The organism is Stenotrophomonas sp. STEN022, assembly GCF_056760155.1.
In genome coordinates this window covers 1-57671 of the sequence record NZ_JBRREG010000007.1, presented here as the reverse complement: position 1 = coordinate 57671, position 57671 = coordinate 1, and the positions used below count along the sequence as shown (strand labels likewise).

The following is a 57671-nucleotide window of genomic DNA, read 5'->3' as shown; positions in this document are numbered from 1 at the left end:
AATGCCGTTGGCAACTTCAGTACCGCCACCGGCTCGCAGTCGTATGCAGAAGGTGCGGGCACCACGGCAGTTGGCTACAACGCGGCAGCTTATGAGGACGGCAACGTTGCAGTGGGTCGCAACGCTTCTGCACTGGGCGAGGGCAGCCTGGCGATAGGTGACGGTGCCGAAACCGGCTTCGGCTTCTTCGGCATCGGTGCGACCAATGCCGTCGCCATCGGCAGCGGCAGCTGGGCCTTTGGTGACGATGCAACCGCAGTTGGCGCCAATGCCTGGGCCTTCGGCCAGCAGAGCACGGCCATTGGTACGGGAGCGGAAGCCGGTGCCACCAACTCGGTGGCGCTGGGTGCAGGTTCGATCGCCGCCCGCGACAACACGGTATCGGTGGGTGATGCAGGTGCCGAACGGCAGATCACCAATGTTGCCGCAGGTACCGAGGGCACCGATGCGGTCAACAAGGACCAGCTCGATGAAGTAGCCGCGGTAGCTGCGGAAGGCCAGACCACGGCCAAGTACTTCAAGGCAACCGGTAGCGCTGACAGTGATGCTGGTGCCTATGCTGAAGGTGACAACGCAACTGCCTCTGGCGAAGCCACCAACGCCATCGGCATTGGCGCATCTGCCTTCGGCAGTGGCGCCAATGCAGTGGCTGATGGTGCAACGGCAGTCGGCATGAACGCCTTGGCCAGCGGCCAGAACGCAGCCGCGTTTGGCCAGAATGCCCAGGCGATGGGTCCCGGTGCGGTGGCCGTGGGTGGCAATGCGGTGGATGCGAACGGTGATCCACTGATCAACGTAGGCGGTGCGCCGGTGCAGACCGGTGCCACCAGTGCCGGTGTGGGTGGTACCGCGTTGGGTGCTAGTGCCAATGCGGAAGGCTTCGCGGCGACGGCAACCGGTGTCGGCGCGTACGCCAAGGGTGATCAGTCCACCGCCAGCGGCGCGGTTGCCAATGCGCTTGGCAACTACAGCACCGCCACTGGCTCGCAAAGCTATGCCGAAGGTACTGGCACCACCGCAGTCGGCTACAACGCAGCTGCGTATGAAGACGGCAATGTTGCAGTCGGTCGCAATGCGTCAGCGCTGGGTGAAGGCAGCCTGGCGATTGGTGATGGTGCCGAGACCGGCTTTGGCTTCTTCGGCATTGGCGCGACCAATGCGGTAGCCATTGGCAGCGGCAGCTGGGCGTTTGGCGATGACGCAACGGCAGTGGGTGCCAATGCCTGGGCAGTTGGCCAACGCACCACCGCGATTGGCATGGGCAGTGAAGCCAGTGGCGAGAATGCGGTGGCCCTGGGTGCCGGTTCGGTGGCCAGTCGTGACAACGCGGTGTCGGTTGGCGATGCAGGCGCAGAGCGCCAGATCACCAACGTCGCCGCCGGCACCGAAGCAACCGATGCGGTCAACAAGTCGCAGCTGGATGCTGTCGCCGGCGTTGCAGGGGAGACCAACAAGTACTTCCGGGCGACCGGCGATGGCGTGGCGACTGCCAGTGGTAGCAATGCGGTGGCATCGGGCTCGGCCGCACTTGCCAGTGCCGAACGCAGCACCGCGCTTGGTGCTTCCAGCACCGCAAGCGCCAATGGGGCAACCGCGGTGGGTGCGGATGCCGCAGCGAAGGCCAGCAACAGCACCGCACTCGGCCGGCAGACCTCGATCACCGCAGTCAACGGTGTCGCCATCGGCTACGGCGCGTTTGCCAGCAACGGCGTCAACAGCGTTGCTATCGGTGCAGGCGCAGGCGTCTCCGGCGCCAATTCGGTTGCCTTGGGCGCGGGTTCGCGCGCGGTCGAAGCCAACGTGGTGTCGGTGGGCGGTGGCAACGGCAGCAACGGTCCGGTGACGCGTCGCATTGTCAACGTCGGCGCAGGGCGTATTGCCGAAGGCAGTACCGACGCAGTGACAGGTGGTCAGCTGCATGTCACCAACCAGCGTGTCGGTGCGGTGGAGACCCGCGTTACCGACATCGACGGTCGTATCGGCAGTATCGAGGGCGTGACCGCCAATGCGGTGACCTACGACGATGCCAGCCGTGACAAGCTGACCCTGGCGGGCGTGCAGGGAACAACCTTGGACAACGTGGCAGCCGGAGCCATTGCGGCTGGCAGCATGCAGGCCATCAACGGCGGGCAGCTGTTCCAGTCGCTGGGCAATATGGCCAGCTTCCTTGGCGGTGGCGCCGGCGTTGGCATGCAGGGCATGTTTGTAGCCCCGACCTATGTCATCCAGGGGGCCAGTTACAACAATGTGGGTGCAGCGTTGTCGGCGCTCGATGGTCAGGTCACCTCCCTCAACAACCGTATCGCCAGCAATGGGAACGGGAACGGGAACGGCCATGGCAATGGAAACGGAAACGGAAACGGGCATGGAAATGGCAACGGCAACGGCAATGGTCCCCGCGGAGCGGCTGAGAGCAGTGGTGTAGCGTTGGGCGAGCAGGCCAAGGCCAACAACGTCGCAGGTAGTGCCATCGGCAACAACAGCTATGCACATGGCCCGAACGACACCGCGATAGGCAGCAACTCCCGCGTCAACGCCGACGGCAGCACCGCGGTAGGTGCCAATACCAGCATCGCAGCGGTGGCCACCAATGCGGTGGCGGTGGGTGAAAGTGCCACCGTCAGCGTTGCCTCGGGTACGGCGATTGGGCAGGGTTCCAGCGTCACCGCAACCGGTGCCGTTGCCTTGGGGCAGGGGTCGATCGCCGATCGCGCCAACAGCGTGTCGGTCGGCAGCAGTGGCCATGAGCGGCAGATCACCAGCGTTGCCGCTGGTACGCAGGCCACCGATGCAGTCAACAAGGCGCAGTTGGATAGCGGCATCACCGCTGCCAACACCTATACCGATACCAAGTTCAGCAGCATGGCTGACAGTTTCGACATCTTCCGTGGCGATATCGACAAGCGTCTGCGTCATGTCGATCGTCGCCTCGATCGCCAGGGCGCGATGAGCGCAGCCATGTTGAACATGGCCACCAGTGCTGCGGGCGTACGCACGCAGAACCGGGTCGGCGTAGGCGTCGGCTACCAGGGCGGCGAATCGGCGCTGTCCGTGGGCTACCAGCGCGCCATCAGTGATCGCGCGACCGTCACCTTTGGTGGTGCATTCACCAGTGACGACAGCTCGGTGGGCGTCGGTGCCGGCTTCGGTTGGTAAGCGGTTTGGTTTTGCCCCCGCCTGCTGCGGCGGGGGCTTCCAGGTTCATTGGTAGTGGCCGTGCCGCCCCCGCAGTACGGCTGTTGCGAGCCAGGACGGCAAAGCGATGCAGCGTTGAGTTCCATCCCTGTTCTATCAAGACGAGAGATCCGACATGAAGAAGAAGACCCAGCTTGGTTTGGCGATTGCCGGTGCCGTACTGATGGCTTCGATCGGCGTGCCTGCCGCATCTGCTGCCGGAATTGGACCTGCGAAGGTAATAGGCTTGAGTTCGTCCACGGTGGACAGCAGCGGCGGCTATCGGTTCGTGGTGAAGTACCGGGCCGGCAGCAGCGAGCTGCGTGATGCGGCCACGCTCAACCGTGGTCTGGGTGCAGCGGCCGCGCGTGCCGGCCTGGATCGGGCGGTGGCAAAGACGTCCCGCGCTGCGGCACAGCCTGCAGTCCAGGCCGCGTTGCTGCGGCGCATGGGCGCACCGGGCTGGAGCGTGGTCAAGACCTCGCGGGCGCTCAACGCGCAGGAGGCGGCCGATTTCGTCCGTGAGCTCAAGGCCAATCCGGCAGTGGAGCGCGCGGACATCGATCGCATGTACCAACGCATGGCCGACGTCGCCCCGTCGATGGTCCCAACCGATCCGAATTACGCGCAGTACCAGTGGAACTTTTTCAATGCGACTTCGGGCGTACGCGCACCGCAGGCCTGGGACATCTCGCAGGGCGAAGGCGTGGTGGTGGCGGTGATCGATACCGGCATTGTCCAGGGCAACCCGGACCTGCAGAACAATGTGATTCCCGGCTACGACATGATCAGCGACAAGCGTGTGTCGCGTCGCGACACCGATGCGCGCGTGGCCGGTGGCTGGGATATGGGCGATTGGGTCGAAGCCAATTACTGCACGGGCTGGGCTACTGGTGGCTCGCACGCGGCCGATGTCAGTTCCTGGCATGGCAGTCACGTGTCAGGCACCATCGCCCAGGAAACCAACAACGGCGTCAGGGTGGCTGGCTTGGCTTACAAAGCCAAGGTAGTGCCGATCCGCGTGCTCGGCTCCTGCGGTGGTTTTGGTAGCGATATTTCCGACGGAATCATCTGGGCCGCTGGTGGTGAGGTACCGGGTTTGCCGCTCAACGCCAATCCTGCCGAAGTCATCAATATGAGTCTGGGCAGCGGTTCGCCTTCTACCTGTCCGACCGAGTACCAGGAAGCCATTGATCTGGCCAACAGCAAGGGTGCAATCGTCGTGGTAGCCGCTGGCAATGACAACGCCAATGCCGGCAGCTACACGATGTCTTCCTGCAATAACGTGATCAGCGTTGGTGCCACCGGCATCACTGGTGCGCGTGCCTATTACTCCAACTACGGTGCACGAGTGGATCTGTCGGCGCCTGGCGGCGGCGGTGCCGGCGACGGCAACCCGAACGGCTATATCTGGCAGGTGATGAACGGCGGCGAGAAGGGACCGGAGCCGAGCAACTGGATCCTCGGCGGCATGGGCGGTACCTCGATGGCATCGCCGCATGTGGCTGCTGCGGTGGCAATGGTACAGAGCGTGGTCGACACGCCGCTGACCCTGAACCAGATGCGTGACCTGCTGAAGACGACCGCCACGCCGTTCCCGGTGGCGATCCCGGCCAGCACCCCGATCGGTGCCGGCATCCTGAACATCAATGCCGCGTTGGTAAAGGCCACCACGCCGCCATGCGATCCCAACGTGGAGCAATGTGGTCCGGACGCGACACCCTTGGTCAACAAGGTCGCCGTGACCGGCATTGCCGGCAGCAGCGGCAGCGAAACGGTCTACAGCTTCCAGGCCGAGTCCGGCAAGGTGCTGACCTTCATGACCTACGGTGGCAGCGGCGACGTATCGGTGTATGTCCGCTACGAGGCGGTGGCGAGCAGCAGCGAATTCGACGCCAAATCGACCCGCGGCGGTAACAGCGAAACGGTGCGCATCAACAAGCCGCAGGCTGGCACCTACTACGTCACCCTGGTTGGGGCGAGCTCGTATAGCGGTGTGAGTCTGGTTGCCCGTCAGTAATTCTGACTATCGTGCGACCTTGGAGCCCCGGCATCGCCGGGGTTCTTTTTGCCCGTAATGCGGGTTCATGTGCACGACCCGGGGGTGCGAACTGCTAAAGTTCGGCCAACACAGGAGGATTGCGTGAACGCGGTAGCCCACGACGCTCAACTTGCGCCATCACCTGCCGATCACATCGTCACCGAGCTGCTGGCGCAGGGCCGATTGAAAGAGGCTGACCTGCAGCGCGCCCGCCAGTTGCAGCGTGAATCCGGTGGCGACCTGCTGGTGTTGCTGGCACGGTTGGGGCTGGTGTCCGAGCGCGACCATGCTGAAGCCTGTGCCAAGGTACTGGAGCTGCGGCTGCTTGCCGCCCGCGATCTGCCCGAACAGCCGCCTGAGCTGGTGGAAGGCGTGGAGCCGGTGCCGCTGCGCTTCCTCAAGCAGTTCCTGGTGCTGCCGCTGGGTGAGCAACGTGGCCGCATCCTGCTGTGGATGGCCGATCCCCAGGATGGCTACGCGATCGATGCGATCCGCCTCGCTACCGGTTGCGAGGTTGCCCCGGTGGTTGGCGTGCGCAGCGAAGTGGATGAGCTGATCGAGCGCTGGTATGGGCAGGGCCGTACCGCGATGGGCACCATCCTGGAAACCACCGATGGTGAACTTGCGCCGCTGGACGATATCGAGCACCTGCGCGACCTGGCCTCCGAAGCGCCGGTCATCCGTCTGGTCAATCTGCTGATCCAGCGGGCAGTGGAGCTGCGCGCGTCGGACATCCACGTCGAGCCGTTCGAGAACCGGCTGAAGGTGCGCTATCGCGTCGATGGTGTGTTGGTCGATGGCGAAAGCCCGCCGGTCAACCTCACCGCGGCGGTAATCAGCCGTATCAAGATCATGGCCAAGCTCAACATCGCCGAGCGCCGGCTGCCGCAGGATGGCCGCATCATGTTGCGGGTACAGGGCAAGGAGCTGGACCTGCGCGTCAGCACCATGCCCACCGCACACGGCGAAAGCGTGGTCATGCGCCTGCTCGACCGCGAAGCGGTGGTGTTTGATTTCCAGCGGCTGGGCTTCAGCGAGGATTTCCTGCCGCAGTTCCGCAAGGTGCTGGAGCAGCCGCACGGCATCCTGCTGGTTACCGGTCCTACCGGCTCGGGCAAGACCACCACGCTGTACACCGCGTTGAACCAGCTCAATACCGACAAGGTCAAGATCATCACCGTCGAGGACCCGGTGGAATACCAGCTGGAGGGCATCAACCAGATCCAGGCCAAGCCGCAGATCGGGCTGGATTTCGCCAATGCCCTGCGCAGCATCGTGCGCCAGGACCCGGATATCATCATGATCGGCGAAATGCGCGATCTGGAAACCGCGCGCATCGCGATCCAGTCGGCGCTGACCGGCCACTTGGTGCTGTCCACCCTGCATACCAACAACGCCGCCGGTGGCATCACTCGTTTGTTGGACATGGGGGTGGAAGACTACCTGCTCACTTCCACCATCAACGGCATCCTCGCCCAGCGTCTGGTACGCAGGTTGGAGCCGACCCACGCGCTGCGCTACCGCGCGTCGGAAGAGGAGATCGAGCGCTTCGGCCTGCGCCGCTTCCAGCCGCAGGGCGACATCCATCTCTACCGCGCGCAGCCATCGGCGCTGGCGCCGACCGGTTACCTCGGCCGCACCACCATCGTCGAGTTCCTGTTGATGGATGATGCGCTGCGCAATGCGGTGATGCGCAAAGCCGGCATGGGCGAGATCGAACAGATCGCACGCAAGGCTGGCATGCGCACCATGTACGAAGATGGCATCGGCAAGGCGCTGCGCGGTGAGACCACGCTGGAAGAAGTATTGCGGGTGACGGAGGACGCATGAGCCATAGCGTTTACCCGGAGCGGCTCTGCTGATGCCGCGTTACCGATACAAGGCACTGGATGCCCGCGGCGACCTGCTCGAAGGACAGATGGATGCAGCCAGCGAAGGCGAGGTGATCGCACGCCTGCAGGAGCAGGGCCACCTGCCGGTGGAAGCCAAGCCGGCGACCGGCTCGGCGTTCGAGGGCGGCGGTTGGAAGCAATGGCGGCAGCGTCCGTTTGCCGACGCCACCCTGGTCCAGTTCACCCAGCAGCTGGTAACGCTGTTGAGCGCCGGGCAGCCCCTGGACCGGGCTTTGTCGATCCTGATGGAGACGCCGGAAGACCAGCGCTCGCAACGGGTGATTGCCGATATCCGCGACAGCGTGCGCGGCGGCGCGCCACTGTCGCAGGCGCTGGAGCGGCAGCACGGCCTGTTCTCGCGGCTGTACGTGAACATGGTGCGTGCTGGCGAAGCCGGCGGCAGCCTGCACGAAACCCTGCAGCGCCTGGCCGATTATCTGGAGCGCAGTCAGGAACTGAAAGGGCGGGTCATCAACGCCCTGATCTATCCGGCGATCCTGCTGGTGGTGGTAGGTCTGGCCCTGCTGTTCCTGCTCGGCTACGTGGTGCCGCAGTTCTCGCTGATGTACCAAAGCCTCGATGTGACCCTGCCGTGGTTTACCCGCGTGGTGCTGGAAGTCGGCCTGCTGGTACGCGAGGGCTGGCTGGTTTTCATTGTGGTGCCGGCGCTGTTGTTGCTGTGGGTGGAACGCAAGCGGCGCGACCCGGTATTCCGTCTGGCATTTGATATCTGGTTGTTGAAGCGGCAAATGATTGGCGGACTGGTTGCCAAGCTGGAGAGCGCGCGACTTGCGCGCACGCTTGGCACCTTGCTGCGCAATGGCGTGCCGCTGCTGGCTGGGCTGGGCATTGCCCGCAACGTGCTCGGCAACCGTGCACTGGTCGCTGACGTGAGTGAAGCCGCCGAGGCGGTGAAGAACGGTGCCGGCTTGGCCTCGTCGCTGGGCCGCAATGGCCGCTTCCCGCGGCTGGCCCTGCAGATGATCCAGGTCGGCGAAGAGTCGGGCACGCTGGAAAGCATGCTGCTCAAGACCGCCGACACCTTTGAACAGGAAAGTGCCCGCGCCATCGACCGCATGTTGGCGGCGCTGGTGCCGGTGATCACCTTGTTGTTGGCGTCGGTGGTGGGCGTGGTCATCATCGCGGTGCTGGTGCCGCTGTACGACCTGACCAATGCCATCGGTTAACCCCTGAATTTTGCAGAAGGATGAAGCAATGAGGCGAACCCTGAAACAACCGCTGTCACGCGCACGCCAGGCCGGCATGAGCCTGTTGGAAATCATCATCGTCATCGTGCTGATCGGTGCGGTGCTGACCTTGGTCGGCAGCCGTGTGCTGGGCGGTGCCGACCGTGGCAAGGCCAACCTTGGCAAGACCCAGATCCAGACGCTGGCCAGCAAGGTGGAGAACTACAAGCTAGATACCGGCCGCTTGCCGAGCAAGCTGGACGACCTGTCCACGCAGCCTGCAGGTGTGGCGGGTTGGTTGGGCCCGTATTCGAAGCCGGCCGAGTTCAATGACCCGTGGGGCAATCCGGTGCAGTACCGGGTACCGGGTGAAGGTCGTCCGTTCGATCTGATCAGCCTTGGCGCCGACGGCCAGCCCGGCGGCGAAAGCTACAACGCCGACATCCGCTACGAATAAGCCTTGATGGTCGTGACGCGCTTTCCACTACCGTTTGCTGCCACGCGTGCCGTATCCGCGTGGCCCGCAGGCATGCGCGGCATGTCCTTGCTGGAGATGGTGCTGGTGCTGGCGTTGGTCGCCGCGCTGGCGATGATGGCTGCGATGGCGATGAGTGGTGGCATGGACGGCATGCAGCTGCGCTCGACCGGCAAGACGCTGGCGGCCGAACTGCGTTATGCGCGTACCCGTGCGATCAGTACCGGGGTCGCACAGCAGCTGCAGATCAATCCGGGCAGCCGTCGTTGGCAGGGCGCGGACGGTCACCATGGTGAGCTGCCACAGGCGCTGGTGGTGACATTCACCGGCGCTGGGCAATTGCAGGCGCGCAAGGACGAAGGCGTCGTGCGTTTCTTCGAGGATGGCGCCTCCAGCGGCGGCCGCATTGAACTGCGCGCAGGCAAGGCGGTGTGGCGGATCGACGTTGCGTGGATCACCGGCGAGGTCAAGGCCGGCCCGCTGCGCGAGGGCGCTGGATGAAGCGCCAACGCGGTTATTCGTTGATTGAAGTGATCGTCGCCTTCGCCTTGTTGGCCTTGGCGATGACCTTGCTGCTGGGCAGCCTGTCCGGTGCTGCGCGGCAGGTCAGCATGGCCGACGGTTACGGCCGCGCCGCCCTGCATGCGCAATCGCTGCTGGCGGTCGCGGGGGTTGAAGCGCCATTGCAGGCCGGGCGTCAGCAGGGGGAGTGGGAGCAGGGCCGTTATCACTGGAGCCTGCAGGTTTCCCCTTATGTTGAGCCACGCCAGCAACAGCCGCGGCTGTGGTTGCTGGACCTGCAGGTGCGCTGGGGCGACAGCGCGCAGGAACAACTACATTGGCGCACCCTGCGGCTGCGCGCCAATGCGCCGCTGGAAGTGCTGCCATGAGGCCCTCATTGCGTCATCCGCTGCGGGCACGTGGCTTCACCCTGATCGAGGTATTGCTGGCCACCGTGCTGTTGGCGGCAGGCATGGCACTGGCGTTCGCCGCGGTGCGCTCGACGCTCGCGATCAGTAGCCGCGGCGAGGCGATTGCCAGCGGCAGCGAGCGCATGCGCGCGGTGGAAGGTTTTCTGCGCAGGCGTCTGGTCTCGGCGATGCCCCTGGCGCTGGAACGCGACGCCCTCAGTGGCAACTCCGCAGTGTTTACCGGCAGCCCGACGCAGCTGCGCTTTGTGGCCAATGTGCCGGATTACCTGGGCCGTGGCGGCCCCTACCTGCACACGCTGGAGGTCAGCGGCAGCGGTGCGACGCGGGAGCTGCGTCTGGGCTTGACCCTGTTGCAATCCGGCCAGCTGCTGGAGGAGAACCCGCCGCGCGGCAGCGAGTTGCTGGCAGATGGGCTGAAGCAGGTAAAGCTGCGCTATCGCGGCATCGAACCGGGCACGACTGCAATGGGGCGCTGGCAGGACAACTGGGAGGTCCCGGGCCGCATGCCGATGCTGGTGTCGATTGAAATCACGCCCGCGCAGGGTGCAGCCTGGCCGCCGCTGGTGGTGGCCTTGCCGCAGTCCTCGATTGCCGGGAGCTGGCGGTGAAGGCGCGCGGTGCAGCCCTGGTGTTGGTGCTGTGGGTGGTGGCTTTGTTGGCCACGACCATTGCCGCATTTGCCTTGACCGCGCGTGTCGAACACCTGCAGGGCCGGGTCACCGGTGACCTGGCCGGGGGCGAACAGATTGCCCACGCCGGCATCGACTATGCATTGTCGCGGATGCGCGCCACCCCGACCCAGCCCAGCTGGCGCGCCGATGGCCGCCCTTATCGCTGGCAGTTTGACGGCCGCACGGTGGAGCTGCGCATCGTCGATGAGACTGGCAAGGTTGATTTGAACCAGGCCGACCTGAACCTGCTGCAGGCCTTGCTGCGTGGCCTCGAACTGCCACCGGACAAGGCCGCGCGGTTGGCCGGCGCCATCGTCGATTGGCGTGATCCGGATTCACTGCTGCAGGTAGCTGGCGGCGCTGAGACCGCCGACTACCAGGCGGCCGGGTTGCCGTATGGCGCCAAGAACGCACCGTTCGACAGCGTCAGCGAACTGCAGCGTGTGCTCGGCATGGAACCAGCACTTTACGTACAGCTTGTGCCGCTGATGACGGTATACGGTAGCGCCCGGCCCAATCCGCGTTTTGCCCCCGGTCCGGTGTTGACCGCGATGGGAATGGATGCGGGTTTGATCCTGGCCCAGCGCGAACGTGAAGACGGCAATCCCGGAATGGGCGAAACTTCAGCCGGAGGGGGTGACACCGGCACTTACAGTGTCACCAGCAAGGTGCAATTGGTGGCCGAGCGACAGGCAGTTGTCCGCGCGGTGGTGCGTCTGAATCCCGGTGGTGTGGCTGGTGCACCGTATACGGTGCTGCAATGGGAACAGGGAGCGATGTCCAGATGACGGGGTTGCGTGAACGACTGGGGCAGGTGAGTGCACGCATCGTGCCGGGCGCCGGTGGCTTCTGGGCATGGTGGTCGCAGGCGTTGCTGTCCTGGCTGCCTTCGCGTTGGCGGGCATTGCTAGGGGTCTCCGATGCACGCTTACTGCTGGAGCCCGCCGACGCACAGCTGATGGTGTCGCTGTTGCAGGGCGGCCAACGGCAGTCGCTGCAGGTGCTGCCCAGCGGCTCGGTGCCCAACGAGGTGGATGCTGCCTTGCCGCCACGTGTGGCCGGCTTGCCGCGCTACGGGCTGTTGCCGGTCAGCGCAGTACTGCGCAAGCCCCTGCGCATGCCGGCCGCGGCCGAGACGCGCCTGCGCGAAGTGCTGGGTTTCGAAATTGACCGGCAAACTCCCTTCAGCGCCGCGCAGGTGTACTACGACGTGCGCCTGTTGCAGCGTCGCGACGACGGTCAATTGGATACCGAACTGGTGGTCGCACCGCGGCAGCTGGTGGATGCGTTGCTGGGTCCGGTTGAGGTGTGGCAGCAGCAGCTTGATGGCGTGGATGCGGTCGGTGCTGAAGGCCAGCCCTTGGGCGTGAATCTGCTGCCGCTGCCGATGCGCAGGCAGCGTATCGATCCGATGCGCAGGCTCAACCGACTGTTGTTGATCGCAGGCCTGGTGATGCTGGTGCTGGCCGCTTGGCAGTTGCTGGAGAACCGCCGCGCCGCCGCCGCGCAGTTGTCGACGCAGGTGGAGGCCTCGGCGGTGCGCGCACGGGCGGTGGCTGCGCAGCAGCAGCAGTTGCAGGATCTGGTCGATGGCCAGCAGTTCTTCACTGCACAGCGAGCTCAACAGCCTTCTGCCACCGAAATCATCAACGAACTCAGTCAGCGGCTGGGTGATGACACATCGCTGGAGAAACTCTCCATCGAAGGCGGGCGCATGCAGTTGATCGGCATGAGCGGCAGTGCCTCCTCGCTGGTCTCCAAGCTTGAAGGTTCCAAGCTGTGGAGGACGCCTTCACTGACCGGTGTGTTGCAGGCCGGCCAAGGCGCAGGGCGTGAGCGTTTTACCTTGACCGCCGAGCTGCGCAGGCCCAACCAGGAGGCTGCCGATGGCATCGCACCTCGCTCGCCGTGACCGCTGGTTGGCGCTGGGCTTGCTACTGGCCATATTGGGCTTGATCTACCTGCTGCTGGTGCAGCCCTTGTGGACCCGGCCGATGCTGGCGGTGGAAGCAGAAATCACCACCTTGCAGGAGCGCCAGCAGCGCATCGGCATGCAGTTGCGGCAGGCGCCGCAGGTCACGCAGCGGCTGCAGCAGGCGCAACAGACGCTGGCCGATCAACCCGGTTTCATGGCCGAAAATTCGGTGGAGCTGGCGACCTCCAAACTGGTGCAACGACTGGAGGAGGCTGCGCGCCTGGCCAGCCCGGACCAGCGCAGTTGTGCGATCAGCGACCGCTCGCCGTTGCCGGCCGACAGCACTGGCCGCTTTCCGCGGGTGGCGGTACAGGCGCGGCTGCGTTGCGGCATGAACGAATGGATGAGCGTGTTGCAGACATTGGAAACCGGAACACCGCAATTGCGCGTGGACCGGCTCGACATCCTGTCCGCCGGCTTGGGCGAAGGCGGTGGCGGACTGGACGTGAGTTTCGAGCTCAGCGGTCATCTGCGCCCCGGCGTAGTCGCGCCCGCCACGGAGGCAGCCAATGCGCAATGACGTAGCGGGCCTGCGCACCTGGTTGTTGGGCGCATTCGCGGGCTGGGCACTATTGGTCTGGGCCGCGTGCCTGTTTGGCCTGGGCAGCAGGATCGGCAGCAGCACTGCCGCACTGGACGTGCCGGCCTTGCCAGCGGTTCCGCAGCCTGCGCCGCTTGCGGTTGCCGACAATTCCGAGGCGTTGAGCCGGCCGCTGTTTGCCAGCGATCGGCGGCCGCACCCTTTTTTCATCGGCGAAGCCGGCGAACCCGCAGCAGCCAGTGTGCGCTTGACCGGTGTCTTGATGACGCCGGGCCTGGACATGGCCACACTGACCACCGAGCAGGGCAAGTCGCTACGTCTGCGCCTGGGCGGTGAGGTGCAGGATGGTTGGCAGCTGCTGTCGCTGCAGCCGCGCAGCGCCGTGGTCAGCGGGCCTGCAGGTACGCTCAATCTTGAGCTGCAGGTGTTCAGCGGCGGGCCCAAACCGCCAACAGACGGTGTTGCAGCGCCCATGCCTGGCAATGCGCAGCCGATACCTCCGCCGGTCAGCGTAGCCACACCGCCGCCTGCAGCCGACCCGGTTGCGCCATCGGCAGACCAGATCAAGGCGATTCGTGATCGCATCCAGGCCCGCCGTCGGCAGGCACAACAGAATCAGAACGGCGGCTCCGGCCGCCAGAACCCGTAGAGTGAGCGCATGACATCACGCATAGTTGCAGCCAGCCTGCTGATCGGTGCCCTGAGTGGCTGCGTCACCACGCCGACGCCGGATATCCGCCGCAATGCTGCGCCGGACACGCGCACGCCAGTCCCCGGCGAGGCAGCCCGTACCAGTCCGCTGAGCGCCGAAGAGGCACCCAAGGCCGACGACAACCAGGGGCGTGCGGTGATCCGGCGTGGCAATGGCACCGTGATCAATCGCGCTGCCGCCTCGGCACCGGCACCTGCGTTGACTGCGGCTGGCAACGGCACGGCGGTGTTCAACTTCGAAGGCGAATCGGTGCAGGCAGTCACCAAAGCCATCCTCGGCGACATGCTCGGCCAGAACTACGTCATCGCCCCAACGGTGCAGGGCACGGTAACCCTGGCTACACCCAAGCCGGTATCGCCGGCACAGGCACTGAATCTTTTGGAGATGGTGCTGGGCTGGAACAACGCCCGCTTGATCTACAGCGGTGGCCGTTACAACGTGGTGCCGGCCGACCAGTCGCTGGCAGGCACGGTCGCGCCGAGTACCGCACCGGCCTCGGCCGCACGCGGCTACGAAGTGCGGGTGGTGCCGCTGCAATACATCTCTGCCAGCGAGATGAAAAAGGTTCTGGAACCTTATGCACGCCCTAACGCCATCGTCGGCGTCGATGGTTCGCGCAATGTGATCACCCTGGGTGGCACCCGCACCGAGCTGGAGAACTACCTGCGCACGGTCGAGATATTCGACGTGGATTGGCTGTCCGGGATGTCGGTGGGCGTGTTCCCGATCCAGTCCGGACGCGCCTCGCAGGTGGCCAATGATCTTGAGAAGGTGTTTGGCGAAGCCAGCAAGACGCCGAGCGCCGGCATGTTCCGTTTCATGCCGCTGGACAATGCCAACGCGGTGCTGGTGATCACCCCGCAGGCGCGTTATCTGGACCAGATCCAGCAGTGGCTGGATCGCATTGACAGTGCCGGCGGCAGCGCCCGTCTGTTCTCGCATGAGTTGAAGTACATCAAGGCCAAGGACCTTGCAGAGCGGCTGGCCGAAGTGTTTGGCGCTGGCAGTGGTTCGCGTGGCGGGCAGAGTGGTGCCGCTTCGCTGGCCCCTGGCGCCAGCGCGATCAACCTGCAAGGCGGGGGCACCGTCGATCCATCGGCTAACGCCGACGATACTTTGGGCGATGGCGGTGGTTCGTTCGGTAAAGACGGCGGCATGGGCGGCGGCACCAGCAGCAGTGGTATGGGGGAGGGCATGTCCTTGCCGCAACGTAGCTCCGGCAATGGCAGCGTGACCCTTGAAGTGGAAGGCGACCGCGTCGGTGTTTCCGCCGTGGAGGAAACCAATACCTTGTTGGTGCGCAGCACGCCGCAGGCATGGCGTTCGATCCGCGAGGTGGTGGAAAAGCTCGATGTGATGCCGATGCAGGTGCACATCGAGGCGCAGGTTGCCGAAGTCGCTTTGAGCGGCGACCTGAGCTATGGCGTCAACTGGTATTTCGAGCAGGCGGTCAACGCCGCCGTCGACAAGGGCGGCGCCGGCCTACCGTCAGCTCTCGGGCGCGGCATATGGGGTGATATCGCTGGTTCGCTGATTCCCGGTGATGGCAAGGGCGGCGGTGGTCTGAGCTGGACCTTCCTCGGCAAGAACGCTGCTGCGGTGATCACGGCGCTGGACCAGGTCACCGATGTCCGTCTGCTGCAGACACCGTCGCTGTTCGTGCGCAACAACGCGGTGGCGACCTTGAACGTGGGCAGCAAGATCCCGGTGTATTCGGTGTCTGTCTCAGGCATCAGCGACAACCAGTACGCGCAGGTGCAGTACCTGGAAACAGGCACCATCCTCAAGGTGCGCCCACGCGTTACCCGCGATGGCATGGTGTTCCTGGACATCGTGCAGGAAGTCAGTTCGCCTGAGGGAGAGCCTGATGACAACGGCAACGTGCGCATCAACACCCGTCGCATGAAGACCGAAGCGGCAGTCAACGCCGGCGACACGGTGATGCTGGCCGGCTTGATCGAGGACAGCGCCACCAAGGGCTCATCCGGTCTGCCCGGCTTGAGCCGACTGCCGGTGATCGGTGGCCTGTTCGGTCGCAAGACCCAAAGCAGCCGACGCAGCGAAGTGATCGTGTTGCTGACCCCGACCATCGTCCGCAACCCGCAGGAAGCGCGCAATCTCACTGACGAGTACGGCAGCAAGTTCCGTGCGCTGGATCCGATCAACGCACCGAAGGGACGCTGAGCATGGCGCTACCGGTCATCCTGCTGCCGGTGGGTGTGGACGAGGCGGCGCTTGATGCCTGCCTGGCGGCATTGGAGAAACACACACCGGCGGGAACGCCGGTGTGGCTGGCCGACGACGGTCAGAGCGGCCCGCGCGGCCAGGTGGTGATCGAACATTGGCTCGCCAGCACCCACCTGCAGGCCGAGTACACGCGCCGTCCGCGGCCGATCGGCGAGGCGGCGCATCTGGACGAGATGCTGAAGGCCTGTGGCGATGCGGATGTTGCCGTGTTGGCGCCCGATGCCTTGCCGATGGCCGGTTGGTTGCAGCAGCTCAGCGACTGCCTGGCGCGTGATGCATCCATCGCCACCGCCACGCCGTGGAGCAACGCCGGCGAGGCCGTATCGTGGCCACGCGCTGGTGAACTCAATCCGCTGCCTGCCGATCCTGCGCGGCTGCTGCAGGCCTTGGCGGCAATGCCGTTGCTGCAGCCCGAGCTCCCTTCGGCGGTCACCCATGCGGTGCTGATACGCGGCAGTGCACGTCGTCGCGCGGGTGGGCTGGATATCCATAGCTACGGCTCGTGGTATGCCGCGCTGGTAGACCTGAGCCTGCGCATGAGTGGGCTGGGTTGGCGCAACGTGCTGTGTGACAACGCCTTTGTCGGCCGGCAGAGCGAAGGCAGGCCGGCTGGGGGCGACATGGAGGTGCTGGCCAATCGCTGGCCGGTATGGACTGCGCGGCTGGCCGCATTCCTGATGAATGACCCGCTGTACGCGCATCGCCAGCAACTGCAGCAGTTGTGCGAGCAGGCGATAATGCCGCAAGCCCAGCCCGACCTGTTCGACGCCTGTGGTTCCCTTCCAGGCGCGGAGCCGGTGTGAGCGATTCGATTGCAGTTGTGGTGGTCAGTTACGAGAGTGCGAGCACGCTGGATGAATGCCTGTTGCGGTTGCGCGCTGCCGAGGATGTGATTGAGATACGGGTGGTGGACAACGCGTCACGCGACGACTCGCTGGCGATCGCACAGCGGCATGCACTGGCCGATGCACGGGTGCGTTTCATTGCCAACCCGGACAATCCCGGCTTCGCCACTGCCTGCAACCAAGGCGCGCGCGAATGTCATATGCCGTGGCTGGCCTTCATCAATCCGGATCTGATGGTCGAGCCGCAGACCTTGTCGCAGCTGCGTGGCTTGGGCCAGCCCTTGGGCGATTGTCTGCTCGGTGTGGAACAGGTGGACGAGAACGGCGTAGCCGATGCGGCCGTGCGCCGGCGCGATCCGGACTTCGCCGCGATGCTGCGCAATCCGGGAGCGGGCTCGCGCTTGGCAGTTGAGGCGGATCATTCCACGCCGTTGCAGCAGGTGCAGGCCTTGTCGGGTGCTTTGTTGCTGATGCCGCGTGGTTTGTTCGATCGCCTGCACGGTTGGGATGACGGCTACCGGCTGCATGCCGAAGATCTGGACCTGTGCCGACGCGCGCGCCAGGCCGGTGCGGTGGTGGCCATCGCCAATGAGCTGAAGGTGCTGCATGTACGTGGCGTGTCCAGTCGCTCGCGGCCGTTCTTTGTTGAATGGCACAAGCATCGAGGACTGTGGCGCTACTTCCGCAAGTTCGAAGCCAGCCAGCGCAGCCTGCCGGTGAGGGCAGGGGTGTGGTGCGCGATCTGGGCGCATGCGGCGTTGCAGGTGCCGCGCTTGTTGCTGAAATAAGTGTGGACCTTGGGGGTGTTGGTGCACTCAAAGCACCCCTCCCCAGCCCTCCCCTTGGCTGTGCCAAAGGGAGGGGGCAGATGCGCAACGCGCAGGGGAGGGGGGCTCTTAGAGCAAACGCCATCAGCTCTAACCGCCACGCCCGCCACAGAGCATGAACAAGCCTCAGCGCTCGGCTGAACCGGAGCCGCCGGCCAGCGCATAATGCCGGGCATGATCATCCAATCCCTGCTCGACACCGACCTCTACAAATTCACGATGATGCAGGCGGTACTGCACCAGTATCCGGGCGCCATCGTCCAGTACCGGTTCAAATGCCGTACGCCGGGAATTGACCTGGCCGCGTACATGGATGAGATCAGCGCCGAGATCGATCATCTGTGCAGCCTGCGCTTCACCGCCGACGAGCTGGAATACATGCGTCGGCTGCGCTTCGTGAAGCCGGACTTCGCCGACTTCCTCGGCCTGTTCCACCTGGACCGCAAGTACATCAGCCTGCGTGCATCGGAAACCGTGCCGGGTGAGATCGAGCTGGATATCACCGGTCCGTGGCTGCACACCATCATGTTTGAAGTGCCGTTGCTGGCAATCATCAACGAGGTCTGGTTCCGCAATACCACCACCGCCGATTTCGCCGAAGGCGAACGCCGCCTGCAGGCCAAGACAGCGTTGTTGCGTGACAGCGCTGGTTTCGAGAATTGCCGCATCGCTGATTACGGCAGCCGCCGTCGCTACTCGCGGCAATGGCACGGCATGATGTTGCCGATGCTGCGCGATGCGCTGGGCTCGCAGTTTGTCGGCACCAGCAACGTCTACTTCGCGCGCATGTACGGCATGACTCCGCACGGCACCATGGCGCATGAGTACCTGCAGGCATTCCAGGCGCTGGGTCCGCGCCTGCGTGATTCGCAGGTGGCGGCATTGGAGTCGTGGGCGCGTGAGTACCGCGGCGATCTGGGTATCGCGCTGTCGGACGTGGTCGGGCTGGAGGCCTTCCTGCGCGACTTCGATATGTACTTCTGCAAGCTGTTCGATGGCGTGCGCCATGATTCCGGCGACCCGGTTGCGTGGGGTGACCGCATGCTCGCCCATTTCAAGGCCAATCGCGTCGATCCGACCAGCAAGGTGCTGGTCTTCAGCGATGGCTTGAATATCGAGAAGGTGATGCAGCTGTATGACCACTTTCGTGGTCGCTGCCAGGTTGCCTTCGGTGTTGGTACTCATCTCACCAATGACCTGGGCCCGACGCCGCTGAATATCGTCATCAAGATGGTCCGCTGCAATGGTCAGCCCGTGGCCAAGCTCAGTGACTCGCCCGGAAAAAGCATGTGTGATGATCCGGGCTATCTGTCTTATCTGCGGAATGTATTCCAAATAAATCAGTGAGTTGCATGGGGTGTGTGGGGTGCAGAAAAGGCAGTGACTAATTTCTGTCACATATAGACGCCTCTTACGTTTGTGACGTTGTTCTCAGTTTAAGGACATCCCCGGCACACCGGTGTAATATCTGTGCCCGCGTACAGATGGGTACGACGTGGTTTTGATCGGGGGGGCAATGCGGATTTTGTCAGTGTTTGGTACCCGTCCTGAGGCGATCAAGATGGGGCCGTTGGTACAAGCTCTAGCTGCCGCTCCGGGAGTTGAATCAATTGTTGCAACCACTGGTCAGCATCGGGCGATGCTGGACCAGGTTCTGGAACTTTTCCAGATCGTCCCTGACGTCGATCTGGACGTGATGACAGGCAATCAGACCTTGAACGGATTGTGCGCTCGCTTGTACGAGCGACTGGATGATCTGTACGCAAAGGTTCAGCCTGATCTCGTGCTCGTTCATGGCGATACCACCACCGCGATGACAGCCGCGATGGCAGCTTTCCATCGGCGTATTCGAATCGGCCATGTCGAAGCAGGACTACGCACCGGCGATCTGCAGAAGCCGTGGCCGGAGGAGTTGAATCGTCGTGTCGTGGACCTGGTGGCTGACTATCTGTTTGCACCGACTGAGAGCTCGCGGCTGAATCTGGTTAGCGAGAACCCGGCCGGGCAGGTCATCGTCACTGGAAATACTGTCATTGATGCGCTGAAGCTGAGCGTTGAGCGACTTGATGGCGATCTGGAACTGCAGGCTTCGATCGATGCGGGACTGCCGTTGCGGCCGGGTCGCCGGGTGCTCCTGATAACCGGTCATCGACGTGAGAGCTTCGGTGAAGGCTTCAACAACATCTGCATCGCCTTGTCCGCGCTCGCTGCTGAGCCCGATCTGGATATTGTCTATCCGGTTCACTTGAATCCCAACGTGCAGGGGCCGGTGCATGCCCATCTGGCAGGCAAGGACAACATCCATCTTCTGCCGCCGCAGGATTACCTGAGCTTCGTGCGCCTGATGCAGCGGGCGGATGTGATCCTTACCGACTCCGGCGGCGTGCAGGAAGAAGCGCCCGCATTGGGCCGCCCTGTGCTGGTCATGCGCGACGTCACCGAGCGTCCTGAAGCGGTCGCCATGGGCGTGGTCACCTTGGTGGGAACCGCATCGGATCGCATCGTCAGCGCGGTCCGGCAGGCCTTGGCGCAACCACCAAGGACTGCTTGTTTCGATCCCCATCTGAGTCCCTACGGCGATGGCGCGGCAAGTGAGCGCATCGTCGCGGCGTTGATCAACGCGCCGTATCGCCAGTTCGTCCCGGGTGGATCCGCCGAAGTATCCAAGAAGCGCAATCCGTCAAACCAAACCGAGTGTGCCTGATGACCTTTTACTTACGTAAACCTGGCACCAAGGGTGTCGCTCTGCCTTTGCTCGTGCTCGCATTGAGCATTGCTTTGCCGGTGTCTGCTGCCGATACAGCGGGCGGCCAGTTTCGCGAATGGAGCGCCAATGCCCTTGTCTCGCGCAACATGACCTTGCGCGACCTGGGCTTCACCCAGCCGATCAGCCTGCGCGGTCAGGACAACCAGCGCGAGATCTATCTGCCGGTGCCGGCCGGTATCGCCACCCAGAACGCGCAGCTGCAGTTGGATGCACGTTATCTGCGTGGTCATCCTGGGCGCACTTCCAACCTGTTGAGCATCGATGACGACGCGGTCGCAGCGCGCACTGTCACCGATCCCCAGGGCGACCTGAGCCAGCTGATAGGCATTGATGGATTCCCGCGCTCCAGTGGTTTTGTGCGCTTCAGTGTGGGTTGGTGGTCTACCGTGTCGGATTACCAGTGCGCTGACCAGAGCGCACCGGCCAACGTCCTGAGGATCGGTCCGGAAACGCGTTTCAGTTACCAGTTCGATGGCCGTGCCATCGATACCGTGGCCAAGGCGTGGAGCGCGCTGCCGCGCAGCGTGCGGTTGCTGGTTGACGGGCGCCAACTGGACGCCGCCAGCTACGACACCGCCTGGCGTGTTGGTGCGGTGCTGGAGTCCGCAGGAAAGCGGGTGACTGTGACGGCGTTGCCCAAGGTCGGTGACAGCATCGATCTGCGTGACACCCAGGTCCCGGCCAGCCTGATGACGGTACCGGCCTACGCGGCACTGGCCGCAGCTGAAGCGCAGCATCGTATTGCCAGCGAGGCCGAGGTGGGAGCGCTGCTGTCGCTGGGCCGCAACAGCGGCCTACCGCTGGATGTGGCTGTCGCCAGCCCGGCACTGCGCACTGCGGTCAAGCGCGCGCTGGATGCATTGGCCACGCAGGTGGCCAGTGTCGATGCAGAAGGCGCTGTGGCATTTGCCGCCTGGCGCAAGAGCAGCATGGGCACCCTGGAAACCGCTGTGGAAGGCCGCAATGTCGGTGCAGGTGTGGTGGCCGGGCAGCCGATGCTGGTGGTGGGTACCGGTGCCGCCGCCGAGGTTGCCGGCCTGCTGGGCGCACAGTGGCGTGCCTACGCACTGGGCCAGAACCTGCAGGTCAACAAGGCGCAGCCGCTGGTCAACGAAAAGGGTGTGGTGCTGCTGGATCGTTTGGGCACCTTCTCCGGTACCCAGGACATCATCGCCCGCAGCGACCGCACCGCCAACGCCGATCTGGGGCTGCTTTCCAGTGAAGGACGCTTGCCGCAGGAGGTGGTCATCGACGTATCCGGTGCCCCCAATGCTGCTGGTGAAGGTGCCGTTGCCTCGATCTTCTTCAACGACTACCTGCTCGGCGCAACGGTGCTCAACACCAATGGAAAGCCGCAGCGCATTGCCGCCAAGGTGCCGTTGTACGCGATTGCCGCACGCAACGAGGTGCGGGTGTCGTTCCTGCGCCAGCCGGCCCGGCCGCACTGCCATGATCCGGCGACGCCGTACCCGGTGTCGTTGCTGCCAAGCAGCCACATCGTGATGGGCGAGCGCGGCACTGCAGCGGACTTCGTGGGGGCCGCCGCGCACCTGTCCGGCGCGCACAAGGTGCTGGTGCCGGAGGCGTGGCTGCAGAACGCACCGACCACCCTGCAGACCGTGATCCGTATCAGTAATTCGGTGGGTGCAGCAGTTGAGCGGGCCACGCTGGAAGTGGTGAAAGGCAAGTCCTTGCCGTCGCAGGATCAGTCCTATCTCGCCTTCAATCTGCAGCCCGAAGGCGTTAAAAGTGCTGCCGTGGTGGACGGTGGACATCTGCGCATCAGCGGCAAGCAGGACGACACCGTGCTGGATCTGGCGGGTCTGGATAACGCGGCGTTGGTCGAGGTGACCGGCAACAGTGACAAGCAGGGCGTGATCTACCGTGAACTGGGTAACCGCATTCCCAGCATCGCCGAGCCGTTCCGGCTGATGCGCGGCTCGGTGGCGCTGCTCGATGGCCGCGGCTTGGTGCAGGATTTCGACAGGGACGACCCGGAAGGTGTGCGCTTGGCGGTTGATGGCAACCCGCAACCTGCCTGGCAGCGTCACATGGTGTGGTTGCTGCTGCTGATCGGTGTGATCGTGTTCCTGCTGCTGGCTGCACGCGTGGCGCAGATCCGTCGCCGTCGCAAGCTCACCGACGTGCACTGATAGGTCATGGACTCCGTCTACTGGAACATCCAGCTGGCCAACTACTACGCGGGGCTTGAAAAGGCCGCGCTGGTGTTGGCCGTGCTGATCCTGCTGTCCAGTCTGGACGATCTGTTCATTGACCTGTGGTACTGGACGCGGCTGGTATGGCGCAGGTTGACCGTGCTGAAGCGATCTTCCTACCGCCCACTGTCGGCCACGGATCTGCTGGCGCGCGATCAGCAGCCGATTGCGATCATGGTGCCGGCCTGGGCCGAGTACGACGTGATCGCGCAGATGGTGGAGAACATGATCGACGTACTCGATTACCAGGAGTACGTGGTGTTTGTCGGCACCTATCCCAATGACAGCCACACCATCGCCGAAGTCGAGCGCATGCGCCGGCGCTACCGGCGCCTGCAGCGGGTGGAAGTGCCGCATGACGGACCGACCAACAAGGCCGACTGCCTGAACTGGCTGGTGTTGTCGATCTTCGATTACGAAAAGCGCAACGGCATCGAGTTTGCCGGCGTTGTTCTGCACGACAGCGAGGATGTGCTGCACCCGCTGGAGCTGCGTTTCTACAACTACCTGCTACCGCGCAAGGACATGATCCAGCTGCCGGTGACCTCGCTGGACCGCGAGTGGTATGAGCTTGTCGCTGGCACCTACATGGATGAGTTCGCCGAGTGGCATGCCAAGGATCTGGTGGTGCGCGAAAGCCTGTCCGGCACCGTCCCCTCGGCCGGTGTAGGCACCTGCTTTTCGCGTAGGGCGCTGCTGGCCCTGAGTGCCGAGACCAACAACCAGCCGTTCAACACCGACAGCCTGACCGAGGATTACGACATCGGCGCGCGCCTGGGGCGCATGGGCATGCAGTCGATCTTTGCCCGCTTCCCGGTGGAGTTCCGGGTGCGGCGCCCGTCGTCGTGGTTTGGCTGGGGTGGTGCGCGCGAGCGCAAGCTGAGCATGGCCTTGTGCGTGCGCGAGTACTTCCCTGACAACTTCCGCGCCGCCTATCGGCAGAAGGCGCGCTGGGTGCTGGGTATCGGCATGCAGAGCTGGGAAACCCTGGGCTGGGGCGGCAGCCTGGCCAACCGCTACCTGTTGCTGCGTGATCGCAAGGGCATCATCACCTCGTTCGTCAGCATCCTGGCCTATCTGCTGTTTGCGCAGCTGATGTTGTTCTGGCTGTTGAAGGTGACGGGTGTGTGGCAGATGGAGTTTCCCACGGTATTCCAGGCGGGCTCCTGGCCGATGGCCATTGCCCTGTTCACCACTGGCGCACTGGTCATGCGGGTGTTGCAGCGCATGTACTTCGTCAATCGCTTGTACGGTTGGGAGCACGCCGTGATGTCGGTGCCGCGCATGATTGTGGGCAATGTCATCAATTGCGCCGCCACCGCCCGGGCCTGGCGCCTGTTTGCCGGCTATCTGCTGTTCGGCAAGCGTCTGGTCTGGGACAAGACGATGCATGACTTCCCGACCAATACCCAACTGGTGCAGATCCGTCGGCGCCTGGGCGAACTGCTCAGCGTCTGGCAGGCGGTGGAGCCTGAGCGGCTGCAGCAGGCGCTGGACCAGCAGGAGGGTGGACGCCAGCAACCGCTGGGCCGCATCCTGGTGGCGCAGGGTTGGTTGGATGATGAAACCCTGGCCGAGGCGATCTCCTTCCAGGAAGACCTGCCGCGCGCCACTATTGATGTGGACTATCTGCAGCAGGGGAATTTCTTGCTGCCGGTGGATGCCTGCGTGCAATGGCGTGTATTGCCACTGCCCGTTGTCACACCGGAGGTGCTGCGGCTGGCCGTGACCAGCACGCTGCCTGGCAACGCGCTGGAGACACTTGCCAAGATCGCAAAGGTCGAGCGTGTTGAACAGTTCATCGCCCGCGAAAGCGAGATCAATGCGGGTCTGCGCCTGATCTGTGGTTCCGATTACCGGATCAATGCGGTGCCGCTGCTCGGTGACCTGTTGGTGGAAATGAAGCTGATCACACGCGAGCACTTCCAGGCCGCGCTGGACGAGTATCGGCCGCACCGTGATGGCCGTATTGGCGACTACCTGGTGCGCCGCGGCGTGGCCAGCGAGCAAGCCATCGCCACTGCAGTGGAAGAACAACAACGACGTGCGCGCGAAGCACGTCTGCATCCGGACGTGTTCCTGGCATGAGCAAGAGACTGTTGAACCCCCTTGTTGCGCTGGTGCTTGCCGGCGCCTGCGCGCCGGCGATGGCCGACGAACTGCCGTTGTCCGGCGCTGCCTATCGCAATGCCGAGCAGGCCTATGCAGCGTATGCGCGGGGTGACTACGACGAAGCCGTCAGGCAGGCGCGTGAAGCGGTGCGGTTGCGGCCAGACCTGGCGACGCTCAAGGACCTGCTACGCACTGCGGAGCAGGCCAAGCGCGCCGCCAGCGGCACGCCTGCGCCGCCGACCGGCGTGCAGGCTCCCAAGCCAGCTGTGCGTGATACGGCACCACGCAGTAAGCAAGCCGACCGCGCGCAACAAGCGTGGCAGGCCGGCGACGCCGCGTACAATGCCTATAACAGCGGCGCGTTCGAACAGGCCGCCACGCTCGCACGGCAATCATTGGCGCTGGGTGCTGACAATGCTGCGCTGCATACCTTGCTGGTGTACGCACTGGAGAAGCAGGACAGGTTGGACGCGGCCGTGGATGCGGCAGCTGCAGGGGTAAGCACCTTCCCGAACGATACGACGTTGTCGGCATTGCTCGATCGGCTGCGACGTCGCCAGGCGAGCGTTCCAGCGGCTGAAGCCTGGCGCGCATACGAGCGCAAGGACTACGCGGGAGCGCTTGAGGCTGCAGCACGGGCCATCCAGCTCGCACCTGACGTGGCGGGCTACCGCTATCTGCAGATCACCTCGCTGCTGGAATTATCGAAGCTGGTGGAAGCGCGGCAGGCAGCGTCTGCCGCGCTGGAGCAGGACGAGCTGGATGTGCCAGCGTTGTCGATGCGCGCCTACGCCGCCGCGCGCGGCGGCGACAAGGCTGCTGCCGACGCCGACCTGGAGCTGGCGTTGGCCCAGGATTGGTTGCCTGAAGATCAGATGGGCGCGCTCAAACGCATGGCAGGCGAGATCCGCAGCGCGCCGGACCGCGTGCCGGCGCCGCGGGTCTTCTGCACTGGCGAGGGCGAGCAGATGATCTGCAGTGTTGCCCTCGGCGGCGGGGGAGCGGTGGGCAGCCCTGCCTACATCGCAGCAGACCAGGCCTACAAGGACTATGCATCCGGCCGGTATCGTGAGGCTGCGGCGGCAGTGGGCACCGCTTCGGAAGCAGAGCCGGACAACATCGCCTACCGCGTGCTGCATGCCGATGCATTGGCGATGAGTGGCCAACAGGCGGCTGCCCGCACGCAACTGCAGCCGCTGCGCACACAGTTGCTGCCTGCCGACCAGCTGCTCGGCGCCGGTTATGCCGCGCAGCGTGCCTATCGCAATGACTGGGCGGCAGCGTGGTTCAGCAAGGGCGTGGACGCTATCGACGCGGGCCAGCTGAGCCAGGATCCAAAGGTCCGCCGCAACCTGACCGAGGCAATCTCCGACCTGGAGCGGCAGTGGGGTTTCAACGCGGCACTGGGCTACGGCACGGTCGGGGTGATGAACCCAGCGTTTGCCCCCTCGCTTTCTGCGCGCAAGACCCTGCAGGCCAGCCAGGAGGTGTTCTGGCGTCCGCCGGTGATTGGTAATCGCAACGGCGGCCGCGTCGAGCTGTATGCACGGATGGGCCAGGCCCTGTACGACGGCACCGGTGGCGCGACTGGCATGTCGACCAACCAGGCGGTGTTGGGTGCGCGTTGGAAGCCGTTCCGCACGCAGAATGTCGTCGTCGCGGTGGAGCGCTTCCTGCGTGCGGGTGACAACAGCCGCAATGATTGGCTGCTGCGTGCTGCTTGGTCCGAAGGACGTGGTGGTGGCCTGCGCCAGGACGTCAGCAACTGGAACTACTGGCAGGTGTATGCCGAAGCGGATCGCTTCACCGAGCACCCGCAGACGCTGGGTACGCTGGATGTGCGCTACGGGCGCGCGTTCCGCATGGACCAGGCCAGCCCGAGGTTGGTGCTTGTGCCGTACGCGGGGTTGACCGGTGGTTACGACAACCTGCTGGCGCGCGAAGGCACGTTGGGAATCGGGCCTGGGGTGCTGGCGCGCTACTGGTTCCGCGGTGACAGTCACCATGCCGAGCGCTCTTTTGTCGAACTGAACCTGCAGTACCGCCTGCGCGTGGCCGGGGACGACCGTTCCAAGGGCATGTTTGCCGGTCTCTATTTCTCTTATTGATCCAGGAGTAACGCATGCCCGTTTTCAAAGGGGTGGTCCATTGCGCCGTCCGCTGCTCGATCTGGATGGCCATGTTCCTTTCGCCGCTGCAGGTTGCCGCATCGCAGGCAGGGTCTGCCGCGAGCAACGTGGCGCGGCTTTACGCGTTGCCGCCGGAGGGCTCCATCTATGTTCGCGTTGCCAACGCCCGGGCGACACCGCTCAACGTGCAGGTAAGTGAAGGACGCGGTGAGCAGATTTCGGCCGGTGGCAAGGTTGCTACCGACTACTACGTCCAGCCCGGCGGGCAGCCTTTCCGTGTGCGCGTCAATGGCAAGCCGCTGCAGGTGGCGACCCCAGCTCCGGCCAGTGGCTTTGTGACCCTGCTGGTGGGCGCCGAGGCCGGTGCGCGGGTCGTGCAGGACCAGCAGGCCGCCGGCAATACGGGTTTGAAGGCGGAGCTTGCGCTCTACAACCTGGTACCGGGCTGCAATGCCCGCCTGGAGCTCAACTCTGGCGACGTTGTGTTGGCATCGGTAGCAGAGGCAAGCCGTGGCACGCGCGCGATCAATCCGGTGCAGGCGACGCTGCTGGCGAAATGTGGCACGCGTGCCTCCGCGCCGCTGCAGCTGCCAGCGCTGAAGGCGGGTGACCGTTACAGCCTGTTCGTCACCGGTACCGCCAATGCGCCGGTGCTCAAGGGGCAGGCTGCACGTACGCAACCCTATCGTGCACGTTGAGCGTGTGGCTCCGCGCGGATGAACGTAAATTACAGGAAGAAGATTCAATGACGAACACGATTCGGCTCCTGCCACGACTGGCCAGCGCACTCATGATGGCGCTGCTTGCGACCAGCGTGGCCGCCCCGGCCTCCGCACAGGCGGTGTTGGTGGGCAAAGACAACTGGCTGTTCTACGCCGGTGATGACATGAGCCAGGCCGGCACGGCGGCAATGCGCGAGAACATCGCGCTGATGCGCGATGCCAATGATCTGCTCAAGGCAAAAGGGATTGGCCTGGTGGTGGTTGTGGTGCCTTTGAAAGCACGCTTCGACCAGGGCAACCTGCCTGAAGGCAGCGCGATCAGTGCCGCGGCCCAACCGCGCTATGCCGCCGCGCAGGAGCAGTTGAAAGCCGCGGGCATCGTCAGCGTCGACCTGATGCCGGCGTTGACCGCCGTCGAGCAGAGCGGGCAGGGCGCGTTCTTTCGCAAGGATTCGCACTGGACGGCCTGGAGCGCGGAAGCTGCAGCGCAGGCTACCGCAGGGGTGATCCAACAGCATTGGACCCTTTCTGGCGAGGCCGGTAGCGGCAAGGCGCTGGGGGATTGGATCAAGGAACGTCGGTTCAGTGACTTCACCGAACTGATGACCGCCGCGCAGCGCAAGACAGTAGGTCAGGAGATCTACACCGTGCGCAAGCTGGTCGACCAGGGTGGGTTGCTGGATGATGACGTGTCGGTTGTGCAGGTTATTGGCAACAGTGCGGTGCAGCCCTACCTGGGCTTCCCACAGATGCTGTCCAACAAGCTGGACCGGCCGGTTGGCCTGACCTGGAAGTACGGCAACTTCGGGCCGTGGTCGGTGTTGTTGGAGTATCTGGAGTCCGATGCGTTTGCGCAGCACAAGCCGGACGTGGTGGTGTGGCAGCTCAATGAGTCGCAGCTGCTGTTCGGCCCGGATGTGGCCGGGCAGTGGGATGCCTCCGCGCTGCTTGCACCGGCAGCATGGCGCAACCGGGTGCAGGCGGCGTTGGCCAGATGAGCGGGCAGCCAGCGCAGGAACAGACGGCAGACGCACCGCAGCGCCCGGCCCATCGCCGCGTCGCTGCCGTGTGGTTGGCATTGATGGCTGTGGGCATGGTCTACGCGGTCGCGCAGCTGAAAGGAAGGGACGCAGTGCCGGCGTTCAACGCCAGCAGCGCATGGGTAGGGAAGGCTGCGCGAGGCGTCGAGGAAGCTCTGCAGCTGCCGTTCAAGGAACCTTTGGAAACGGCTGATGCCGCGTGGCGCTATCGCATGCTGGGGCAGCTTGGGCCGCAGGTGTTGCAGGGTTGCCCGGGCTGGCTGTTCTACGCCGACGGCCTGCGTTCGCCGGCCGGCACCGATCTGGTGCAGGCCCAGGCCGTGCGCGTACAGGTAATGCAAAAGGTTGCTTCTGCGCTACGCGAGCGCGGCGTGCAGCTGCTGGTGGTGACCGTGCCGGACAAGTCACGCATCGCCACCGAGCAGTTGTGTGGACTGTCCCGTCCCGCGCCCAGCCAGATGCAGCTGGAGGGCTTCGTACAGGCGCTCGATGAAGCCGGCGTTGTGCATGTCGACCTGCGCCGTGCGCTGGCCGAAGAGACTTTGCCGCTGCCGTATTACCGCACCGACGTGCACTTGGACCAGGCCGGCGCTGAGCGGGCCGCGCGCGCAGTCGCTGACACGGCCAGGTCGCTGCTGGGTGGTGAGGGGACGCAGGAGTACACCATCTCCGAAGCCGCCACCGAACAGTCCCGCATGGGCGATCTTATCGTGCTGGCCGGTTTGGAACGTGCGCCTGACGGTTGGCGTCCGGCGTTGGACAAGGAGGTGCCGCAAACGATCGAAATGGTCGCAAGCGGTGGCCTGCTGGATGACGGCCCGACGGCACGCGTCCTGTTGGCAGGCAGTTCCAATTCCCGCCGCAGCAATTTCGCCGAGCAGCTCGGCCGTCATCTGCACGAGCCCATCCTCAACCAGAGCCGCGATGGCGGGAAGTTTGCCGACGCGGTGCTGGATGTGCTGAAGACTCCCTTGCCTGATGGCCTGCAACTGGTGGTGTGGGAACTCTCGGAAATGTCGCTGTTGCAGCCATTGTCAGCGCTGGAACGCGAGACGGTTGGCATGCCAAGCGCCGCCAACGCTTCACAAGGACACTGAAATGCCCGCAATGAACTGGTTGCCAAAATCGGCCGATTGGGTAAAACGTCTTGATGCGGCCACGCGTGCTGAGGAGGTTCGCTGGGACCAGCTGGTTGGCTTGGCCAACGAGTCGCTGGACTTCCTCCAGGTGGCCAAGCTGGACAAACGCCTGTCCAACGCATTGCAGGACGGGAAGCTGCAGGCGCCGGACAGTGCCCGCGTGCGCGTGGCGATACTCGGCGCCTCCACCCTTGAACACCTTGCCCCCGGGCTGCGCATTGCAGCGATGCGTTGGGGCATGCAGGCCGAGATCTACTTTCCGGATTACGCGCAGTACTACCAGGAGTTGCTGGCCCCGGATTCGGGGCTGCATTCGTTTGCGCCGCAGGTGGTGGTGTGTGCGATGGACCCGTGGCACCTGCTCGGGCAGGGCGTGGCGCTGTTGACCCAGCAGGAGGCTGATGATCGGATGGCCGCGGTGGTCGCGCAGCTGCGCGGCGTCTGGAAGCTGGCACGCGAGGTCTTTGGCGCGCAGGTCATCCAGCCCAGCCTGATGCCGGTATTCCCGGCGTTGATGGGCAACAACGAACACCGCTTCAGCGGCGTAAGCAACGCGATGCTGCGGCAGATCAACGCAGCGCTGCGCATTGCCGCAGACGAGGAGGGCGTGGACATCCTTGCACTGGATGACGCCTGCCAGCGCGACGGTCTGGGTGAGTGGCATGACACTCGTCTATGGCTGCGTGCCAAGCAATACGTCTCTCCGGCTGCAGCGCCGATGTTTGGTGAACTGGTCGCGCGCCTGGTAGCGGCGCGACGCGGCGCAACCGGCAAATGCCTCGTACTGGATCTGGACAACACCTTGTGGGGCGGCGTGATTGGTGATGATGGGCTGGAGCGCATCGTTCTGGGCCAGGGCAGCGCGGAGGGCGAGGCTTTCATCGCGTTCCAGCGCTACGCCCTTGAGCTGTCGCGGCGCGGCATCATCCTGGCGGTCTGTTCCAAGAATGACGAAAGCAACGCACGTCTGCCCTTCCAGTCGCACCCGGAGATGGTGCTGCGCAGCGGGGACATCGCCTGTTTTGTCGCCAACTGGGACGACAAGGCCAGCAACCTGCGTTCGATCGCACAGCAGTTGAATATCGGTGTGGATGCATTGGTGTTCGCCGACGACAACCCGTTCGAGCGCAACCTGGTCCGTCGCGAGTTGCCGATGGTGCGTGTTCCCGAACTGCCCGAGGACCCGGCGCTGTATGTCGAATGTGTCGCCGGTTCTGGTTATTTCGAATCGCTGGCGCTGACCGCTGAAGACCGTGAACGCGCCAGCCAGTACCAGGCCAACCAGCAGCGTGAGCTGCTGCGGGGCAGCCAGGGTGACCTGGCCGGCTACCTGGCCAGCCTGGCGATGGTGCTGGAATGGGCGCCCTTCAACGCCACCGATCAAGCCCGCGTTGTCCAGTTGATCAACAAGACCAATCAGTTCAACCTCACCACCCGCCGCCACGGCGACGCGGAGGTCGAGCAGCTGATGGCAATGCCAGGGGCGGTGCTGTTGAGCTTGCGCCTGTCCGATACATTTGGCGACAACGGCATCATCTCGATCATCGTCGCACTGCCAAGCCGGCAGGCGGACGCGGAGTGGATCATCGATACATGGCTGATGAGCTGCCGGGTGCTGGGCCGCGGGGTCGAACAGGCTGCGTTGCAGGTGCTCGCGGAGCAGGCGCGCAAGGCTGGCGCCAAGCGCCTGGTTGGACAGTTCCGGGCGACGGCAAAGAACGGCATGGTCGCCACACATTACGAAAAGCTTGGTTTCTCACTTCGCTCGCAGGATGAGTCCGGCAGTGATTGGGTGCTGGAGCTTGAAGAATTCAAACCAGGGGATGTCCCCATGCAGATCAGGAGCAAGCAATGAACAACGCGGAAATTCTCGCCATCCTCCAGGAAACCCTGCGTGATGTTTTCGACGATGAATCGGTGGTGATCACCGAGGCATCGAGCGCAGCCGACTTCCCGGCCTGGGATTCGCTGAGCAACGTCAACATCATGGTCGCCACCGAGATGCGTTTCGGCGTGCGCTTCAAGGCTTCGGAAGTAGAAGGGCTGCGCAACGTGGGTGAGCTCATCGCGCTGATCCAGAAGCAGAAAGGCGGTTGATCCAACCCGGCCGGGCCACTAGCCCGGCCCCAACGAAGCGAAGCCATGCTGTTCAATTCACTCCCGTTCCTGCTGCTGTTTCTTCCCATCGCCCTGGGCGGCTACTACCTTCTTGGTGGCATTCGTCCCAGCCTGGCAGCGATATGGCTGAGCCTTGCATCACTGGTGTTCTACGGCTGGTGGAACCCTACTTTCGTCGTGCTGTTGATGGCGTCGATCGTGTTCAACTACCTGCTCAGCCTGGTGATCCTGTCCACCGAGGACAGGCCGAAGCTGCAGTTGTGGGTCCTGGGGTTTGGCATCGCGGCCAACCTGGCCGTGCTGTTCTATTACAAGTACTTTGCAGCGCTGCTGGGCGTGCTGGATGGTTGGGGTCTTGTCGCGCACAGCACCAGCGATATCATCCTGCCGCTGGGCATCTCGTTCTTCACCTTCACCCAGATGGGCTTCCTGCTCGACTGCCGTGCTGGTGTGGTACGCGAGCGGGGGTTTTCATCCTACGTGCTGTTCGTGACCTTCTTCCCGCACCTTATCGCCGGGCCGATCCTGCATCACAAGGAGATGATGCCGCAGTTCGCCGACCGCGCGAACTATCGCTTCAAGGCCGAGAACCTGAGTGTGGGCGGCGCGCTGTTCGTGATTGGCCTGGCCAAGAAGGTATTGCTGGCCGACAACATCGCGCCATGGGCCGAGGCGGGATTCTCGGCGCCGGGTGAACTGCAGCTGTTGGGTGCGTGGAGTGCCGCGCTGGCGTATGCGCTGCAGCTGTACTTCGATTTCTCCGGCTACTCGGACATGGCGATGGGCCTGGCCAAGATGTTCGGCATCCGCTTCCCGATGAACTTCAACTCGCCTTATAAATCGACAGGCATCATCGAGTTCTGGACGCGTTTCCACATGACGCTGACGCGCTATCTCACTGCCTACCTGTACAACCCGGTTGCCTTGGCCATCACCCGTGCAAGGGCGCAGAAGGGGCTGCCAGTAGGGCGCAAAGCCACTGCAACCCTGCGTGGTTTTTCCAGCATGGTGGTGTTCCCGACGGTGCTGACGATGGGGCTGGCCGGCGTCTGGCATGGCGCCGGGCTGCAGTTCCTTATCTTTGGCCTGCTGCATGGCAGCTACCTGGCGATCAATCACGCCTGGCGCCAGTTCGGTCCAGCTCCGCTCGGCACGGTTGCACGCGGCTGGCATCGTGCCGGCTATGTACTGCTCACCTTCCTGTGTGTCGTGGTGGCGCTGTTGTTCTTCCGGGCAAACAGTACCGCGGATGCGTTTCGCATCCTGGCGGGCATGAGCGGTCTGTATGGCATGGAATCGCTGGCGCCTGTGCTGTTCCCGCTGCAGGCAATGTTTGCTGGCAATCCGGATTGGAGCGGCGGTGATCTGCTGCGCATGCTGTTCGAACGTTGGGCCCCGGGCCTGATGATTGCGGCCTTGTTGGCGATCGTGTGGCTGGCACCGAACTCCAACCAGATACTGGGTGACTATTCGCCCGCGCTGGAAGGCTCGTCGCCGGCACCGCGTGCATGGATGCGGTGGCGGCCCAACCTTGCTTGGCTTGTGTTGACCCTGCTGGTGCTCGCCTATGCGATGTTGAACCTGGACAAGACCGCTCGGTTTCTCTACTTCCAGTTCTGAATCCGGCAATCGGTCCGGTTGTTTTCCCTCTTCTGTCACAGGTAACCCGCAATGCTGGAAAAACTTGGCTGCACCTTTCATCACATTGGCGTTGCCTGCAAAGATTTCGCACTGGAGCAGATGGTGTGGGAGCAGCTTGGCTACCATCAGGAAGGTGAGGAGTTCGAGGACCCGGTGCAGCGGGTGAAGGGGCGTTTTCTCGTTGGGCCGGGGCCGCGTCTTGAACTGCTGGTGCCAACCTCCGCCGACTCGCCGGTACAGGGTGTGCTCAGCCGGCGCACACGTATGTATCACCAGGCGTTCGAGGTGAAGGATTTCGATGTGGCGTTGGATACGTTGGAAGATGCTGGCGCACGCCGCACCGCTGAGCCGGCCGCAGCAGTTGCATTCGGTGGCCGTCGCATCGTTTTCCTTTTCCTGCGCAACGGGCATCTGCTGGAGCTGATCGAAGCCGCCTGACCGCGCTTGCTATGCGCTCTGGCAGCGCTATAAACCCCAGGCCCGCCGCAGTGCTTTGGCCTGGGGCGTGTCCTGTGAGAGCCAGGGTTCCAGTGCATACACCAGTACATTGCCGGCACCGCTGGCGCGGGCCCATTCCAGCTGCTGCTGTATGCGGGCGAAGTCGGCGCTCTCCGCGTGGAACTGGCTCTCATTGCCTGCTGGCGGCGGCAGTTGGCGGAACAGTTCGACGATGGCATCGAAGGCCACGCCGCGCTGCTTGAACAAGGCCAGCAGCGGCGCCAACGCTTGCTGGTTGCCCTGGCCGGCCACGCCAATACCGTCCTGTACCATCGGGCGCAGGGTGGTGCCATCGAGCACGTGCTGCCACAGACCGACCAGCGTGCCCTCCGTCTGCAACTGGCTGAAGTAGGTGGAGATGGCGCAATCGCCACCACGTGCGATCGTCACCTGCTGCATCTCGTGCAGCCAGCCAACCAGCAGCTGCAGACGTGCAGGTTCGGCCCAGTGGTACTGCTCCAGCTCGTAGGGCAGGTACCAGCCGGCGAAGCGTTGCTGTCGGGGCAGGCTGCTCTGGCCCAGCCAAGCACGGGCGCGCTCCAGGCTGGCGGCGAAGAAGTCGCGCAGCTGTACTTCGTCGGCACTGATTACCTGCCACCAGCGGTGCTCGAACGGCAGGCCGACACGCACGTTGATGCCGGCCTGATCGGCGGCATTGAACAGCATCGCGAGGCTGACATCGGACAGTTGCCAATCGCCATCTGGACCACCGAGGATGCCGCTCCACTGCACCACCAGTTGGCGGCAACCGGCGCGCCGGGCAAGCTTCATGGAGCGCTGCCAGTCCGTTGCGGTCCAATTCTGATGATCGCGCCAGGGCTGCAGGAAGGTGCCATCCACTTGTTCTGGTAGCGAGCAGCCAGGCAGCCCGGCCAGCGCCGCCAAGGCTGGGGCCAGCACAGCAGCCTGCAACAGGCGCCGCCGGTTGTGCGAGAGAGCCGTAACGGGCGTGGCGGTGGTCATGGGTATGCAGGCACCGGAAACAGGGACCCGCACATGATCCCAGAGCGTGCGGCTGTTGTGGAGCAAGCGTGGATGAGGCACGTAGGCAGTTCAGCAAAGCTTGGCAAGCTGCCATCGAGTGGGGGCTGGTTGCTTGCGAGGTTGAAGTGCCACGAGAACAGTGTGATGCAGGTTCTGGGCAGACGGCTTGGGCCTTCGGTCCATATGCGCAGGTGCCGGCCAGGGGCTGATCCTGTTTGCGTGCAGCGGCATATCTTTCCTCGGCGAAGACGCGATAACGCGAGTCAGTCTGGCGTGCATGCAGGGCATGAACGGATGGGGCTGGCCGTCGATGCCGTTGCTTGCAGCCCAACCGTCGGATGGTTCGCGATAGCTGTCACGGACCCCGGCAGATCTTCTCGGGTCTGCCGGGTATCGCCGTGAGTGTCACGGGTAGGTGACCATTACCAGATAGCCTGCTTTTGCCTGTTGCTCTGGGCGAGCTTGCAGTGCATAGCTCTTGGAAAAGAACCGCTCGTGAGCTTCGCCTGGATGCACCGCGAGGCCAAGCTGCTTGTGGTAGGAGGACAATGTGATGACATCGCCAGTGGCCAGGGTGGATACCTGCAGTTGTGCGCCCTGCGCAGACATCGGGCATGTATCCAGGTTCAGTTGTTGCTGATCGCGCACCAGCCCAATATTGCAACCCGAATCAACTATGCGTCCCACGAAGCGAATGGTGCCTTGACTGGCGTTGGCTGCCGAAGTGATGGAGAGCAACGCCGCACCTAGCAGGAGAGAACGAATCATGACCGTACTCCGCGTTTGGGGACTCCAGTAGGCGCCTGCCAGAAGCGGAGCAGAAGAGGCAACATGTCGTTCTGCTCGCGGACATCACGCGTGTTGAGTGATCACGATCAAATCGCCCTTGGCCCACGGCAGATGAAACTCTGGCCGATCGACTGTGTCCAGTGAAAACCGGATACACGAAAACGCCAGCATGCGCTGCATACGCGGGCGTCATGCGAAAGGCTGTTGCAGATTTGATTGGAATGGCTAATTGGCAATTTATGTGGAGAGCGTCACATTTGTTCCTGATAACTTCTCGTCCAGTTCTCGAATAGCAGGTGTCGAGTTCTGATCGGGAAGCGAGTCAAGGATTGAGTGCCGCTCCGTTGAACTCCTTGCTTGCCCCGGACCCACTTCCATTCCATCAGAGCAAGGTAATCGCAATGCGCAAAGTCAACATCATCGCAGCACTCCTACTGGCAGCAGCTCCGCTGGCCGCCAACGCCGCTGACGGCACCATCACCTTCAACGGCGAAATCACCGACAAGACCTGCACCGTTTCCACACCGCAGGGCAAGGACTTCACCGTGACCCTGCCGACTGTTGGGGCCAGTGCGCTGGCCGCCACCGGCCAGGTTGCCGGGCGCACGCCGTTCTCGATCAATCTGACTCAGTGCGATCTGGGCGGCGTTGCGACCTACTTCGAGCCGGGCGCCACCATCGATGCCAGCAGCGGTCGCTTGAACAACACCGCTACCGCCAACGCGGCAACCCAGGTGCAGCTGCAGCTGCTGGGCAGCAACAACCTTGCGCTGCCGATCACGGCTGCAGGTGCGGGCCAGCCGCAAACCAACTCGCAATGGGTCACTGTTGATGCAAGCGGCTCGGCAAACCTGAACTACGCCGTCGAGTACTACGCCCAGGGTGCGGTGTCGCCGGGTGAAGTCACCAGCAGCGTGAAGTACACGATCATCTACAACTGATCGTAGTTGTTGGCGCCCTCGGCCGACGATGCGGCCGGCCGAGGGATCTACTCCGCGCATGGCAGTAGTGGTTGCGATGAAAGCACAATTTCTGAAGGCACTGCTTGGCGCGGTGTTGATGGTGTTGTTTTGTTCGCCAACCCTGGCGGGCGTGGTGATCAGCGGGACACGGGCGATCTACCCGGAGCAGGTGCGCGAGATCACCGTCCAGGTGAACAATGTCGGCGAGGCGCCCTCGTTGGTGCAGGCCTGGATCGACAGCGGCGACCCCGAGCAGACGGCAGAAAACAGTGACGCTCCGTTCCTGCTGACGCCGCCCATCGCCCGGGTTGAGGCAGGGCGTAGCCAGGCCTTGCGAGTGATCTTCACCGGTGCTGATTTGCCGAAGGATCGCGAGTCGCTGTTCTGGTTGAACGTATTGGATGTCGCTCCTTCGCCCAAGGAATCCGGTGAAGAGCAGAACTATCTGCAGGTGGCTTTCCGTTCGCGGATCAAGTTGTTCTATCGCCCCAAGGGCTTGCCGGACACTGCCAACGATGCGCCACCGAAACTGCGCTGGAGCTGGTCGGGTGGAAAGCTGCAGGCAGACAATCCAACGCCTTATCACGTGACGCTGGCTGAGGTGCATGCGATCAGCGCCAACGCGGACAAGCTGGTTGAAGAAAAAGGAAAGATGGTCGGCCCGAACCAGCAACTGGTGCTGGATGCCACTGGTCCCGTGGACAAGGTGCGCTTCATCACCATCAACGACTACGGCGGAAGGGTAGAGAACAGTGCCAGCGTTGTGGCTGGCCCCTGAGTAGCAGCTCGACGGAGTGAGCGAGTTCGCGGTTGCGATCGTTCTTAAGGAAGCCGGTGTGATTGAGAGCAGGTTGTCGTCATCAATTCGGAGGTCGATTTTCGGTGTAGCAGCGGGCAAGGAGCGAATGTTGCCGTTGTTCCTGCTTGCCGCAGGCGTTTCGCTGCCGTTGCACGTATGGGCGGCGCCAGCGCCCGCTCCTGAGCCTGGCGGCAATCTCGGCGAACAGGCGTTGCTGGCAAGCGCTGCCCCGGCCAGGCCTGCTGCTCCCGAAGTGGCGCAGTTCGACTCCAGCTTTCTTTCCGGTTCCGGCACCAAGGTCGACCTGTCGGCGTTCGCCAATGGCAATCCGATGGTGGCGGGCGACTATCGCGTGGATATCTACGTCAACGGCAGTTGGAAAGGGCGCCGCGACCTGCCATTCCGTGCCAATGGACAGGGCGAGGTAGGCGCTTGCCTGGACATCGCACTGCTTGAGGAGCTCGGTGTAGACACTGAGCAACTGCAGGCAGTTGCCGCCGACGGCACTGCGGAAAACGTGTGTTACCAGGTGCAGGAGCGCATGCCCAATGCATTCGGTATCTATGACAGCAGCAATCTGCGCTATGACCTGAGCATCCCCCAGGTCAACCTGCGCCGCGAAGCGCGCGGTTACGTGAATCCTGCGCTATGGGACCGCGGCATCAATGCCGGCTTCGTCGGTTACAGTTTCAACATGGTGGATGGGCAGACGCGTGGCGCGTTTGGTCAACGCAACCGTAGCGCCTATCTTGGCCTGAACGTGGGTCTGAATCTGGCTGGCTGGCAGCTGCGCCAGGACTCGAACCTGACCTGGAATGAAGGTGATGGCAGCCATTGGCAGCGCATCGCGACCTATGCCCAGCGAGGATTCGCGAAGGTCGGTGGAGCGCTCACCGTTGGCGAGGCCTATACCAATGGCGAGCTGTTTGATTCTGTGGGCTATCGTGGTGTCAGTCTGGCGACTGACGATCGCATGCTGCCCGATTCACTGCGTGGTTACGCGCCTGTCATACGCGGTATCGCCGAAACCAATGCACGCGTGGAGATTCGCCAGAACCAGCAGCTGATCTACTCAAGCACGGTATCGCCAGGCAACTTCGTCATCGACGATCTCTACCCAACCGGCTATGGCGGCGATCTGGAGGTCAGTGTTGTCGAGGCTGATGGTCGCACGCGATCCTTCAAGGTTCCGTTCGGCGCGGTGGCGCAGATGCTGCGCCCGGGGATGTCACGCTATGCGTTCACCGTCGGACAGGTGCGCAACGAAAACCTGCTGGATGAGCCATGGTTGGCGCAGGGCACCTACCAGCGTGGCATTGGCAATCGTCTGACCTTGTATGGCGGCGGCTTGTTGAGCGAGAACTATGGTGCGCTGCTATACGGAGCGGGTCTGGCAACGCCGGTAGGTGCATTGTCGTTCGACATGACGCACGCACGTTCGCGCATCCAGGGAGGTGAGGGCAGGTTGGGCGCGAGCACGCGGCTGAGCTATAGCAACCTGATTGGCCAGCTGGGTACCAATGTGACCCTGGCGGCATACCGGTATTCAACCCGTGGCTACTACAGTCTGCAGGATGCATTGAACCATCGTGATGCAATTTCGCGTGGCTTCGACGCGCAACGCTACGGGCGGCAACGCAGCCAGTTCCAGTTGACCTTGAATCAGCCGTTGGCCAAGGGCTGGGGGGCGCTGTATGTAACCGGATCGGTACGTGATTTCTACGATATTGCAGGTAGCAGCGTGCAGTACCAGGTGGGTTACAACAATGCTTGGCGCGCGGTGAATTTCGGCTTCTCTGCGGTACGTATCGAAGTCGGCCTGCCTGCGGTACGTGATACGCAATACCTGCTCAGCTTGAGCATGCCGTTGGGTCGGCGTGGTCGATCGATGTCGCTGAGTACAGATGTCGGCATTCGCGATAGTGGTGCGCGCAACCAAGCCGGTGGCTATGACAACAGCCGAATCGGTATCAGCGGGTCTGCCGGCGTCGACTACAACTTTGACTATGGGCTGACGTTGGCAGACAGCCGTAGCGGGAGTACCAGCGTCATGGCCACTGCGGGTTATCGTGGCCGTTACACAAGCGTCAATGGCGCCTATGGCTACTCGGATGAATTCCGCCAGTTGTCGCTGAGTGCAAGCGGCAATGTGGTTATGCATGCTGGCGGGGTTACTTTTGCACCGTATCGCGCCGACACCATGGTGTTGGTGCATGCGCCGGGAGCGGCCGATGCGCAGGTGACCAACGCTCAGGGCCTGCGTGTGGATCGTCGCGGTTACGCCGTTGTGCCGTATGTGTCGCCCTTTCGGCTCAATGCCATCACCCTTGATCCCGGCGACATGTCGCGCGATGTTGAACTTGAGTCCAGTAGCCAGTCGATTGCGCCCTATGCTGGCGCTATCAGTCTGCTGCGCTTTCAGACGCGTAGTGGCCGGGCACTGCTTATCAGCGTACGTGGCGCGGCAGGGCAGTCCCTGCCACTGGGCGCTTCGGTCAAGGACGAGCAGGGACAGCTGGTTGGTCTTGTCGGACAGGGCGGTCGTCTGTATGTACGCAGTGAGAACGACAGCGGTCGATTGCAGGTTGAATGGGGTTCGCAGACCTCGCAGCGCTGCTGGATTGACTACGAGGTGCCTGTAGATATGGATGCGAGGAAGGTCGGAATTACTTCAGTGGAGTCGGTATGTCGTTGATCGCTAAGCCACAGCAGATGTTGGTAGTTGTAATGTCTGGAATGGCGGGATTGCTGTGGGGTACCTCGGCTGAAGCGACATGCCGAATACGCTCATCAACTTTTGTTGCGCAGGATGTGAGCGTGGATATGGGCGTTGTGTCCGTTCCTCCAAACCTGGCTATTGGCGGTGTGATTGCAACGATGCGATTTCCTGTCAACGCTCAACCCAACAGTTCTTTCGTCTGCGACCTTATTGGAAGTGATTGGTCGGAGCTGCAGGTGCTGAATCGAGAGACGGTATCTACACATCTGTGGAAAAGCGATGTTCCTGGTGTTGGATTCCGTATCTCCCATGGGGCTGTCGTCTGGGGGGGCGCGTGGCCAATATCCGCTACTACAACCAGATCAGCTATTCGCCTGGTCAGGTGTTCGGCATACCTTCGACTGAGTTGGTATTTGAGCTGATAAAGATTGCGGACGTGATTGGAGCGGGGGCGATTGCACCACCAGGAATGATAACTCGGCAGTACATTGCCAGCATCGGCCCTGGTCGTCCGATCCTTACTGCAAGCATACGCGGATCGGGTGTGGTGATTGCGCCGACCACATGCAAGGTTGATGCTGGAGGTAGCAACGTTGCAGTCAACTTTGGTTCCATTTCGGCGGGGGTGTTTGCAGGTGTTGGTTCCACGGCGGACAGCCGCGACTTTTCTGTGGTGCTGGACTGCCCGGGCTCTGCCCAAGTTGGGGCACGTGTAGGCATCAGGGTAGATGCCGTACAGGATGCTTCCAATCTTCCGGGCGTATTGCCATTGACGGCAACGGTAGATGCCGCATCAGGCGTTGCGATTCAAATGGTCAGGCGCGAAGGTGCAGGGGAGCAGCCGTTGAGGTTTGCCGAGAATGTAGTGCTGGCAACGGGGCCTATGAGCGCAGGAAAACTGACATTGCCACTGAGAGCGCGGTACATCCAGACACGCGCGGGGCGGGTGACTCCAGGCAAGGCCAATGGCTTGGCGACGTTCACGATTCAATACAACTGAAGCACATTTTTTAGGCAGCCTGCGCTGCTTGGTGGTGAAGGTTTTTGCGGATGAGCCGGCTGCGCATTTTCGAAGCAGAGAGGTTGCAGCAAGGCTCCAGATACAACGGTATTGTTCGGCTTGTGATCATGTAGTGTTCGACCGGATGCGAGGATGACTTGCTCCCGCTACCTTGATCGTTTTTCAGCAGTGAACTGTTTCTGCTTCGTGTGGCTGTAAGAGAGTGATGTCGTGGGTTCTCCCCGACATCAATGATGTAGTCGATACGCCTGATTGCGTTCGATTCAATTGGCAAACGGAGGTGCTTGCCTATGTGCTTGGCTATGCCGATCAAGGTGCTGGCTGTCTGAACTGAATCACTAGCGTTCCCTACGGGGAACTGGACAGGCGTTGTGGCGTTGCGGGACGGTGTTCCTCCCGTTGCATCAGTGCTTGATTCCGTGATTTCAACATGACCTTCAACCACAGCTGACGCCACGCGTCGGATCGCACTGCAGTCAACTGCAGCCTGCGCTCGTGCGAAAAGCCTGTTGAGCATGTTTGGCCGCGCTGCATGTACAGCGGGCACGACACAGGTATGTGCGAAACAAGATCAGTCGACCTTCCGCCTGCGCGCTGCGCCAGGTGGTTGTCGCTGGTGATCTTTGCGGCCTCGCTTATCAATCGTCGGTCCGGTAGCTGTAGCGCTGCCGGCTTTCATAACGATGGAGGCTATATGTCATCGATCCATGAGTGTGCCCGCCTATTGCGGGCAGCCTTGTCTGGCGTTGTGTTGGCGTCGCTGGCGCCTGTGGCGCAAGCCGCGTGTGCGCTGAGTGCCGGCTTTTTCGTGCCGCAGGATGTGCAGATGGATATGGGGCAGCTGGTGATACTGCCTGGTTTGCCGGTGGGCGGGCTGATCAAGGAGCTGGTGGTGAACATAGATCCGCGTTCCGGCGTAGGCAGATGTACCAGGGCCAGCAGTGTCATCGGTGTCTACAACAATGCTCGGCAACAGATACTGGTGCCGGGGTTGGATAATGTCCGTGCGACCGATGTGGCGGGTATCGGCATTCGCGTCTATCGCGACTCCGGTGAGGTCAAGGCTTACTATCCGCACGTATACCCGGTGAACACCGACGGTGCGGTGGATCTTGCTGGTGGCTTCTTTCGCGTCGAATTGATCAAAACGGCGGCCGTCACCGGCTCCGGGTTGATCGCTCCCAGTGGCAGATTCACAACCTATTACTTCGATGGGGATGGGGTCGGCAAGCCCATACTGGTATCGACGTTTAGAGGGACGGGCACCACGGTGGTGAACCCAACGTGCTCGGTGCAAGCGGGCAGTCGCAATATCGTGGTCGAGTTTGGATCGGTGCCTGCCAGCACATTCACCGGCGTGGGTGCGCGTGCGATCAATCGCGATTTCGATATCCGCCTGGACTGCCAGGGTAGCAATGTCGCGCAATACCAGAGCCGTATAGGCATACGGCTGGATGCGGTGCAGGGTGCATCCAGTCTGCCGGGTGTGTTGCCCTTGAGTGCGATTGCCAACTCGGCTGCGGGCATCGGTATCGAGCTGGTACAGCGCAATGGCACTGCCGAGAAAGCGGTGCGGTTTGCCGAGAACATAGACCTCGGCGTCAGCGTAGCCGGTACCAGCACCATGAGCCTGCCGTTGCGCGCCCGTTACATCCAGACCCGGCCGGGCAGGGTGACTCCCGGTAGGGCCAACGGCACGGCGACGTTCACCATTCAATACAACTAGGACTGCATCGAGCTCGCATCGGCTGCAGTGGATGCTCGTCCGCAGCCTCCGGTGCGCATTTTCAGTGGTGGGCCCTCGCGGGCGGGAAAGCACTGCGGGTGTGTGTTGTCGGATCAAGGTTCCGGGGCGATGGCGGAGATTCTCTGCCTCGTTCTAGAATGCTGCCTTGCCATCAACGGGGGCGATGCATGGGGATGCACGTCGACACCAGCTGTATCAATTGCGATCGCATAGCCGGCGGTCCTGAGCAGAAGTACTGCCCCAACTGCGGCCAGCCGACACCGGTGCATCGCATCGATTGGCATTTCCTGAGCCATGAGTTGGAGCACAGCGTGCTGCACATGGACCGGGGCATCCTGTACTCGCTCAAGCTGCTGATGCTGCAACCCGGCCGGCTGCTTCGCGATTACATCGAGGGGCGGCGCGGCAACCAGGTCAAGCCGCTGTTGCTGATCACGATGATGTCGGCGGCCGTGGTGTTGCTGAACAAGCTGGTCAGCGGTGGCAGCCTGATGGACGGTGGCGCTTCCCAGGCCGTTGCCACGAACCAGGCGTTGCCCGTGCAACTGCAGCAGTTCATGCTGGCCTCGGGTGCGGTAGGGGAGTGGGTGAGTGGGCATTTTGCGGCTTTCACGCTGATGCTGCTGCCGATCGAGGCGCTGGTGTTCTGGTTGGTGTTCCGCCGCTTCAGCCGGTTGAATTACCCCGAATGGCTGGTGGTGACCACGCTGCTGACGGTGCAGACCTTCGTCATCTGGCTGCTGATGATTCCGCTGCACCGCTGGTTGCCCTTTGTGCAGTCGCTGGCGGGCTTGATGGGCATGATCTATGCCGCAGCGTCACTGATGCATTTCTTCGCCGCGCGTCCGTTGTGGTCCACGCTGTGGCGCACGCTGCTGGCGTTCGGCGTGTTCTCAGTGATCAGCTCCCTGCTGGTGCTGGGTGCAACGCTGGTGGTGATGTGGGTGGCGTGAGCCACCCGCATCACCGCAGCGGTCACTCCAGCGCGTACCTCAGCACGAACAGTCCGGCCACAAGCCACACCGCCGGATGCACTTCTCGCCAGCGGCCGGTACCTGCCTTCAGTGCTGCATAGGCGATGAAGCCGAAGGCCAGGCCGTTGGCGATGGAATAGGTGAAAGGCATCGCCAGCGCACACAGCGCGGCAGGAACCGATTCGGTCAGGTCATCCCACTTCACTTCCACCAGTTCGCGCAGCATCAGCCCGGCGACGAACAGCAGCGCTGGCGCGGTCGCATAGGACGGCACCATCGCCGCCAGCGGCGAAAACAGCAGTGCGGCCAGGAACAGCGCGGCAACCACCAGTGCGGTCAGGCCGGTACGGCCGCCCACCTGTACGCCGGAGGCACTTTCGGCAAAAGCGGTGGTTGAGCTGGTGCCCAGCAGTGAGCCAGCGACAATCGCGCTGCTGTCGGCCAGCAGTGCGCGGCTGAAACGCTTCTTGCCGTCTTCCAGCTTCAACAACCCGGCGCGGCCGAGTACGCCGTACAGGGTGCCGGTGGCGTCGAATACTTCCACCAGCACGAACACTAGCACCACCTGCAGCAACACCGCCAACGGCGCGCCGCCGTCGTGGTGCAGCAGACCGGGCAGGTCCAGCTGCAGGAAGGTCGGGGCCAGACTCGGTGGCAGTGAGACGATGCCTTGGTACTGCACCGAGCCGATCGCCCAGCCAATGCCGGTGACGGCGAGGATGCCGATCAGGATCGCACCGCGTACCTTGCGCGCCTCCAGGATGGCAATCAGCAGGAAGCCGGCCAAAGCCAGCAGTGGCGGCGCGGTATTGAGCGGGCCGAGCGTGAGCATGGTGTCTTCATTGGCAACGATAACGTTCGATTTCTGCAACGCGATGATGGCCAGGAACAGGCCAATGCCGGCCACGATGGCCGAGCGCAGCGAGGCGGGAATGCCGGCCACCAGCCAAGCGCGGATGCCGGTCAGCGACAGCACCCAGAACACGATGCCGGAAATGAAGACCGCTGCCAGCGCCTGCTGCCAGGGCAGGCCGGCAGCGCCCACCACGGTGAAGGCGAAGAACGCATTCAAGCCCATGCCCGGTGCCATGCCGACTGGATAGTTGGCTGCCAGCGCCATCACCGCCGAGCCGATTGCTGCTGCCAGGCAGGTCGCCACGAACACCGCGCCCGGGTCCATGCCGGTGGTGCCGAGGATTTCCGGGTTGACGAAGACGATGTAGGACATCGTCAGGAAGGTGGTGATACCGGCCAGCACCTCGGTACGGACGCTGGTGCCGTGCTGTTGTAGTTTGAAGATTCGGTCTAGCAGGGACATGGGGGAATTCCGACGAACAGGAGGAGCTGGCTGTCCCTTCTCCCGCACGCGGGAGAAGGTGCCCCGAAGGGGTGGATGAGGGGTGCTTCACCCGCTCTTCCGCTCTTCAAGCCTTTTGGGCTAATGCAAGGGCTGCCAATTTCCTGCGCAGAGCTTGCCCTCACCCCAACCCCACTCCCGCAGGCGGGGGAGGGGCTTTGAAGCGAAGAGCGCGCTGTTCGGCGCCGTCGCCAAAAGCAGACGGCCGCACTGGGCGGCCGTCTGTCGGGTATTACTTCAGTGCCTTGAAACGCAGGCGCTTGGGACCGGCATCGTCGCCGAGGCGACGCTTCTTGTCCTCTTCGTACTCGCGGTAGTTGCCCTGGAAGAACTCCACGTGCGAGTCGCCTTCGAAGGCGATGATGTGCGTGGCGATGCGGTCCAGGAACCAACGGTCATGCGAAATGACGAAGGTGTTGCCCGGGAACTCCAGCAACGCATCTTCCAGCGCACGCAGGGTTTCGATGTCCAGGTCGTTGGACGGTTCGTCGAGCAGCAGCACGTTGCCACCCTGCAGCAGGGTTTTGGCCATGTGCAGGCGGCCACGCTCACCACCGGACAGCGAGCCGACCATCTTCTGCTGGTCCTGGCCCTTGAAGTTGAAGCGGCCGATGTAGGCGCGCGACTGGATCTCGACACCGTTGATGTTGAGGATGTCCAGGCCGCCAGCGATTTCCTGGAACACATTGTGGTTGCCGGTCAGCGCGTCGCGGCTCTGGTCGACGTAGGACAGCTTGACGGTCGGGCCGACCACGATCTCGCCCGAATCCGGCTTTTCCTGGCCAGTGATCATCTTGAACAGGGTCGACTTACCGGCACCGTTCGGGCCGATGATGCCGACGATGGCACCCGGCGGGATGATCATCGACAGGTTGTCGATCAGCAGGCGCTCGCCGAACTTCTTGGAGACGTTCTTGAACTCCATCACCGAGTTGCCCAGGCGCTCGCCCGGCGGGATGAAGATTTCATTGGTCTCGTTGCGCTTCTGGTAATCAACGCTCTGCAGCTCTTCCAGGCGGGCCAGACGGGCCTTGCCCTTGGTGCGGCCACCCTTGGCGTTCTGGCGCGACCATTCCAGTTCCTTCTGGATCGCCTTCTGGCGGGCCTTTTCCTGGTTGTCTTCCTGCTTCAGGCGCTCGTCCTTCTGCTCCAACCACTGGGTGTAGTTGCCCTTCCACGGAATGCCGCGGCCGCGGTCGAGTTCCAGGATCCACTCAGCGGCGTTGTCCAGGAAGTAGCGATCATGGGTGACGGCCACCACGGTGCCGGTGTAGCGCGCCAGGAACTGCTCCAGCCATTCCACCGACTCGGCGTCCAGGTGGTTGGTCGGTTCGTCGAGCAGCAGCATGTCCGGCTTCTGCAGCAGCAGGCGGCACAGTGCCACGCGGCGCTTTTCACCACCGGACAGGTTGCCGATCACCGCGTCCCACGGCGGCAGGCGCAGGGCGTCGGCGGCCACGTCCAGTTGGTTCTCCAGCGTGTGCGCATCGCCAGCGGCCAGGATGGCTTCCAGCCGTTCCTGTTCCTTTGCCAGTGCATCGAAGTCGGCGCCTTCCTCGGCATAGGCGTCGTAGATCTTGTCCAGCGCGGCTTGGGCCTGCAGCACTTCGCCCACGCCTTCCTCGACCGCTTGACGCACGGTCTGGGCCGGGTCCAGACGCGGTTCCTGCTCCAGGTAGCCGACCTTGATGCCGGCCTGCGGGCGGGCCTCGCCCTCGAAATCGGTGTCCACGCCGGCCATGATCTTCAGCACGGTGGACTTGCCGGCGCCGTTCAGGCCCAGCAGGCCGATCTTGGCACCGGGGAAGAACGACAGCGAGATGTCCTTGATGATCTGCCGCTTGGGCGGGACCACCTTGCTGACGCGGTTCATGGTGTAGATGTATTGCGAGGACATGACGTCTCCGTAGCGCACGCCTGCGCCCGGTCCAGTGAGGACAGGGCCAAAGGCAAAAGGGAATCCCCAATTATAACCGGAACCTCGGCATGGCCGGCGGAGGCGGGTGGGGCGCTTGCTGATTTATGAATGGGAAAAGCCGTAACCGTTTCCAGCCGGAAACCGTTCAGATCAAGTGAGCATCATGGAAACCGTCAACCAACCCAGTGAGGGCCACCCATGAAGATGAACCGCTTTGTTGTCGCTGCGATGACCACCGTATTGGCGTATTGGCGTTAGGTGCCACCGCCCCGGCCTTTGCGGCGGGTGACCGCGATGACCATGACCGTGGCCGCCACGGCTGGGATGACCGTGGCAGGGGCCATGATCGCGGCCGGGGCCACGGCCATGACCGCGACGACCGTCGTGATGACCGCCGTCACTACAGCAACGGTTACCGCGAGGGCTATCGCGACGCCCGCTATAACGACCGTCGTTACAATGACCGTCGCTACTACGCACCGCCGCGCGTGGTGTACCGCCCCTATGGATTCGAGCGTGGCCATCGCTACAGCAATTACTACGGCGGTCCGGTCTATGTGGTCAACGACTACGACCGCTATCACGTGCGCCGCCCGCCCTACGGCCACCGCTGGATCCGCGATGATCGCGGCAACATGCTGATGGTGGCTATCGCCACCGGCATCATTGCTGACATCGTGTTCAATCATTGAGCCAGGCTGCGGCCGGTTCCCTGAAGGCGCCCTGCGGGGCGCCTTCTTCGTTTGCGGGCCGTGGTGTTGGTTGCAGATGGCATCGACCGCTGCCGGGCCGGGGGCTGAAGGAAGCGCTACAATCGACAGCTCCCTCGCCCCCGTACCAGGAGCTGTGATGTTCCCGCGTGAAGCCCGTATCGAGTCCTACGATCCCGAGTTGGCCAAGGCCATTGCCGATGAGTGCCAGCGTCAGGAAGACCATGTCGAGCTGATTGCCAGCGAGAACTACGCCAGCCCGATGGTGATGGAAGCGCAGGGCAGCCAGCTGACCAACAAGTACGCCGAGGGTTACCCGGGCAAGCGCTACTACGGTGGCTGCGAGTACGTGGACATCGCCGAGAAGCTGGCGCTGGACCGTCTGAAGCAGCTGTTCGGCGCCGATTACGCCAATGTGCAGCCGCACAGCGGTTCGCAGGCCAACCAGGCCGTGTACTTCGCGCTGCTGCAGCCGGGCGACACCATCCTGGGCATGAGCCTGGCCCACGGCGGCCACCTGACCCACGGTGCCAAGGTCAATGCTTCCGGCAAGATCTTCAATGCGGTCCAGTACGGCGTGAACGAAGCCGGCCTGATCGACTATGACGAAGTCGAGCGCCTGGCACTGGAGCACAAGCCGAAGATGGTGGTGGCTGGTTTCTCCGCCTATTCGCAGGTCATCGACTGGGCGCGCTTCCGCGCCATCGCCGACAAGGTGGGTGCCTACCTGTTCGTGGACATGGCGCACGTCGCCGGTCTGGTCGCTGCCGGCGTCTACCCGAACCCGATCGAACACGCGCACGTGGTCACCTCCACCACCCACAAGACCCTGCGCGGTCCGCGTGGCGGCATCATCATTGCCAAGGGCGCTGGCGAAGAGATCGAGAAGAAGCTGCAGTCGATCGTGTTCCCGGGCATCCAGGGCGGTCCGCTGATGCACGTCATCGCCGCCAAGGCCGTGGCCTTCAAGGAAGCGCTGGAGCCGGAATTCAAGGCCTACCAGCAGCAGGTGGTGAAGAACGCCCAGGCGATGGCCACCACGCTGATCGCGCGCGGCTACAAGATTGTCTCAGGTGGCACCCAGAACCACCTGATGCTGGTCGACATGATCGGCAAGGACGTGTCCGGCAAGGACGCGGAAGCCGCGCTCGGCAAGGCTCACATCACCGTCAACAAGAACTCGGTGCCGAACGACCCGCGTTCGCCGTTCGTGACCTCGGGCCTGCGCCTGGGTACCCCGGCCATCACCACCCGCGGTTACCAGGAAGCCGACTGCGTCGCGCTGGCCAACTGGATTGCCGATGTGCTCGACGCCCCGGCCGATGAAGCCGTCATCGCCCGCGTGCGTGATGCAGTCAGCGAGCAGTGCCGCAAGTACCCGGTTTATGGCTGATCGGCGTCGGGTGTCAGCGGTTCTTGACGCCCGTTCTGCCCAGAGCTGACCGCATTACCCCGGGTTGGGCGCTTGCCCCGGCCCGGGGTTTGTTGTATCTGCGTTACAGGTTTTCCACGTCGCATGCGCGGCGCCTGATGTCCAAGGCTTGAAACATGCATTGCCCGTTCTGCCAGCACACCGACACCCGCGTGATTGACTCACGCGTTTCCGAAGATGGCGCCACCATCCGTCGCCGCCGTGGTTGCGAAGCCTGTGGCGAACGTTTCAGCACGCTGGAAACCATCGAGCTCAAGCTGCCGGTCATCGTCAAGAGTGACGGCGGCCGCGAAGCCTTTGATGCGCGCAAGCTGCGGGTGGGTTTCGACCGCGCGCTGCAGAAGCGGCCGGTATCGGAAGAACGCATCGAGGCGGCGGTGCGCGCGGTGGTGCACCAGCTGCGCATGTGCGGCGAACGCGAAGTGCCGTCGATCAAGGTCGGCGGCTTCGTGATGGACGAGCTGCGCAAACTCGATCATGTCGGCTATGTGCGCTTCGCATCGGTCTACCGCAGCTTCGAGGACGTGGCCGATTTCCGCGACGAGATCGAAAAGCTCGAGCGCGATCATTCCGCCGACAACGACCAGCTGCCTTTGTTGGAAGGGGCGGGGTCGCCGGATGGCAGGACCGCGAAGTCTGCAAAGCGTTGAGCTTTGCCCGCACGGGCGGACGCGGAGACAGTGATGCATGGGCTTGGCGTGCGTCTGTCTTCTGTGGGAGCGGCGTAAGCCGCGAAGCTGATGTTGCTCAAGCTCCCGGCACCACTGTCACCCGATGATCAAGGTGCTTCGCGGCTTACGCCGCTCCCACAAGAGAGCCACTGACAGGGCTCTGGCAGCTGATTCTGATCGACTGCTCAGCGCTGTGCTCAGCTTGCGGAGACTGGCAGCGCGATGGATGCAGGCGTACCGTGTGCGCCGTTCTTTGTGCAGGTCTTGAATCCCGATGTTGTTCGTCAATCTGATTGACCGCCCCGAGCTGCTGCCGGCCTTGGCTGCCGCGCATGTGCAGGCATTCGGCAGCCTGTTGCCGGAGTGGACTGAGGCCCAGGCAGAAGCCGAGCTGCGAGCGCAGCAGCGCGACAGCATTCCCTGTTCCTGGCTGGCCGAAGATGAAAGCGGGTGGCTGGGCTCGGTCAGCCTGCTGCATGACGATCACGAGCAGATCCGTGGCTGGTCGCCCTGGTTGGCGTCGCTGTATGTCAGTCCGGCAGCGCGCGGCAAAGGGGTAGGCGCGGCGTTGGTCGCGCATTGCGTCGCACAGGCAGCGGCGCTGGCCGTGCCGGTGCTGTATCTGTATTGCGAGCCGCCGTTGGTTGCCTGGTACCGGAGTCTGGGTTGGCGCGTGCACACCGAGCTGCAGTTGGGGCCGCTGGCGATCACGGTGATGGTAGTGGACACCGGCTACCACTGAGTTGCACTGCGGCGACGACGCTGGCGTTGCTGCGCATACACTTGCCGACGTTCGCTGCCGCAACGAGCGGCGTGCTGCATTCGCAATGAGGTCCTACCGATGAGTCAGTTCTCCGCCACCGATCACCTGCTGATGGCCCGCGCGCTGCGCCTGGCCGAGCGCGCCGCCTGGACCACGCGGCCCAACCCGATGGTGGGGTGCGTCATCGCACAGGGCGATGAGGTGGTGGGCGAGGGCTGGCATCAGCGTGCTGGCGGCCCGCATGCCGAGGTGTTCGCACTGCGTCAGGCCGCTGAGCGGGCGCGTGGTGCCACCGCCTACGTCACTTTGGAGCCCTGCGCGCACTACGGGCGCACGCCGCCGTGTGCACTGGCCTTGATCGATGCCGGTGTGAGCCGGGTGGTGGCAGCGATGGCTGATCCGTTTCCGGATGTGGATGGTGGCGGTTTTGCGCTACTGCGGCAGGCCGGTATTGCCGTCGAAGTAGGTTTGATGGCGGCACAGGCGCGTGAGCTCAATCGCGGCTTCCTGTCGCGCATCGAACGTGGTCGCCCATTCGTGCGGGTGAAGCTGGCCGGTAGTCTGGACGGCCGCACGGCAATGGCAAACGGCGAGTCCAAGTGGATCACCGGCGAGGCGGCGCGCGCTGATGTGCAGCAGTGGCGCGCGCGTGCTGGCGCGATCCTGACCGGCGCGGCGACGGTGTTGGCGGATGACCCACTGTTGACCGCGCGGCCGGACAGCGGCGAGTTCCTGCCGCCGCTGCGGGTGGTGCTGGATGCCCGGCTGCGGACCTTGGCATGTGAGCGCGTGCGCGAAGGCGATGCGCCCACGTTGTATCTGCATGATCTGGCGCTGCCCGCACCGGCTATGGATGACGCCGAGTTTGCCGGTGTTCCAGTACAGGGCGATGGCCGGTTGGACCTGGCCGAAGTGATGGCGGTGCTGGCCGCGCGCGGCATCAACGAGGTCCATGTCGAGGCAGGGCCAACCCTGTGCGGCGCCTTGCTCAAGGCCGGGCTGGCCGACGAACTGCTGCTGTACATGGCGCCGCTGCTGATGGGCGATGCTGCGCGGCCACTGTTGACCGGGCTGGGCATCGATTCCATGGCGCAGACGGTGGCGCTGGAGACCCGCGACGCGCGCATGATCGGGCCGGACCTGCGGTTGCTGCTGCGCCCAGCATAAAAATATAGTGCCGAGCCAGGCTTGGCACTGCACTTTCGCCCCTCTCCTGCGTGCGGGGTGAGAAGGGCTGCTTGCGAACCAGAGGTTCGCAGCCATTCGAACGACCTTGCGTCAGCGCAAGGGCCGGGGCGCGGAGCAGGGGTCGGGGGGAGGGGCGCCTTCGCTGGTAGAGCCCCCTGCCCAGCTTGGCTAGGCACTACACAGCCCTGGCCCGTTCCACGGATGGGAAGCACTTGTTCAGCCCGGCCAAGGCCTTCCCAGGGGTGGCGCTGGTACAATTCCCGAGCCGGTACGCCGGCACTCACAAACGTCTTCAGGGCGGGGTGCAACTCCCCACCGGCGGTAGGTGCAATGCTCCAAAAGGGTGCTGCACGAGCCCGCGAGCGCTCCAGCTAGGCCCGCACATCGGTGCGGCTACCCGGTTGGAGGTCAGCAGATCCGGTCAGATGCCGGAGCCGACGGTCATAGTCCGGATGAAAGAAGACGGTGTTTCGGGCCCTTCGCGGGGTCCGTGCGCCTGTTTGCCTTGCGGCGTTTTTCGCTCACATATCGCGGAGAACGTTAGTGTTTACTGGAATCATCGAAGGCGTCGGTCGTCTGGCCGCACGCGAACCCATCGGCGGCGATGTCCGCTTCACCTTCAATGTCGGCAGCCTGCCGTTCGAACAGGTGCAGATGGGCGAAAGCATCGCCGTCAACGGCGTCTGCCTTACCGTCATCGACTTCGACGGCAGCAGCTTCAAGGCCGATGCCTCAACCGAAACACTGGCCCTGACCACGCTTGGTGGCCTGGCCGAAGGTGCCGTGATCAATCTTGAGCGCGCCATGCGCCCGACTGACCGCTTGGGCGGCCACCTAGTCAGCGGCCACGTCGATGGCCTCGGCAAGGTGCTTTCCATCCACGAGGATGCACGTGCGCTGCGCTGGCGCTTTGCCGCGCCCAAGGCGCTGCTCAAGTACATCGCCAAGAAAGGTTCGATCTGCCTGGATGGCGTCAGCCTTACCGTCAACGAAGCCGATGACGAGGGCTTCGAGGTCGCGCTGATCCCACACACCGTCGCCAACACCGCGTTCTCCGCCACCGGCGTGGGCAGTGCGGTGAATCTGGAAATCGATCTGGTCGCCCGCTATGTCGAGCGCCTGCTGGGCCAAGGAGCCGCACAATGAATTTCGCCCCCGTTCCCGAACTGCTGGAAGAGATCCGCGCCGGTCGCATGGTGGTCATCGTCGATGACGAGGACCGCGAGAACGAAGGCGACCTGATCATGGCTGCCGAGCTGGTCAAGCCGTCGGACATCAACTTCATGGTCACCCACGGCCGCGGCCTGGTCTGCCTGCCGCTGACCCGTACGCGCGCAGCTGACCTCGGTCTGGCGCCGATGGTGCAGGCCAATACTGCGCAGTTCCAGACCAACTTCACGGTCAGCATCGAAGCCGCCGAAGGCGTCACCACCGGCATCTCCGCACATGATCGGGCCCACACCATCCGCACCGCGGTGAAGGCCAATGCCAAGCCGTCCGACCTGCACCAGCCGGGCCACATTTTCCCGCTGATCGCCCAGCCGGGCGGCGTGCTGACCCGTGCCGGCCACACCGAAGCCGGTGTCGACCTGGCCATGCTGGCCGGGCTGGAACCGGCTGGCGTGCTGGTGGAAATCCTCAACCCCGACGGCAGCATGGCGCGTCGCCCGGAGCTGGAGGTGTTCGCCCGCGAACACGGCCTGAAGATGGGCTCGATCGCCGACCTGATTGCCTACCGCCTGGCCACCGAGCACACCGTCGAGCGCGTGGACGAGCGCGATATCGACACCGAATTCGGCGCTTTCAAGCTGGTCACCTACCGCGACCGCATCGCCAATGACCTGCATTTCGCGCTGGTCCGCGGTACCCCGGACAAGGACACCCCGACGCTGGTCCGCGTGCAGGTGGAAAACCCACTGGCTGACCTGCTGCATTGGCGCCGGGATGACTTTGGCGTGGCCAATACCGATGCGCTGCGGGCGATCGACGCCGCCGGCAGCGGGGTAATGGTGGTGCTGTCGGCGCCGCGCGACACCAATTCATTGTTGGCGCGCCTGCGCCAGCAGCCGGTGCCGGTTACCCCGGGCAAGGACAAGGACGTGGGTCAATGGCGCCGCAACGGTGCCGGCGCACAGATCCTGTCGGACCTGGGGCTGGGCAAGCTGCGTGTGCTCGGCACCCCGCGCCGGCAGATCGGCCTGGCCGGTTACGGGCTGGAAATCGTCGAAACCGTGCAGCCCTGAGGCTGCAGCGGGCGGGCTTCATACGCTTCCTGCGCAGTCACCGCTGCTTCCGCCTCCCTGCCTGGGGAGCGCGGGGTAGTGCCGGTGTACGGGCTCGTTCCTGCAAGCCGCTGCCCTTCCGCAGCCTTCGTGCCGCTCCGGTAAAGCCCGCGCACGGTAAACTTACCCACCTTTTGGAGTCCTGCCCCCCCTATGAGCCACTACGAAGGCTATCTCCTCCCGCCGGATTCGGCCCGTTTCGCCATCGTTGCCAGCATGTGGAATCCGCGTATCACCGACACACTTGTCATCGGTGCCCGCGAATTCCTGGCCGGAAGCGGCGTCAGTGAGGAGGCCATCGATGTGGTGCGTGTGCCGGGCGCCTGGGAAATCCCGCTGGTCGCGGCGCGTCTGGCTGCGGCGGGGCATCACGCTGCAATCATCGCCCTGGGTTGCGTGATCCGTGGTGATACCCGCCACTACGAGCACGTTTCCGATTGCTGCGCCGAGGGCCTGATGCGCGCGCAACTGGATTTCGGCGTGCCGGTACTCAATGGCGTGCTGGCGGTGGAGCGGGAAGAGGATGCCGATGCGCGCGCGGGCGGCAGCCATGGCAACAAGGGTACGGAGGCCGCGAAGGCGGCCTTGGAAATGGTCAACCTTCTGGAGAAGTTGCCGTGAGCAACAAGAACAACGGCAAGCCTGCCGGAAAACCCGTCCGCCGCGACGGCATCGACCCGGTGCTGCGTTCGCGCGCGCGCCGCCGTGCCCTGCAGGCCATCTACGCCTGGCAGATCTCCGGCGGCAACGCCGAGTCGCTGCTGGCCCAGTTTGCCCATGAGCAGGCCCACGAAATCGCCGACCTGGCGTATTTCGAAAGCCTGCTGCGTGGTGTGCTCGACAACCGCCGTGACCTGGACGAGGCGCTTGCCCCGTTTGTCGACCGTGCGGTCGAGGAAGTGGATGCCATCGAGCGTGCGGTGCTGCGCGTGGCCGCCTACGAGCTGCGTTACCGCCAGGACGTGCCGTACCGCGTGGTGATCAACGAAGCCATCGAAACCGCCAAGCGTTTTGGTTCCGAGCACGGTCATACCTACGTCAATGGCGTGCTCGACCGCGCCGCCGTGGAGTGGCGCAAGACCGAGTCCAGCCAGTAAGCGCTGGCGGCGTGATCGCCGCACTTGGGGTTTGCCACAACGCCGGGCCGATATCATCGGTGCCGGCGTTGTTGTTTTTGAGGGAGCGCAGTGATGAGTCTTGACGAGTTTGGCCTGATCGAACGCATCCGCCGGCGCACCGGCGCACGTGCGGACATCGTGTTGGGGATCGGTGATGACGCCGCGCTGTTGCAACCGGCGGCCGGCCAGCAACTGGTGGTGACCACCGATACGCTCAACGTTGGCGTGCACTTTCCGGCGGAAACGCCGCCAGCCGATATCGGTTGGAAGGCTTTGGCGGTGAACCTGTCCGATCTGGCCGCCATGGGCGCGCAACCGGCCTGGTGCAGTCTGTCGCTGTCACTGCCCGATGCCGACCCGGACTGGGTTGATCAATTCGCTGAAGGTTTCTTCCAGCTGGCAGATCTGCATGGCATCGCCTTGATCGGTGGTGACACCACGCGCGGCCCACTGTCGATCTCGATCACCGCGATGGGCCAGGTAGCAGCGGGGCAGGCATTGCGCCGGGATGGTGCGCAGCTTGGTGATGACATCTGGGTCAGTGGCGTGCCGGGTGAAGCGGGTCTGGCCTTGGCGTTGTGGCAGCAGCAGAGGCTGGAGGTAGGCCGGATTGCAGGCGATGCGCCAATGGAGCAACTGCGCCAGCGCCTGGCGCGGCCAACACCGCGGGTTGAATTGGGCCGCGCGCTGCAAGGTATAGCGACCGCTGCGGTGGATGTATCCGATGGTCTGCTCGCAGATCTGGGCCATATCTGCGCGCGCAGTGGAGTTGCTGCCGATGTGCTTGAAAACGCATTGCCGAGCTCATCGGCGGCTGTGCAGGCGGGGCTGTCCGGGGCGTTCAATGCGTTGCGTGCCAGCGCGGGTGACGACTATGAGTTGTGCTTCACCGCACCGCCTGAGCAGCGACAGGCGGTGCACGAAACCATGGCATCCGTAGCAGTTCCGCTTACCCGTATTGGCTATATTCGAGCCGGGACAGGGGTGCAGGTGATCAACCAGGAGGGTGCTGTGCTGGTGGCATCAAGGCAAGGCTACAACCACTTTTCAGGCCGCGGGGAGTAAGGAGGAGCCCTGCAAGCAGTAAGACGGATTTCTGTGTTCACGCGACGTCCACGTATTCATAATTTACCATCTCGTTCGTGATGGAAGTCGCGGTTTGATGCAATCGAGAGTCTGCATCCGGCGACGGCAAACAGGGGGAAGTAGTCGTGGAAACAGCAACGTTGGAAAAAGTGAGGGCGAAGATGAGTGATGTAGGTACGCCCTCGGTCACGGTGGACAGCCGTGCCCTGGAAACAGCACTCGATACCGTCATTGAACGCAACGTTGGCATTTCCATGCTGCTGGTCTCGACGGCCGATGGCCGTGCGATCGCTCACCGTTCGTTGAACAAGCTCGATCCACGGCGCTTGTCGGCGATGAGCAACTCCTTCCTGACGCTTGGGGAAACCTTGTCGCGCGAGCTCGGCCTGACGGCGGCCGACTACGTGACCATGTCCACCTCACAGGGCAGCATGGTGCTGGTACGCGTTGCTGCGGACCGGCCCTATACGCTGGCCGCGCTCGGCCATGCCGATACCTCCCTTGCCATCCTGCTGTATGCCGCTCGCGATGCTGCGGCGCGGATCAAGGTGTTGCTGTAACTCTCTTGTTGTAAATCAGCGGTGCTGCAGCTTGCCTGGCATGCCAGGGAGGCAGCGCGGGTGAACGGGTTCGAGTACGAAAATCTGATGCGATGCCGGTGCTGCATAGCGGCCTGGTCGCATTCAACACTTAGACAACAATCGATCAGGAACGGAGAAAAACATGGCTGGGAACGTCAAGCTGGACAAGTTGAATGAAATCGCTGGTTTCGTCGGTGCTGCGCTGGTCGACAGCGACAGTGGCATGGCCTTGGGCATGCTCGGCGGTGGCCCGATCAATCTGGAAGTTGCTGCTGCCGGCAACACCGAAGTGGTGCGTGCCAAGCGCCGAGTTGCTGCCTCGCTCGGCATCACCGATGCGATCGAAGACATCCTGATCACCCTGACCAAGCAGTACCACCTGATCCGTCCGCTGGAAAGCAATGCGGACCTGTTCCTGTACGTGGTGCTGGACCGTTCGCGTGCCAACCTTGCGCTGGCCCGCCATGAGCTGAAGTCGTTCGAACAGACGCTCGATTTCAAGTGATGCAATGACGTGGGGGGGGGGGGGGGGGGGGGCGCCGCCCCCCGCGGGGGGGGGCCCGGGGGGGGGGGGGGGGGGGGGGCGGGGGGGGGGGGGGGGGGGTGGTGAACGGGGGGGGTGGGGGGGGGGGGGGGGAGAGGGGGCCCCCGGGGGGGCGGCGCGGCCGG

The 57671-nt window shown here is 63.5% G+C and carries 50 protein-coding genes and 1 riboswitch (1 of these 51 running past the window's edge); of the genes, 46 read left to right on the top strand and 4 right to left on the bottom strand.

The window, feature by feature from the left end:
- The 27 genes from ACVOMF_RS03115 to ACVOMF_RS02985 form a co-directional block, all read left to right on the top strand.
- Positions 1 to 3156, top strand: partial view of a beta strand repeat-containing protein gene (locus tag ACVOMF_RS03115; RefSeq protein WP_481507972.1) — the 3' portion only. Its footprint begins 5196 nt before the window's first position; 3156 of the gene's 8352 nt are visible here — the last part of the coding sequence; the start codon falls outside the window, past its left edge; its stop codon occupies positions 3154 to 3156.
- 154 nt (positions 3157 to 3310) lie between these two features.
- Entirely contained in the window at positions 3311 to 5194 is a 1884-nt protein-coding gene (locus tag ACVOMF_RS03110; protein ID WP_481507971.1) for a S8 family serine peptidase, read from the top strand.
- Positions 5195 to 5317: 123 nt separating this feature from the next.
- Complete coding sequence (gspE, locus tag ACVOMF_RS03105; RefSeq protein WP_481507970.1) at positions 5318 to 7045, top strand: type II secretion system ATPase GspE; 1728 nt, start codon at positions 5318 to 5320, stop codon at positions 7043 to 7045.
- A 31-nt stretch (positions 7046 to 7076) separates the two neighbouring features.
- Positions 7077 to 8294 (top strand): type II secretion system protein XpsF, encoded by a 1218-nt coding sequence (gene xpsF, locus ACVOMF_RS03100; RefSeq protein WP_481507969.1) that lies wholly within the window; start codon positions 7077 to 7079, stop codon positions 8292 to 8294.
- A 28-nt stretch (positions 8295 to 8322) separates the two neighbouring features.
- The gene (gene gspG, locus ACVOMF_RS03095; RefSeq protein WP_481507968.1) at positions 8323 to 8751 is read left to right on the top strand and encodes a type II secretion system major pseudopilin GspG; all 429 of its coding nucleotides are present in this window, start codon (positions 8323 to 8325) and stop codon (positions 8749 to 8751) included.
- A 6-nt stretch (positions 8752 to 8757) separates the two neighbouring features.
- A complete protein-coding gene (xpsH, locus tag ACVOMF_RS03090) occupies positions 8758 to 9270 on the top strand; it encodes a type II secretion system protein XpsH (RefSeq protein WP_481507967.1) in 513 nt (170 codons plus the stop codon).
- Positions 9267 to 9659 (top strand): type II secretion system protein XpsI, encoded by a 393-nt coding sequence (gene xpsI / locus ACVOMF_RS03085; protein ID WP_481507966.1) that lies wholly within the window; start codon positions 9267 to 9269, stop codon positions 9657 to 9659. Before xpsH ends, xpsI begins: the two co-directional genes overlap by 4 nt.
- The gene (locus tag ACVOMF_RS03080; RefSeq protein ID WP_481507965.1) at positions 9656 to 10309 is read left to right on the top strand and encodes a prepilin-type N-terminal cleavage/methylation domain-containing protein; all 654 of its coding nucleotides are present in this window, start codon (positions 9656 to 9658) and stop codon (positions 10307 to 10309) included. The genes xpsI and ACVOMF_RS03080 overlap by 4 nt, the downstream gene beginning before the upstream one ends.
- The gene (locus tag ACVOMF_RS03075) at positions 10300 to 11160 is read left to right on the top strand and encodes a type II secretion system minor pseudopilin (protein WP_481507977.1); all 861 of its coding nucleotides are present in this window, start codon (positions 10300 to 10302) and stop codon (positions 11158 to 11160) included. The genes ACVOMF_RS03080 and ACVOMF_RS03075 overlap by 10 nt, the downstream gene beginning before the upstream one ends.
- Positions 11157 to 12284 carry a PilN domain-containing protein gene (locus ACVOMF_RS03070; protein WP_481507964.1) on the top strand — a complete coding sequence of 376 codons (1128 nt, stop codon included), beginning with the start codon at positions 11157 to 11159 and terminating at the stop codon, positions 12282 to 12284. Before ACVOMF_RS03075 ends, ACVOMF_RS03070 begins: the two co-directional genes overlap by 4 nt.
- On the top strand, positions 12259 to 12867 hold the full coding sequence (gene gspM, locus ACVOMF_RS03065) for a type II secretion system protein GspM (RefSeq protein ID WP_481507963.1): 609 nt from the start codon (positions 12259 to 12261) through the stop codon (positions 12865 to 12867). The genes ACVOMF_RS03070 and gspM overlap by 26 nt, the downstream gene beginning before the upstream one ends.
- Positions 12857 to 13537 (top strand): type II secretion system protein XpsN, encoded by a 681-nt coding sequence (locus ACVOMF_RS03060; protein WP_481507962.1) that lies wholly within the window; start codon positions 12857 to 12859, stop codon positions 13535 to 13537. The genes gspM and ACVOMF_RS03060 overlap by 11 nt, the downstream gene beginning before the upstream one ends.
- A gap of 9 nt (positions 13538 to 13546) precedes the next feature.
- Positions 13547 to 15784, top strand: coding sequence for a type II secretion system secretin GspD (gspD, locus tag ACVOMF_RS03055; protein ID WP_481507961.1), 2238 nt, complete (start codon positions 13547 to 13549; stop codon positions 15782 to 15784).
- Positions 15781 to 16650 carry a glycosyltransferase family 2 protein gene (locus ACVOMF_RS03050; protein ID WP_481507976.1) on the top strand — a complete coding sequence of 290 codons (870 nt, stop codon included), beginning with the start codon at positions 15781 to 15783 and terminating at the stop codon, positions 16648 to 16650. Before gspD ends, ACVOMF_RS03050 begins: the two co-directional genes overlap by 4 nt.
- The gene (locus ACVOMF_RS03045) at positions 16647 to 17480 is read left to right on the top strand and encodes a glycosyltransferase family 2 protein (RefSeq protein ID WP_481507960.1); all 834 of its coding nucleotides are present in this window, start codon (positions 16647 to 16649) and stop codon (positions 17478 to 17480) included. Before ACVOMF_RS03050 ends, ACVOMF_RS03045 begins: the two co-directional genes overlap by 4 nt.
- 213 nt (positions 17481 to 17693) lie before the next feature.
- Positions 17694 to 18866: a nicotinate phosphoribosyltransferase gene (gene pncB / locus ACVOMF_RS03040; RefSeq protein WP_481507959.1), complete on the top strand. Its 1173-nt coding sequence runs from the start codon at positions 17694 to 17696 to the stop codon at positions 18864 to 18866.
- Between the two features lie 169 nt (positions 18867 to 19035).
- Complete coding sequence (gene wecB, locus ACVOMF_RS03035; protein ID WP_481507958.1) at positions 19036 to 20223, top strand: non-hydrolyzing UDP-N-acetylglucosamine 2-epimerase; 1188 nt, start codon at positions 19036 to 19038, stop codon at positions 20221 to 20223.
- Complete coding sequence (locus ACVOMF_RS03030) at positions 20223 to 22439, top strand: cellulose biosynthesis cyclic di-GMP-binding regulatory protein BcsB (RefSeq protein ID WP_481507957.1); 2217 nt, start codon at positions 20223 to 20225, stop codon at positions 22437 to 22439. Before wecB ends, ACVOMF_RS03030 begins: the two co-directional genes overlap by 1 nt.
- Before the next feature lie 6 nt (positions 22440 to 22445).
- The gene (locus ACVOMF_RS03025) at positions 22446 to 24590 is read left to right on the top strand and encodes a glycosyl transferase family protein (RefSeq protein WP_481507956.1); all 2145 of its coding nucleotides are present in this window, start codon (positions 22446 to 22448) and stop codon (positions 24588 to 24590) included.
- Entirely contained in the window at positions 24587 to 26722 is a 2136-nt protein-coding gene (locus ACVOMF_RS03020) for a bacteriophage N4 adsorption protein A (protein ID WP_481507955.1), read from the top strand. The genes ACVOMF_RS03025 and ACVOMF_RS03020 overlap by 4 nt, the downstream gene beginning before the upstream one ends.
- Before the next feature lie 14 nt (positions 26723 to 26736).
- Entirely contained in the window at positions 26737 to 27441 is a 705-nt protein-coding gene (locus ACVOMF_RS03015) for an alginate O-acetyltransferase AlgF (RefSeq protein WP_481507954.1), read from the top strand.
- Positions 27442 to 27488: 47 nt separating this feature from the next.
- Positions 27489 to 28463, top strand: a complete 975-nt coding sequence (locus tag ACVOMF_RS03010; protein ID WP_481507953.1) for an alginate O-acetyltransferase AlgX-related protein — start codon at positions 27489 to 27491, stop codon at positions 28461 to 28463.
- Positions 28427 to 29602 carry an alginate O-acetyltransferase AlgX-related protein gene (locus tag ACVOMF_RS03005; RefSeq protein WP_481507952.1) on the top strand — a complete coding sequence of 392 codons (1176 nt, stop codon included), beginning with the start codon at positions 28427 to 28429 and terminating at the stop codon, positions 29600 to 29602. Before ACVOMF_RS03010 ends, ACVOMF_RS03005 begins: the two co-directional genes overlap by 37 nt.
- Before the next feature lie 10 nt (positions 29603 to 29612).
- A complete protein-coding gene (locus ACVOMF_RS03000) occupies positions 29613 to 31499 on the top strand; it encodes an HAD-IIIC family phosphatase (protein ID WP_481507951.1) in 1887 nt (628 codons plus the stop codon).
- Complete coding sequence (locus ACVOMF_RS02995; RefSeq protein ID WP_481507950.1) at positions 31496 to 31741, top strand: acyl carrier protein; 246 nt, start codon at positions 31496 to 31498, stop codon at positions 31739 to 31741. The genes ACVOMF_RS03000 and ACVOMF_RS02995 overlap by 4 nt, the downstream gene beginning before the upstream one ends.
- Before the next feature lie 45 nt (positions 31742 to 31786).
- Positions 31787 to 33382: an MBOAT family O-acyltransferase gene (locus ACVOMF_RS02990; RefSeq protein ID WP_481507949.1), complete on the top strand. Its 1596-nt coding sequence runs from the start codon at positions 31787 to 31789 to the stop codon at positions 33380 to 33382.
- Between the two features lie 51 nt (positions 33383 to 33433).
- Complete coding sequence (locus ACVOMF_RS02985) at positions 33434 to 33841, top strand: VOC family protein (protein WP_481507948.1); 408 nt, start codon at positions 33434 to 33436, stop codon at positions 33839 to 33841.
- Positions 33842 to 33868: 27 nt separating this feature from the next.
- Here ACVOMF_RS02985 and ACVOMF_RS02980 read toward each other — a convergent pair whose 3' ends face one another.
- Both ACVOMF_RS02980 and ACVOMF_RS02975 read right to left on the bottom strand, forming a co-directional pair.
- Positions 33869 to 34864 (bottom strand): DUF4434 domain-containing protein, encoded by a 996-nt coding sequence (locus ACVOMF_RS02980; protein WP_481507947.1) that lies wholly within the window; start codon positions 34862 to 34864, stop codon positions 33869 to 33871.
- 426 nt (positions 34865 to 35290) lie between these two features.
- Complete coding sequence (locus ACVOMF_RS02975) at positions 35291 to 35653, bottom strand: hypothetical protein (RefSeq protein WP_481507946.1); 363 nt, start codon at positions 35651 to 35653, stop codon at positions 35291 to 35293.
- Positions 35654 to 36075: 422 nt separating this feature from the next.
- Between ACVOMF_RS02975 and ACVOMF_RS02970 the strand changes: the two genes are divergently transcribed.
- The 7 genes from ACVOMF_RS02970 to ACVOMF_RS02940 all read left to right on the top strand — a co-directional run bounded on the left by ACVOMF_RS02970 (position 36076) and on the right by ACVOMF_RS02940 (position 43875).
- Positions 36076 to 36615: a fimbrial protein gene (locus ACVOMF_RS02970; protein WP_481507945.1), complete on the top strand. Its 540-nt coding sequence runs from the start codon at positions 36076 to 36078 to the stop codon at positions 36613 to 36615.
- 76 nt (positions 36616 to 36691) lie between these two features.
- Positions 36692 to 37414: a fimbrial biogenesis chaperone gene (locus tag ACVOMF_RS02965; protein WP_481507944.1), complete on the top strand. Its 723-nt coding sequence runs from the start codon at positions 36692 to 36694 to the stop codon at positions 37412 to 37414.
- A gap of 130 nt (positions 37415 to 37544) precedes the next feature.
- A complete protein-coding gene (locus tag ACVOMF_RS02960; RefSeq protein WP_481507943.1) occupies positions 37545 to 40130 on the top strand; it encodes a fimbria/pilus outer membrane usher protein in 2586 nt (861 codons plus the stop codon).
- Positions 40121 to 40576, top strand: a complete 456-nt coding sequence (locus ACVOMF_RS02955) for a hypothetical protein (protein ID WP_481507942.1) — start codon at positions 40121 to 40123, stop codon at positions 40574 to 40576. Before ACVOMF_RS02960 ends, ACVOMF_RS02955 begins: the two co-directional genes overlap by 10 nt.
- A complete protein-coding gene (locus ACVOMF_RS02950; RefSeq protein WP_481507941.1) occupies positions 40489 to 41154 on the top strand; it encodes a fimbrial protein in 666 nt (221 codons plus the stop codon). Before ACVOMF_RS02955 ends, ACVOMF_RS02950 begins: the two co-directional genes overlap by 88 nt.
- Before the next feature lie 715 nt (positions 41155 to 41869).
- Positions 41870 to 42901: a fimbrial protein gene (locus ACVOMF_RS02945; protein WP_481507940.1), complete on the top strand. Its 1032-nt coding sequence runs from the start codon at positions 41870 to 41872 to the stop codon at positions 42899 to 42901.
- Positions 42902 to 43185: 284 nt separating this feature from the next.
- The gene (locus tag ACVOMF_RS02940; protein WP_481507939.1) at positions 43186 to 43875 is read left to right on the top strand and encodes a DUF3667 domain-containing protein; all 690 of its coding nucleotides are present in this window, start codon (positions 43186 to 43188) and stop codon (positions 43873 to 43875) included.
- A gap of 22 nt (positions 43876 to 43897) precedes the next feature.
- Here ACVOMF_RS02940 and ACVOMF_RS02935 read toward each other — a convergent pair whose 3' ends face one another.
- Both ACVOMF_RS02935 and ettA read right to left on the bottom strand, forming a co-directional pair.
- On the bottom strand, positions 43898 to 45214 hold the full coding sequence (locus ACVOMF_RS02935) for an NCS2 family permease (RefSeq protein ID WP_282266305.1): 1317 nt from the start codon (positions 45212 to 45214) through the stop codon (positions 43898 to 43900).
- Positions 45215 to 45485: 271 nt separating this feature from the next.
- A complete protein-coding gene (gene ettA / locus ACVOMF_RS02930) occupies positions 45486 to 47150 on the bottom strand; it encodes an energy-dependent translational throttle protein EttA (RefSeq protein WP_303748868.1) in 1665 nt (554 codons plus the stop codon).
- A gap of 260 nt (positions 47151 to 47410) precedes the next feature.
- Between ettA and ACVOMF_RS02925 the strand changes: the two genes are divergently transcribed.
- The 12 genes from ACVOMF_RS02925 to ACVOMF_RS02870 all read left to right on the top strand — a co-directional run bounded on the left by ACVOMF_RS02925 (position 47411) and on the right by ACVOMF_RS02870 (position 57507).
- The gene (locus ACVOMF_RS02925; protein WP_481507975.1) at positions 47411 to 47863 is read left to right on the top strand and encodes an RcnB family protein; all 453 of its coding nucleotides are present in this window, start codon (positions 47411 to 47413) and stop codon (positions 47861 to 47863) included.
- A 157-nt stretch (positions 47864 to 48020) separates the two neighbouring features.
- Positions 48021 to 49274, top strand: coding sequence for a serine hydroxymethyltransferase (gene glyA, locus ACVOMF_RS02920; protein WP_481507938.1), 1254 nt, complete (start codon positions 48021 to 48023; stop codon positions 49272 to 49274).
- Between the two features lie 155 nt (positions 49275 to 49429).
- The gene (nrdR, locus tag ACVOMF_RS02915; RefSeq protein WP_481507937.1) at positions 49430 to 49963 is read left to right on the top strand and encodes a transcriptional regulator NrdR; all 534 of its coding nucleotides are present in this window, start codon (positions 49430 to 49432) and stop codon (positions 49961 to 49963) included.
- Between the two features lie 295 nt (positions 49964 to 50258).
- Positions 50259 to 50726: a GNAT family N-acetyltransferase gene (locus ACVOMF_RS02910; RefSeq protein ID WP_481507936.1), complete on the top strand. Its 468-nt coding sequence runs from the start codon at positions 50259 to 50261 to the stop codon at positions 50724 to 50726.
- A gap of 99 nt (positions 50727 to 50825) precedes the next feature.
- Entirely contained in the window at positions 50826 to 51914 is a 1089-nt protein-coding gene (gene ribD / locus ACVOMF_RS02905) for a bifunctional diaminohydroxyphosphoribosylaminopyrimidine deaminase/5-amino-6-(5-phosphoribosylamino)uracil reductase RibD (protein ID WP_481507935.1), read from the top strand.
- Between the two features lie 305 nt (positions 51915 to 52219).
- A riboswitch (FMN riboswitch) is annotated at positions 52220 to 52403 on the top strand.
- Positions 52404 to 52478: 75 nt separating this feature from the next.
- Complete coding sequence (locus ACVOMF_RS02900) at positions 52479 to 53081, top strand: riboflavin synthase (protein WP_481507934.1); 603 nt, start codon at positions 52479 to 52481, stop codon at positions 53079 to 53081.
- Positions 53078 to 54178 carry a 3,4-dihydroxy-2-butanone-4-phosphate synthase gene (gene ribB, locus ACVOMF_RS02895; protein ID WP_481507933.1) on the top strand — a complete coding sequence of 367 codons (1101 nt, stop codon included), beginning with the start codon at positions 53078 to 53080 and terminating at the stop codon, positions 54176 to 54178. Before ACVOMF_RS02900 ends, ribB begins: the two co-directional genes overlap by 4 nt.
- A gap of 192 nt (positions 54179 to 54370) precedes the next feature.
- Positions 54371 to 54838 (top strand): 6,7-dimethyl-8-ribityllumazine synthase, encoded by a 468-nt coding sequence (ribH, locus tag ACVOMF_RS02890; protein WP_481507932.1) that lies wholly within the window; start codon positions 54371 to 54373, stop codon positions 54836 to 54838.
- Complete coding sequence (nusB, locus tag ACVOMF_RS02885) at positions 54835 to 55314, top strand: transcription antitermination factor NusB (RefSeq protein WP_481507931.1); 480 nt, start codon at positions 54835 to 54837, stop codon at positions 55312 to 55314. The genes ribH and nusB overlap by 4 nt, the downstream gene beginning before the upstream one ends.
- Positions 55315 to 55407: 93 nt before the next feature.
- Complete coding sequence (thiL, locus tag ACVOMF_RS02880; RefSeq protein WP_481507930.1) at positions 55408 to 56400, top strand: thiamine-phosphate kinase; 993 nt, start codon at positions 55408 to 55410, stop codon at positions 56398 to 56400.
- 182 nt (positions 56401 to 56582) lie between these two features.
- Positions 56583 to 56981 (top strand): roadblock/LC7 domain-containing protein, encoded by a 399-nt coding sequence (locus ACVOMF_RS02875; protein ID WP_282266335.1) that lies wholly within the window; start codon positions 56583 to 56585, stop codon positions 56979 to 56981.
- A gap of 163 nt (positions 56982 to 57144) precedes the next feature.
- Entirely contained in the window at positions 57145 to 57507 is a 363-nt protein-coding gene (locus ACVOMF_RS02870) for a roadblock/LC7 domain-containing protein (protein ID WP_057627433.1), read from the top strand.
- The last annotated feature ends 164 nt before the right edge of the window (positions 57508 to 57671 follow it).

Bases quoted from the DNA above. Each gene is read 5' to 3' on its own strand.
- ACVOMF_RS03010 (WP_481507953.1), top strand. From the start codon at position 27,489: ATGACGAACACGATTCGGCTCCTGCCACGACTGGCCAGCGCACTCATG.
- gspD (WP_481507961.1), top strand. From the start codon at position 13,547: ATGACATCACGCATAGTTGCAGCCAGCCTGCTGATCGGTGCCCTGAGT.
- ribH (WP_481507932.1), top strand. From the start codon at position 54,371: ATGAGCCACTACGAAGGCTATCTCCTCCCGCCGGATTCGGCCCGTTTC.
- ACVOMF_RS02995 (WP_481507950.1), top strand. From the start codon at position 31,496: ATGAACAACGCGGAAATTCTCGCCATCCTCCAGGAAACCCTGCGTGAT.
- ACVOMF_RS03110 (WP_481507971.1), top strand. From the start codon at position 3,311: ATGAAGAAGAAGACCCAGCTTGGTTTGGCGATTGCCGGTGCCGTACTG.
- thiL (WP_481507930.1), top strand. From the start codon at position 55,408: ATGAGTCTTGACGAGTTTGGCCTGATCGAACGCATCCGCCGGCGCACC.
- pncB (WP_481507959.1), top strand. From the start codon at position 17,694: ATGATCATCCAATCCCTGCTCGACACCGACCTCTACAAATTCACGATG.
- ACVOMF_RS02910 (WP_481507936.1), top strand. From the start codon at position 50,259: ATGTTGTTCGTCAATCTGATTGACCGCCCCGAGCTGCTGCCGGCCTTG.
- gspM (WP_481507963.1), top strand. From the start codon at position 12,259: ATGGCATCGCACCTCGCTCGCCGTGACCGCTGGTTGGCGCTGGGCTTG.
- nrdR (WP_481507937.1), top strand. From the start codon at position 49,430: ATGCATTGCCCGTTCTGCCAGCACACCGACACCCGCGTGATTGACTCA.
- ACVOMF_RS03030 (WP_481507957.1), top strand. From the start codon at position 20,223: ATGACCTTTTACTTACGTAAACCTGGCACCAAGGGTGTCGCTCTGCCT.
- ACVOMF_RS02975 (WP_481507946.1), bottom strand. From the start codon at position 35,653: ATGATTCGTTCTCTCCTGCTAGGTGCGGCGTTGCTCTCCATCACTTCG.
- xpsI (WP_481507966.1), top strand. From the start codon at position 9,267: ATGAAGCGCCAACGCGGTTATTCGTTGATTGAAGTGATCGTCGCCTTC.
- ACVOMF_RS02985 (WP_481507948.1), top strand. From the start codon at position 33,434: ATGCTGGAAAAACTTGGCTGCACCTTTCATCACATTGGCGTTGCCTGC.
- ACVOMF_RS02970 (WP_481507945.1), top strand. From the start codon at position 36,076: ATGCGCAAAGTCAACATCATCGCAGCACTCCTACTGGCAGCAGCTCCG.
- xpsF (WP_481507969.1), top strand. From the start codon at position 7,077: ATGCCGCGTTACCGATACAAGGCACTGGATGCCCGCGGCGACCTGCTC.
- ACVOMF_RS03025 (WP_481507956.1), top strand. From the start codon at position 22,446: ATGGACTCCGTCTACTGGAACATCCAGCTGGCCAACTACTACGCGGGG.
- ACVOMF_RS02935 (WP_282266305.1), bottom strand. From the start codon at position 45,214: ATGTCCCTGCTAGACCGAATCTTCAAACTACAACAGCACGGCACCAGC.
- gspG (WP_481507968.1), top strand. From the start codon at position 8,323: ATGAGGCGAACCCTGAAACAACCGCTGTCACGCGCACGCCAGGCCGGC.
- ACVOMF_RS02875 (WP_282266335.1), top strand. From the start codon at position 56,583: ATGAGTGATGTAGGTACGCCCTCGGTCACGGTGGACAGCCGTGCCCTG.
- ribB (WP_481507933.1), top strand. From the start codon at position 53,078: ATGAATTTCGCCCCCGTTCCCGAACTGCTGGAAGAGATCCGCGCCGGT.
- wecB (WP_481507958.1), top strand. From the start codon at position 19,036: ATGCGGATTTTGTCAGTGTTTGGTACCCGTCCTGAGGCGATCAAGATG.
- ACVOMF_RS03005 (WP_481507952.1), top strand. From the start codon at position 28,427: ATGGCGCAACCGGGTGCAGGCGGCGTTGGCCAGATGAGCGGGCAGCCA.
- ACVOMF_RS02990 (WP_481507949.1), top strand. From the start codon at position 31,787: ATGCTGTTCAATTCACTCCCGTTCCTGCTGCTGTTTCTTCCCATCGCC.
- xpsH (WP_481507967.1), top strand. From the start codon at position 8,758: ATGGTCGTGACGCGCTTTCCACTACCGTTTGCTGCCACGCGTGCCGTA.
- ACVOMF_RS03020 (WP_481507955.1), top strand. From the start codon at position 24,587: ATGAGCAAGAGACTGTTGAACCCCCTTGTTGCGCTGGTGCTTGCCGGC.
- ACVOMF_RS02945 (WP_481507940.1), top strand. From the start codon at position 41,870: ATGTCATCGATCCATGAGTGTGCCCGCCTATTGCGGGCAGCCTTGTCT.
- ACVOMF_RS02870 (WP_057627433.1), top strand. From the start codon at position 57,145: ATGGCTGGGAACGTCAAGCTGGACAAGTTGAATGAAATCGCTGGTTTC.
- ACVOMF_RS02980 (WP_481507947.1), bottom strand. From the start codon at position 34,864: ATGACCACCGCCACGCCCGTTACGGCTCTCTCGCACAACCGGCGGCGC.
- ACVOMF_RS03015 (WP_481507954.1), top strand. From the start codon at position 26,737: ATGCCCGTTTTCAAAGGGGTGGTCCATTGCGCCGTCCGCTGCTCGATC.
- ACVOMF_RS03060 (WP_481507962.1), top strand. From the start codon at position 12,857: ATGCGCAATGACGTAGCGGGCCTGCGCACCTGGTTGTTGGGCGCATTC.
- ribD (WP_481507935.1), top strand. From the start codon at position 50,826: ATGAGTCAGTTCTCCGCCACCGATCACCTGCTGATGGCCCGCGCGCTG.
- ACVOMF_RS03070 (WP_481507964.1), top strand. From the start codon at position 11,157: ATGACGGGGTTGCGTGAACGACTGGGGCAGGTGAGTGCACGCATCGTG.
- ACVOMF_RS02955 (WP_481507942.1), top strand. From the start codon at position 40,121: ATGTCGTTGATCGCTAAGCCACAGCAGATGTTGGTAGTTGTAATGTCT.
- ACVOMF_RS03080 (WP_481507965.1), top strand. From the start codon at position 9,656: ATGAGGCCCTCATTGCGTCATCCGCTGCGGGCACGTGGCTTCACCCTG.
- ettA (WP_303748868.1), bottom strand. From the start codon at position 47,150: ATGTCCTCGCAATACATCTACACCATGAACCGCGTCAGCAAGGTGGTC.
- ACVOMF_RS03000 (WP_481507951.1), top strand. From the start codon at position 29,613: ATGAACTGGTTGCCAAAATCGGCCGATTGGGTAAAACGTCTTGATGCG.
- ACVOMF_RS02965 (WP_481507944.1), top strand. From the start codon at position 36,692: ATGAAAGCACAATTTCTGAAGGCACTGCTTGGCGCGGTGTTGATGGTG.
- glyA (WP_481507938.1), top strand. From the start codon at position 48,021: ATGTTCCCGCGTGAAGCCCGTATCGAGTCCTACGATCCCGAGTTGGCC.